Below are 57521 nucleotides of genomic sequence, written 5' to 3'. Positions count from 1 at the left end.
ATGATTTCGCTGCGCAGGGTCATCACCGGCTTCAGGCCGCTGTTGGCGATATCCTGCCACTGGCCTGAGGGAGAGGCGCCATAAAGGACAATGCCCGGACGCACCCAGTTATAATGCGCCTCCGGATGCCACAGCGTGGCCGCTGAGTTGGAGAGCGAACGGGGGCAATCCAGCCCTTCTGCCGCCTGCTCAATGCGCACCATCGCATCGGCAATGCCGTCCGGTTTCTCCGCGTCGGCAAAATGCGCCATCAAAGTCATTTCACCCACGTTCTTCAGGGCGCGGAGCTGTTGCCATACCGTATGGACCCGCTCGGGCTGGAAGCCCAGGCGGTTCATACCGCTGTTCACCTTGAGATAAATATCCAGCGGCGCATGCAGTTTTGCATCCTGAATCGCTTTAATTTGCCAGTTGCTGTGCACGCTGGTGGTCAGCCGGTACTTATCCAGCAGCGGCAGATCGTCGGCGTGGAAGAATCCCTCAAGCAACAGAATAGGCCCTTTCCAGCCGCGCTCGCGCAGCAGAATGGCCTCTTCCAGATTCAGTAACGCAAAACCGTCGGTGGCGCTGAGCGCACTCCAGATACGATCGATACCGTGGCCGTAGGCATTGGCTTTCACTACCGACCAGACGCGTGAACCTGGCGCCGCCCGGCGAACAATTTGCAGGTTATCCTTCAGGGCCTGCAAATCGAGCTGAGCCAGAACAGGACGGGACATGACAACTCCTTAGTTATGCGCGCCGTGCAGGTGCTGTGGACGCGAAGGGGTAAACCCCGATTGATAGCGTGCGGCACTTAAATCGTCAAACGGAATTGCCGGCGTGCGCCCGGAAATCAAATCGCTAAGCAGCTGGCCAGAGCCGCAGGCCATTGTCCAGCCCAGCGTACCGTGACCGGTATTGGTCCACAGGTTTTTGAACGGCGTACGGCCGACAATTGGCGTGCCGTCTGGCGTCATTGGCCGCAGTCCGGTCCAGAAGGTTGCCTGCTCGACAAAACCGCCACGCGGGAAGAGGTCGCCCACCACCATCTCCAGCGTTTCACGGCGCGGCTTCAGCAGCTCGGTGTTAAAGCCGACAATCTCCGCCATTCCGCCAACGCGGATGCGGTTATCAAAGCGGGTAATGGCGATTTTGTAGGTCTCATCCAGAATGGTGGAAACTGGTGCCCCGCTGTCCTCTTTTACCGGAATGGTCAGGGAGTAGCCCTTCAGCGGGTAAACCGGAATGTCGAGAATGCCCTTCAGCATCGCGGTGGAGTATGAGCCAAATGCCATAACGTAGGCATCCGCTTTAATGACCTCATCCCCACACTTCACACCGTAGATACTGCCGCCTTCAGAGAGCAGTTTATCGACCGCAGTATTAAAGCGGAATTTCACCCCCGCCTGCTCGCACATCTGCGCGAGACGCTGCGTAAACAGCTGGCAGTCACCGGTTTCATCATTCGGTAAACGCAGGCCGCCCGTCAGCTTGTGCGACACTTCTGCCAGCGCCGGTTCAACCTGCCCAAGCTGGCTGGCTTCGAGCAGTTGATACGGTACGCCCGCATCTTCCAGCACGGCAATATCACGGGTGGCGTTTTCATATTGTTGCGCCGTACGGAACAACTGCAGCGTGCCGCCCTGGCGACCTTCGTACTCAATACCGGTGGAGGCGCGCAAGGCTTTCAGGCAGTCACGGCTGTATTCCGCCAGACGCACCATCCGACCTTTGTTTTCCATGTAGTGACGGGTGTCGCAGTTGCGCAGCATCTGCCACATCCACTTCAGCTGGAACTGGGTGCCGTCGAGACTGATCGCCAGCGGCGCATGGCGCTGGAACATCCACTTAATCGCCTTCAGCGGAACGCCGGGGGCCGCCCACGGCGCTGCATAACCCGGCGAGATCTGTCCGGCGTTCGCCGCACTGGTTTCCAGCGCAGGCCCTGACTCACGATCGATAACGGTCACGTCATGTCCCGCCTGACTTAAATACCAGGCGCTGGTTACGCCAACGACACCACTTCCCAGTATGACAACACGCATAGCCACTCCATATGTGCAAAAGAACAATCTTCTAATTACAGATTGATAACCTAGTTGAAAATATTATTCAACATACGACTTTTTTATGGTGACTTGTCTCACACATCCCCCAGCATCAGGGGATGAGGTGAATTTGGGATCTCCTGCTGCGCGTTATTTTTAACCAGTATAAAATTCTGTGAAGACCGCTTTTTTTGCCGCATCAAAAACGGGAAATCGCAAAGAAAAAATTTCTGCTCCAGCACGCTTTTTAACACGGTGATCTATGCTTATCAGGAGGCTCTCCAGACAGAGAGAGCTCCCACAACGAGGGCGCGCTAATGGCTACTATTGATTCCCTGAACAAGGACAACACACGTCTGAGCGATGGACCCGACTGGACCTTCGAGTTGCTGGATGTCTATCTCGCCGAAATCGATCGGGTGGCAAAACTGTATCGTCTTGATACCTATCCCCATCAGATTGAAGTCATTACGTCCGAGCAGATGATGGACGCCTACTCCAGCGTCGGGATGCCGATTAACTATCCGCACTGGTCGTTTGGTAAAAAATTCATTGAAACGGAGCGTTTATATAAGCACGGCCAGCAGGGTCTTGCGTATGAGATAGTGATCAACTCCAACCCGTGTATCGCCTACCTGATGGAAGAGAACACCATAACCATGCAGGCGCTGGTGATGGCGCATGCCTGCTACGGGCATAACTCGTTTTTCAAGAATAACTACCTGTTCCGCAGCTGGACCGATGCCAGCTCGATTGTCGATTACCTGATCTTCGCGCGTAAGTACATTACCGACTGCGAAGAGCGCTACGGCGTGGACGAAGTGGAGAAACTGCTCGACTCCTGTCACGCGCTGATGAACTACGGCGTTGATCGTTACAAACGTCCGCAGAAAATCTCCCTGCAGGAGGAGAAAGCGCGGCAGAAAAGCCGCGAAGAGTATCTGCAAAGCCAGGTAAATATGCTGTGGCGCACTCTGCCGAAACGTGAAGAAGAGAAAGCGGTTGCTGAAGCGCGTCGCTACCCGTCTGAGCCGCAGGAAAATCTGCTCTATTTTATGGAGAAAAACGCGCCGCTGCTGGAGCCATGGCAGCGTGAGATCCTGCGCATCGTGCGTAAGGTCAGCCAGTATTTCTATCCGCAGAAACAGACACAGGTGATGAACGAAGGCTGGGCGACTTTCTGGCATTACACCATTCTTAACCATCTGTATGACGAAGGGAAAGTCACCGAGCGGTTCATGATGGAGTTCCTGCACAGCCATACGAACGTGGTGTTCCAGCCGCCTTACAACAGCCCATGGTATAGCGGCATAAACCCGTATGCGCTTGGCTTTGCAATGTTCCAGGACATTAAACGCATCTGCCAGTCGCCAACGGAAGAAGATAAGTACTGGTTCCCGGACATCGCCGGCTCTGACTGGCTGGAAACGCTGCATTTCGCGATGCGTGACTTTAAGGATGAGAGCTTCATCAGCCAGTTTATGTCGCCGAAAATTATGCGTGATTTCCGCTTCTTCACCGTGCTGGACGATGACCGCAATAACTACCTGGAGATTTCGGCGATCCATAACGAGGAAGGCTACCGTGAGATCCGCTCTCGCCTCTCCTCCCAGTACAACCTGAGCAACCTTGAACCCAATATTCAGGTCTGGAATGTGGATTTACGCGGCGATCGTTCCCTGACGCTGCGCTATATTCCGCATAACCGGGCGCCGCTGGACAAAGGCCGCAAAGAGGTGCTGAAGCATGTGCATCGCCTGTGGGGCTTTGATGTGCTGCTGGAGCAGCAGAATGAAGATGGCAGCGTGGAGCTGCTGGAACGTTGCCCGGCGCGGTTGAATACGCTGTAATGTTTTTTGCCGGGTGGCGGCTACGTCTTACCCGGTCTACGGGTTTTGTAGGCCCGGTAAGCGAAGCACCACCGGGCGAAAAAAAACCTCTCACCTGAGAGGTTTTTTATTTCAGCGACTCTGAATCGCTAAATCGCCCGGCAGTGTTTTCTGCATCCGGTGCCAGATTTCACCGGAATCATGGCCGTAGCGGCGCACCGTTTCATACACCTGATCGTGCAGGCCTTCGGTACAGAGTTTGCTGAGCTTATGGTAGAAGCCCAGCGCCAGACTGCGCGCTTCAGGGTTGGCAAAGTAGTGGCGACCAATACGGGTATACAGCCCTTTCATGCCGTTCAGGATCAGACCGTACACCGGGTTACCGGAGGCAAACGCCAGTCCGCGGAAGACGTTGTAATCGAGCGTGGCAAAGGCATCCGCGTGATCTTCCACTTCGTTTGCGCTGGCGAGCACCTGCAGCGCATCTTCCGGATGCTGACGAAAAGCGGTACGAATAAAGATTGTCGCAATGTTGGTACGCACCGAGAGCAGATTATCAATCAACTGCGGCACGCTTTCATGATCGAGGCGCGCCAGCGTTTCAAGAATGTTCAACCCGGAGGTTTCCCAGAAGTTGTTTACTTTCGTTGGCTTACCGTGCTGGATCGTCAACCAGCCATCGCGCGCCAGTCGCTGAAGCACTTCACGCAGCGTGGTGCGAGTGACGCCAATCAGTTCAGAGAGTTCGCGTTCAGCCGGAAGAATGGATCCCGCAGGGAAGCGATTATTCCAGATGCTTTCAATGATGTACTCTTCCGCGAAACCCGCCGGGCTCTGCGCCTTAATGACCATAGTGAGATTTCCATTACACAGCTTTTGCAAATTGCACTCATCATACCAGAGGCACGCAGAGGCAGGTAGCGCGTGAAAGAGAGAAAAGAGGGATCGCTGTTTTATTTTTGTGAAATTTACACTGCAGTCTTATCCGCCTCCCGGCCACGATTTTTGCGTATACTGATGTTTTGTTTTACCTGACGGGGAAGGACGTCTGTTGTGGAAATTTCTTTTGGACGCGCGCTGTGGCGCAATTTTTTAGGCCAGTCTCCTGACTGGTACAAACTGATACTTCTGGTTTTCCTGATTGTTAACCCCATTATTTTTAGTGTCTCTCCGTTCGTCGCCGGCTGGCTGCTGGTGGCGGAGTTTATCTTCACCCTGGCCATGGCGCTGAAATGCTATCCCCTGCTACCAGGCGGTTTGCTGGCTTTTGAAGCCGTGGTTATCGGCATGACGAGCGCAGAGCATGTCAAAGCAGAGCTGGCTTCCAATCTTGAAGTGCTGCTGCTGCTGATCTTCATGGTGGCCGGTATCTACTTTATGAAACAGCTGCTGCTGTTTATCTTCACCCGCCTGTTGCTCAGCATTCCGTCTAAAACGGTGCTGTCGCTGGCGTTCTGCCTTGCTGCCGCATTTCTTTCGGCCTTCCTGGATGCGCTGACCGTCGTGGCGGTGGTCATCAGTGTCGCGGTCGGGTTTTATGGCATTTATCACCGCGTGGCCTCGTCCCGTCCGGGCGAAGACTTGCAGGACGACAGTCACGTCGAAGCGCATAACCGTGAGGTGCTGGAACAGTTCCGCGCGTTTCTGCGCAGCCTGATGATGCATGCGGGCGTCGGTACCGCATTAGGTGGCGTGATGACCATGGTAGGTGAGCCGCAAAACCTGATCATCGCCAAAGCCGCTGAGTGGCATTTCGGCGAGTTTTTCCTGCGCATGGCCCCGGTCAGCGTGCCCGTGTTCGTCTGCGGGCTAGCAACCTGCATTCTGGTCGAGAAATTCAACGTCTTCGGCTACGGTGCGCAGTTGCCTGAGCCGGTTCGCCAGGAGCTGCATAAATTTGACGAGCAGAACCGTACGCAGCGCACGCGTCAGGAGACGCTACGTCTGATTGCGCAGGGCATCATCGGTATCTGGCTTATCGCCGCGCTGGCATTGCATCTTGCTGAAGTCGGATTGATTGGTCTCTCAGTCATTATTCTTGCGACGACCTTTAGCGGAGTAACGGACGAGCATGCGATCGGTAAAGCCTTTACCGAAGCCCTGCCGTTTACCGCATTGCTGGCGGTCTTCTTTGCGGTGGTGGCGGTGATTATCGACCAACACCTGTTCGCCCCGATTATTACTTTTGTACTCCAGGCGGCGCCCGACGCCCAGCTGACGCTCTTCTATCTGTTCAACGGCCTGCTGTCGTCCATCTCCGACAACGTTTTTGTCGGCACGGTCTACATCAACGAAGCCAAAGCCGCGATGGAAGAAGGCATTATCAACGCCGGCCAGTTCGAGCTGCTGGCGGTTGCCATTAATACCGGCACCAACCTGCCGTCGGTGGCGACGCCAAACGGACAGGCCGCTTTCCTGTTCCTGCTGACCTCTGCCCTCGCGCCACTCATACGTCTTTCTTATGGAAGAATGGTGTGGATGGCGCTGCCCTATACGCTGGTGCTTACGCTTGTGGGATTGCTTTGCGTCAAAATTACCCTCATTCCCTGTACGCAATGGCTGATACAAGCGGGTATACTTGCGGCGCATTAAAATTCGTTTACACTGCGCTTTCTAAGCATGTTCCAGGGAAATGATTATGTTGAGATTTTTAAACCAGTGCTCCCGCGGTCGCGGAGCGTGGTTGTTAATGGCCCTGACCGCCTTTGCGCTGGAAATGGTCGCGCTGTGGTTCCAGCATGTGATGGGGCTAAAACCCTGCGTACTCTGTATCTATGAGCGCTGTGCGCTGTTCGGCATCATGGGCGCCGGTCTGTTGGGTGCGATTGCACCAAAAACACCGCTCCGCTATGCCGCTATCGCTGTCTGGCTGTACAGCGCCTGGAAAGGGATTGAGCTTTCCTGGCAGCACACCATGATGCAGCTGCATCCATCACCGTTTATGACCTGTGATTTCGCCGCCCGCTTCCCGAGCTGGTTGCCGCTGGACAAATGGCTGCCGCAGGTGTTTGTCGCATCCGGTGACTGCTCTGTACGTCAGTGGGAGTTCCTGACGCTGGAGATGCCGCAGTGGCTGGTGGGTATTTTTGTTGCCTACTTCGTTGTGGCACTGCTGGTGCTGATTGCTCAGCCGTTTAAGCCGAAGAAGCGCGATCTGTTCGGAAGATAAAAGCAAAACGGCAACGAGAGTTGCCGTTTTTAGTTTTTGCGCCCTCTCCCGTGGGAGAGAGTTGGGTGAGGGCATCAGGCCGCACAACAATAAAAACCCGCCTCGGCGGGTTTTTCTCTATCACCGGGTCGGGTGATTCATAATGTGGTCTTCCCAGTCCCGCACCTCGGACTCTTTCACCGCGATGTGGCGTACCGAGATACGCTCGCCGTGCATGGCCGCTTTAGAGCCGGTCAGCAAGGGGTGCCATGTCGGCAGATCTTTCCCTTCCGCCAGCAGGCGATACGCGCAGGTATGCGGCAGCCATTCAAACGTCGGCAGGTTCTCACGGGTTAACTTAATGCAGTCCGGCTCAAACTCGAAGCGGCGCTCGTAGTTGCGGCACTGGCAGGTTTTAATGTTTAACTGCTTACAGGCAACGTTGGTGAAATAGATTTCGTCAGTGTCTTCATCCATCAGCTTATGCAGGCAGCACTGCCCGCAGCCGTCACATAACGACTCCCACTCCACGTCTGTCATTTCGTCGAGAGTTTTGCGTTGCCAGAAAGGGATGTCGTTCATCAGGATGTCCACACGTCAAAAGAAAGCGCACCTTATAACGAGTCTGGCACGTTGATGCAAGTTTTGCCGCCCTGAAGGCGGCAAAATGCGTTTACAGCACACGGGTTTTCAGCGAGAGGCCGTTAAAACTCACCTCAAGCTCATCACCACCGTTGAGGGGACCGACACCTTCTGGCGTACCGGTCAGGATCACATCACCCGGTTTCAGGGTAAAGAAGCGGCTCATATAGGCAATCAGCGGCACGATCTTGTGGATCATGTCTGCCGTGGTGCCCTGCTGGCGGATCTCACCGTTCACTTTCAGGCTGAGAGGCGTGTTCTGTGGATCGCCAGTAAACTCACCGACCGGAATAAAGCCCGAGATCGGGCAGGCATTATCAAAGCCTTTGGCTTTTTCCCACGGCTGACCTGCTTTCTTCAGCTTGCCCTGTACCTCACGCAGCGTCAGATCCAGCGCCACGCCGTAACCGGCGATGGCTTTTTGCACATGCTCTTCGGAGGCCTGGCGCAGCGTCGCGCCAATCAGCACCGCCAGCTCCACTTCATGATGCACCGAACCCAGCCCTTGCGGCAGCGCCAGCGGCTGGCGGATATCGCAAAGCGCGGTTTCTGGCTTAATGAACAACACGGGCTCTTCTGGCGTCGCGCTGCCCATCTCCTGAATATGTTTCGCATAGTTGCTGCCCACGCAAACCACTTTGCTGACGGGATAATCCAGTAATGCACCCTGCCAGTTATGATGTTGATACATGATCGACCCCTAAACGGTTGGTGTGTTGTGTCCCAAAGCAACCGGGACTATTTTTTTCCGTTCACCTCAAGATGCTGTTTTAATAAATTCTCGGGTGGTGGCGGTAGCTGTAAATAATAGCCTTGCTCCGTTAATGCCGTTTTTACTTTTTCCAGATCGGCGTTAACCAGTTTTTTACGACCATCGAGCGGCAGTAGCATCGCCAGCTGAGGTCGGCCAAAGCTCTTCATTAATTCTTCAGGCACGCGGGAAAAATCGTCTTTCTTTTCGACATAAAGATAGGTCTGGTCGCGGCTTGTACTTCTGTAGATCACACAAAACATGTTTTTACTCTGAATTCATGGGTGGTTGCTTGCCTCAATATAATCCTGACTATAACATGCCTGATACTCTTCGGAATATCGCAGCGAGTGGTTGCGGTTAATAGCAAATTGAGTAAGGCCAGGATGTCAAACACGCCCATCGAGCTTAAAGGCAGTAGCTTCACCTTATCAGTGGTACATTTGCATGATGCAAAACCCGAGGTTATTCGTCAGGCGTTAGAAGACAAAATCGCTCAGGCTCCCGCCTTTCTGAAGCACGCCCCTGTTGTTATCAATGTCAGCGGTCTGGAATCGCCGGTTAACTGGAAACATCTCCAGCAGGCCGTCTCCTCTACCGGTTTGCGCATTGTGGGCATCAGCGGCTGCAAAGATACTGAGCTGAAAGCGGAAATCGACCGTGCAGGGCTGCCTCTTCTGAACGAGGGCAAGGAAAAAACCCCACGTGCAGCCCCCGTTGCCGTCGAGACGCCCCCCCCTGCGGTACAAAACGTTACCTCCGTCACAAAAACGCGAATGATTGATGTGCCGGTTCGTTCCGGTCAGCGCATTTATGCACCAAACTGTGATCTAATTGTTACAAGCCACGTCAGCGCTGGCGCAGAGCTGATTGCAGATGGCAATATTCACGTATACGGTATGATGCGTGGGCGTGCACTTGCCGGGGCGAGTGGCGATCGGGACGCACAAATATTTTGTACTCACCTGACAGCGGAACTGGTGTCCATCGCAGGTGAATATTGGCTGAGCGACAAGATCCCAGCCGAATTTTATGGCAAAGCGGCTCGTCTGCGACTGGCAGACGACGCGTTGACCGTTCAACCGTTGAATTGATCCCTTTTTAACAAGGAATTTCTATGGCACGCATTATTGTTGTTACTTCGGGTAAAGGAGGCGTTGGCAAGACCACCTCCAGCGCGGCCATCGCTACTGGTTTGGCCCAGAAGGGAAAGAAAACCGTCGTTATCGATTTCGATATCGGTCTGCGTAACCTCGACCTGATCATGGGTTGTGAACGTCGCGTCGTGTATGACTTCGTAAACGTGATTCAGGGCGATGCCACCCTTAACCAGGCGCTGATTAAAGATAAGCGCACCGAGAACCTTTACATCCTTCCGGCCTCGCAGACGCGTGACAAAGACGCCCTGACCCGTGAAGGTGTAGAAAAGGTGCTCGATGAGCTGAAAAAAATGGAGTTCGACTTCATCGTCTGCGACTCCCCAGCCGGTATCGAAACCGGTGCCCTGATGGCGCTCTACTTCGCTGATGAAGCGATCATCACCACCAACCCTGAAGTGTCATCCGTCCGTGACTCTGACCGAATTCTCGGGATCCTCGCCTCCAAATCCCGTCGTGCGGAAAATGGCGAAGATCCGATTAAAGAGCACCTGCTGCTGACCCGCTATAACCCGGGCCGCGTGAACAAAGGTGATATGCTGAGCATGGAAGACGTGCTGGAGATCCTGCGCATCAAACTGGTGGGCGTGATCCCGGAAGACCAGTCCGTGCTGCGCGCCTCTAACCAGGGCGAGCCAGTGATTCTGGATACGATGGCAGATGCCGGTAAAGCCTACGCGGATACCGTTGACCGTCTGCTGGGAGAAGAACGTCCTTTCCGCTTCATTGAAGAAGAGAAGAAAGGTTTCCTCAAACGCCTGTTCGGAGGATAAGTTATGGCATTACTGGACTTTTTTCTCTCGCGGAAAAAGAACACCGCCAACATCGCAAAAGAACGTCTGCAAATCATCGTTGCGGAGCGTCGTCGTAGCGACGCCGAGCCTCACTACCTGCCGCAGTTGCGTAAGGACATCCTGGAAGTGATCTGTAAGTATGTGCAGATTGACCCGGAGATGGTCACCGTGCAGCTGGAGCAAAAAGACGGGGATATTTCGATTCTGGAGCTGAACGTGACGCTCCCGGAAGCGGAAGAGTCGCGTCCGTAGTTTTTTGATTTTGTAGCCCCGGTAAGCGCAGCGCCACCGGGGAAATATGCCGGGTATATTCCCGGCATATTTATTATCGTGGATACCCTTCCAGCAGCGTATTCAGGCGATCGGCCATCAATTCCCCGCGCCAGCCCGCCATCATTTCCGGTAGGCCATTCTGTGGTTTCAGCTTCCAGTGCCAGTTCAGCAACTGGTTAATTTGACGCCGCGATGCCAGCAGTTCGGCACTCAGTTTGCTCTCTGTCGCCACAGCCTGCACCAGCGCTTTGATATCCTTAAACGCCTTGCGATAGCCTGGCATATCCATCAGATTCAGCAGCGGCTCTGGCAGTTCGTCCTCCGGTATCTGCTGCGCTTTGGCCACCAGCGCGAGCAGCGTTTTTCCGTGAAAACGAATTTCGCTGCCTGACAGCCCAATGCTGTCGAGCTCGCCCATGCTGCCTGGCATATAGCGTGCGACCGCCCAGAGGTGCTCTTCGCGTACCACAAAGTTAACGGCCAAATCGCGTTCGCGCGCTTTACGCAGGCGCCAGTCCGCTAACAGTTGCAGGCAGGCCAGCTGACGCGTACGCAGCTGCCACGCATTGCTGATATCGCGCCAGGCCTCTTTCGGGTCAGCGATTTCCTGGCGACGCTGCTGCGTCATCCGGCACTCATCCAGTGCCGCGGGCAGCCAGCCGGAGGCTTCTGCCTCTTTCATGAGCTGTCCGGCGATAGGCAGAAGGTAAAATACGTCTGCCGCAGCGTAGTCCAGCTGACGCTCTGTGAGCGGGCGCGCCAGCCAGTCGGTACGGGATTCACTTTTATCCAGTGTCAGGCCGGTGTACTCCTCAACCATGGCGGCAAAGCCCCATGAAAGCGGACGATTGCTGAACGCGGCGAGGATCTGCGTGTCAATCAGCGGCTGCGGCATGATGCCAAACGTATTCAGAAAGACTTCCAGATCTTCACTGCCTGCGTGCAGGTATTTTGTGACCGCAGTATCAAGCAGCAGGTCACGCATCGGCGTCCAGTCGGTAATGCCGAGCGGGTCAATCAGCGACACGTGTTTGCCGTCGTACATCTGAATCAAACCCAACTGCGGATAATACGTCCGGGTACGGACAAACTCGGTATCCAGGGCGATGGCAGGAAAATCGCGCGTCACTTCGCACAGCGAAGCCAGCTCGTCGTTGGTCGTGATCATCTGGTAATTCAAAACGGTTTCTCTTTTGTTTGCGCCCATAAAAAACGCCGGCTAAACCGGCGTCTGGGCGATTAGCGTGAAGCTCAGGCCTTATTGTCCACTTTGGCACGGGCTTCGTCACGTAATTCTCGTCGTAATATCTTCCCGACGTTTGATTTCGGCAGCTCATCGCGGAACTCCACCAGCTTCGGCACTTTATAGCCGGTGAGCTGACGGCGGCAGAACGTGATGAGCTCCTCCTCGGTAAGAGAGGCGTTTTTCTTCACCACAAAAATCTTCACTGCCTCGCCGCTGCTGCCGGAAGGTACGCCAACCGCGGCAACTTCAAGCACGCCGCTATGCTGCATCACCACATCTTCGATCTCATTCGGATAGACGTTAAATCCGGAGACGAGGATCATGTCTTTCTTACGATCGACAATGCGCAGGAAGCCCTCTTCGTCCATCACCGCGATATCACCGGTGTGCAGCCAGCCGTCTTTGATGATTTCGTCAGTGGCATCAGGACGCTGCCAGTAGCCCAGCATGACCTGCGGCCCTCTGACGCACAGCTCACCCGGCTCGCCGGGCGCGACTTCGTTGTCGTTATCATCCACCAGTTTGGCTTCCGTCGACGGTACCGGCAGGCCGATGCTGCCGCTGTGGTAGTCGATATCGTGCGGATTGACGCTGACCAGCGGGGCACATTCGGTCAGGCCATAGCCTTCAAGTAAATACTGGCCGGTAAGTTTCACCCAGCGCTCGGCCACCGCCTGCTGAACCGGCATTCCGCCGCCCGCAGAGAGGTGTAGCGTGGAGAAATCAAGCTGCTGGAATTCTTTGTTGTTGAGCAGCGCGTTAAACAGCGTGTTTACCCCGGTCATGGCGGTGAACGGGTATTTCGCCAGCTCTTTAACCAGCCCCGGAATGTCGCGTGGGTTGGTAATCAACACGTTCTGACCGCCCAGCTCAATAAACAGCAGGCAGTTCATGGTCAGCGCGAAAATGTGATAAAGCGGAAGCGCGGTGATGACCACCTCTTTGCCCGGATGCAGCAGCGGCCCGTAGGTCGCATTCACCTGCTCAAGGTTCGCCAGCATATTGCGGTGAGTCAGCATGGCGCCTTTGGCCACCCCGGTAGTCCCCCCGGTGTACTGCAGGAACGCAAGATCCTCTGACACCACTTCCGGTTTGACGTATTGCATACGATACCCGGCATGCAGCGCGCGGCGGAAGGAGATGGCATCCGGCAGATGGTATTTCGGTACCAGACGTTTAATGTATTTGACGACAAAGTTAACCAGCGTGCCCTTGGCGGTGGAGAGCTGATCCCCCATGCGCGTCAGGATGACGTGTTTCACCTGGGTTCTGTCGACCACTTTCTCCAGCGTGTGGGCAAAGTTCGAGACGATCACAATCGCGGCCGCGCCGCTGTCGTTCAGCTGATGCTCCAGCTCACGTGGCGTGTAGAGCGGGTTGACGTTGACGACAATCATCCCGGCCCGCAGGATACCAAACAATGCGACCGGGTATTGCAGCAGGTTCGGCATCATCAGCGCGACGCGATCCCCTTTTTGCAGCCCCAGCCCTTCCTGCAAATACGCCGCGAACGCCCGACTCCGCTCCTCAAGCTTACGGAACGTCATCACCTCACCCATATTGATAAACGCGGGCTGATCGGCGTAACGCCTTACCGAGTGTTCAAATAATTCAACCAGGGATTGATAACGGTCAGGATTGATCTCCGCAGGCACATCTGCGGGATAACGGTTAAGCCAAACCTTGTTCAATGCATCACCTCTGAATTGAGTGTTCGTCGTCATCACAACCCCGATAATAAACAGTTTGTTAACATTATATTAACTCAGCGTACCAGTTTATTAATTGCCCAGATTTAAGGTTGCGAAGCGCGTCACTCTTTTTTTTCGTTTTAGCCGTAAAAAAACAGAGACAGCGGCTGAGCCGCTGTCTCTTTTCTAACAATAACAGTAAGTTACTCAGTAACGATCGTCTGTACCTGCGCCGGGCCCGGGTTATACCAGCCCCAGCCAGGGTAGCCGTAACGATACGGATGTGGGCCCCACATCCACGGATCAACAGGCTGAGGCGGCATGATCACCTGCTGTGTCAGGCGCCAGCGTTTGTACCCGTTGACCTGCATGGTCATGAATTTGTACGGTGTCGTGCCGATTTTGCCCTGTGTCGTGCCGGTTATCGGCCCGACAACGGTCACCAGTTGCCCGCGAAAATCGACCGGGTCAAGGAAGCCGCTAACATCGGCAAAAATGCGCCCGCGCGAGGTTTCGCCGAGTACCGGACGTGCGCCGCTATCCAGCGGCACGGTGGCGATCTCCAGCCGGGTTTTCCCCTGCAGGTTTTGCACCTCAATCACCTTCCCGCCAAAGCGCGCTTCCTGACCGACGTAAAGCTCAGGGGCATTCATCACGCGAACCAGATCCTGCTGTGGCGTAGGGCTGCTGCCCTTAATCGCATCAGGAACGGAAACGCATCCGCTCAGTGCTATGGCCACAGCGCCTGCCATAATGAGGCGTACTACTTTAGTCTGAACCGCCATGATGCGACTCCTTTTTCTCAGTTCCTGTTACTGAGATTCACTCGCGGCCTGGAAGTTTCTTCCACGCGACGGTGTTTCGCAAATAAACCGGCTCGGCATGTTCAACGGCCACGGTTTTTCCTGCTGCGAGCAGCTGGCAGGCGAGAGGAAGCATATCCTCTGCGACAGGCAGAAGCATGTTGCCGTCCACCAGCGTCACGCCGGTACCGTTTGCCATGTCAGGCCATGCCGCCCAACCAGTCCCTACCGTCGCCCACTTACCGGACAGGTTCTGCAACCGTTCGGTTACCGCTTCCGGCTTGAGCACCGCTTCCGTCTCTTCGCCGTGCCACACGCCCTGCTCGTCGCGGGTGTATTCAGCCCAGTAGACTTCGCCCATGCGGGCATCAATCGCTGCCAGTACATGTGTGGCGCCGGTCATACGCCACGCGCCCTGCGCCATCGTCGCCAGGGTGGAAACACCGATCATCGGCAGGTCAGCACCCAGTGCCAGCCCCTGCGCAATACCAATCCCAATGCGTACACCCGTAAAGCTGCCGGGGCCACGGCCAAAGGCCAGCGCATCGAGGTCGGTTAAGGTGGTGTTGCCCTGGGTCAAAATCGCTTTCACCAGGGGCAGAATACGTTGGGTGTGTTCTCGTGGACACTCTTCGAAATGAGCAGAAATAGCACCGTCGTTCCACAGAGCAACGGAACACGCCTCTGTAGCGGTATCAATAGCCAGAATTCGCATCAGTCGTCGCGCTCTCGCAATGGTCAGTCACAAAATGGCGCGCATCTTAGCACACTCCCGGGCAAATTACTCCGCCGTTGGGTTGGCCAGGAAGCGAACCGCGCGTTTAATGTCCCGCGTACGCGGCGCGGGCGGCAGGCTGGCGAGGAAGGTCGCACCGTAAGGACGCATCACCAGCCGGTTATCACAGATGACCAGCACGCCGCGATCGTCCACGTCGCGGATCAGACGCCCTACCCCCTGCTTAAGGGTGATCACCGCGTCCGGCAGTTGTACCTCATCGAAAGGATCCCCCCCGCGCAGACGGCAGTCTTCCATCCGCGCTTTGAGCAGCGGATCGTCCGGCGAGGTAAAGGGCAGTTTATCGATAATCACCAGTGACAGGGTATCACCCCGCACGTCCACCCCTTCCCAGAAGCTGCTGGTTGCCACCAGAAGCGCATTCCCGGCGCTGACAAACTGCTGTAACAGTTGCCCTTTGCTGGTTTCGCCCTGCAGCAGCACCGGCAAGGTCATGGTGGCGCGGAACTGTTCAGCCAGATCGCGCATCATGGCGTGGGAGGTACAGAGCATAAAGCAGCGGCCATTGTTGGCCTCAATCATCGGTTTCAGCATGGCTGCCAGCAGTCGCGCGGCGCCGGGCTGATTCGGCAGCGGCAGATTACGCGGCACGCAGAGCAGCGCCTGTTTTTGATAGTCAAACGGGCTCGGCAGCAGCAGTGACTCCGCCTGCTCTATCCCCAATCGTTCAGTGAAGTGGTGCAGGTCGTCATTGACCGACAGGGTCGCGGACGTAAAGATCCAGCTCCCCGGTTTTTGCGCCATCACCTCTTTGAATTTGTCTGCCACCGTCAGCGGCGTAAGCGCCAGGGTGAAATGACGTGAGGTGCATTCGTACCAGTAGCTGTACCCCGGCTGGTTGATCTCTTTCAGCCGTTTCAGACGCCCGCGATAGAGCGTGGCGCGCTCGAAGGCAGCGTCCAGCAGCGCAGAACGGCCAAGCGACAGTTTCGCCACGTCGTAACAGAGTTCCAGCGCATCATCCAATAGCAGCAGTGCGCGCTGGATATTGTTGTCCGCCAGCAGCTCGCGCAAATTACCACGGTAGCCAGGTTCGCCGAGCTGCAGGCGGAAATCCTGCGCGCTTTGCGCCAGGCGATCGGCACATTTTTGCAGCTGCTGGGTATCTTTTAATTCGGTGCGATAGGCAATGGTGAAATCTTTCGCCAGGTCCAGCAGCTGGCGGCTGGAGAGCGACTGGCCGAAATACTGGCTGGCGATATCCGGAAGCTGATGGGCCTCGTCGAAGATCATCACTTCTGCTTCAGGGATCAGTTCACCAAAACCGCTGTCTTTCACCACCATATCCGCGAGAAACAGATGATGGTTCACCACCACCACATCCGCATCCATCGCGGTTTTACGCGCTTTCACCACAAAACAGTCTTTATACAGCGGGCAGTCGCTGCCAAGGCAGTTGTCATTGGTGCTGGTTACCAGCGGCCAGGCGGGAGAGTCTTCCGCCACGCTCGCGCAGGTGCTGATATCGCCCTCCTCCGTCTGGTTGGCCCAGGCGCGAAGAATGATGACATCACTCAGGGTCTGCACCGGCAGGTCGCCGCCCGCCAGTGCCTGTTGTTCAAGACGCTCAAGGCAGAGATAGTTGGAGCGCCCTTTCAGCAACGCCAGCCGCCCTTTGTATTTCAGCGCTTTTGCCACTGTCGGCAAATCTCGGCTGTAGAGCTGATCCTGCAACGCCTTCGAGCCGGTAGAGATTATCACCTTCTTTTTGGCACGCAGCGCCGGTGCAAGGTAAGCGTAGGTTTTTCCCGTGCCGGTGCCGGCTTCCACCACCAGCGGCTGTGCCTTATCGATGGCGCGAGCGACAGCATGCGCCATCTGACGCTGCGGTTCACGCGGTTTAAAACCGGGAATAGCCTGTGCTAACTGCCCTTCAGGGGAAAAATCGTCTGCCACGGTGTTCTCTCACTGTATTTTTGCACAGGGATTATGTCAGCCCATCCTCTCCTGTGCCACCCCAAATAGTGACGACGGCGAAACAATATGGCAGTCTTGCCGCCTGATGATGAAAATAACGAGGAAACGTTTATGACAATTGTGCGCATTGATGCCGAAGCCCGCTGGTCTGATGTCGTCATTCATAACCAGACGCTCTATTACACTGGCGTGCCGTCCAATCTGGATGCGGATGCCTTTGAACAAACGGCTGACACCCTGGCGCAGATCGATGCGGTGCTGGAAAAGCAAGGCAGCGACAAATCGCGCATTCTGGACGCCACCATTTTCCTGGCAAATAAAGACGATTTTGCGGCCATGAACAAAGCCTGGGATGCATGGGTTGTAGCGGGGCACGCGCCTGTACGTTGCACCGTACAGGCCACGCTGATGAAGCCGGAATACAAGGTAGAGATTAAGATTATCGCGGCAGTGTAAGCCGGTTACTCTTCATCCTCATCCTCGAAACGCGCCACGATCCGCTCGCCGGTATGGGTGGCGCGAAGTTCTTCCGCCACCTGTGAAATGGCCTGCCCGCTGCTCATCCCCTGGGACATCAGCTCCTGGATGCGCTCAACCGCTTTCTGCTGCTGCTCGTGGCTCAGAGAAGGTAAACCTGCAAACATCGTCAACTCCTGCTAAATTATTCGCGCTAATTATTTCACGCTGCCCGGTAGTATGCCACACATGAACATGCGCTTCCCCACTGTTATTACCCTGCCATGGCGTACTGACGCCGCTGAATTCTGGTTTGCTCGTCTGAGCCATCTTCCCTGGGCGATGCTGCTGCATTCCGGCCATGCGGACCACCCTTATAGCCGCTTTGACATTCTGGTTGCCGATCCGCTGCATACGGTAACGTCTGACAACCTGCCTTCAACGGACGATCCGCTGATGCGGCTGCAGGAGGCGATCGACGAACTGGGTTTGTCTGCCGCGCCGAACCCGGATCTTCCCTTCCAGGGCGGTGCGCTGGGCGTGTTTGGCTATGACCTTGGTCGCCGCTTTGAAACGCTGCCATCGCTTGCGAAGGCGGATATTCCGCTGCCGGATATGGCGGTGGGACTTTACGACTGGGCGCTGATTGTCGATCACCATAAACAGGTGGTCTCCCTGCTCAGCCATTCGGATGTGAATGCGCGTCTGGCCTGGCTGGAAGCGCAGCAGCCCGCAGCCGCGCCGGATTTCCGTCTGACCTCTGCGTGGCGTTCAAACATGACCCCGCAGACCTATGCGGAAAAATTCGCACGCGTGCAGGCGTATCTGCAAAGCGGCGATTGTTATCAGGTGAACCTTGCCCAGCGCTTCCAGGCGACGTATGAGGGCGATGAATGGCAGGCCTTTACCCGCCTTAATGCCAGCAACCGGGCACCGTTCAGTGCGTTTATCCGTCTCGATCAGGGCGCGATCCTGAGTCTTTCGCCTGAGCGGTTTATTCATCTGGCGGAAGGCAAGATCCAGACGCGCCCGATTAAAGGGACCTTGCCGCGCCTGAGCGATCCGGCTGCCGATCGCCAGCAGGCGGAAAAGCTCGCCGCGTCACCGAAGGACCGCGCCGAAAATTTAATGATTGTCGACCTGATGCGCAACGACATTGGCCGGGTGGCGGTACCGGGCAGCGTTCGCGTGCCGGAACTGTTCGTCGTCGAACCTTTCCCGGCGGTGCACCATCTGGTCAGCACCATTACCGCACAGCTACCGGCTTCGCGTACCCCCTGCGATATTCTGCGCGCCGCGTTTCCGGGGGGATCCATCACTGGTGCACCAAAAGTGCGGGCAATGGAAATTATTGATGAGCTGGAGCCGCACCGTCGCAACGCCTGGTGCGGCAGCATTGGCTACGTGAGCGTCTGCGGGACGCTGGATACCAGCATCACTATTCGCACCCTGACGGCCTGCGACGGCCAGCTCTACTGCTCCGCAGGCGGCGGGATTGTGGCCGATAGCCAGGTGGATGCGGAATATCAGGAAACCTTTGATAAAGTTAACCGTATCCTGAAACAACTGGAGAACTGACGGGTGGAGAGAGAGAACCTGACGCTGGATGATTTTCTGTCGCGCTTTCAGCTGTTGCGGCCACAGGTGAGCCGTGAAGCGCTGAATCAACGTCAGGCGGCGGTGCTGATCCCCGTGGTGCGTCGTGAGCAGCCGGGTTTGCTGCTGACCCAGCGTTCCCCCCATTTACGCAAACATGCCGGTCAGGTCGCTTTTCCCGGCGGCGCGGTAGACAGCAGCGATGCCTCGCTGATTGCCGCCGCGCTGCGTGAAGCGCAGGAAGAGGTGGCCATCCCGCCCGAGGCCGTCGAGATCGTTGGCGTCCTCCCGCCAGTCGACAGCGTGACCGGTTTCCAGGTGACACCGGTGGTGGGCATTATCCCGCCCAGTTTGCAGTATCACGCCAGCGTTGATGAGGTATCCGCGGTGTTTGAAATGCCGCTGGAAGAAGCCCTTCGCCTGAGCCGTTATCACCCGCTGGATATTCAGCGCCGTGGACATCACCATCGGGTCTGGTTGTCCTGGTATCAGCATTATTTTGTCTGGGGCATGACGGCGGGCATCATTCGTGAACTGGCGCTGCAAATCGGCCTGAAGCCTTGACTATACTTTACATTCCGCCCTTTTTTTCAGGTTTGCGATCGGCGTCGCGCTATTAGCAAAACCCATCGTCAACCATTAGTTTAATTCATGTGAATAGTTAAGCCGAGGTCGATGTTCCCTCTTACACTATGCGCAGTTATAACATCGTTACTGGAACCCCGGTAACCCTGTCAGGAGTGTGAAAGTGATTAGTATATTCGACATGTTCAAAGTGGGAATTGGCCCTTCGTCTTCCCATACTGTTGGGCCGATGAAGGCCGGTAAACAGTTCGTCGATGATCTGGTCGAAAAAGGATTACTGGAAAGCGTTACCCGTGTCGCCGTGGATGTCTACGGCTCTCTGTCATTGACGGGTAAAGGCCACCACACCGATATCGCCATTATTATGGGTCTGGCAGGCAATATGCCGGACACAGTAGATATTGATGCCATCCCGGCATTTATCCGTGACGTGGAAACGCGCGGTCGCCTGCTGCTGGCTAACGGCCAGCACGAAGTGGATTTCCCGCAGGACGACGGGATGCGTTTTCGTAGCGACAACCTGCCGCTGCATGAAAACGGCATGACCATCCACGCCTGGAGCGGCGAGAAAGAGATTTACAGCAAAACCTACTACTCCATCGGCGGTGGCTTCATCGTGGATGAAGAGCATTTCGGCAAAGAGAGCACCGGCGACGTCAACGTGCCGTATCCGTTCAAATCTGCCACCGAGATGCTGGGATATTGCAAAGAGACCGGCCTGTCGCTGTCCGGCATGGTGATGCAGAACGAACTGGCGCTGCACAGCAAAAAAGAGATTGAAGACTATTTTGCGAACGTATGGCAGACCATGCGCGCCTGTATCGATCGCGGGATGAACACCGAAGGCGTGCTGCCGGGTCCGCTGCGCGTACCGCGTCGTGCCTCTGCGCTGCGCCGTATGCTGGTGACCACCGATAAATTCTCCAACGACCCGATGAACGTGGTCGACTGGGTGAACATGTTCGCCCTGGCGGTGAACGAAGAAAACGCCGCCGGTGGCCGCGTGGTGACGGCGCCGACCAACGGTGCGTGCGGGATTGTTCCGGCGGTGCTGGCTTATTACGATCACTTTATTGAACCTGTTACGCCAGATATTTATATCCGTTACTTCCTGGCGGCAGGTGCCATTGGTGCGCTGTATAAAATGAACGCCTCTATCTCTGGTGCAGAAGTGGGATGCCAGGGGGAAGTGGGTGTAGCCTGCTCGATGGCAGCGGCAGGTCTGGCAGAGTTGTTGGGTGCAAGCCCTGAGCAGGTCTGCGTGGCAGCGGAAATCGGCATGGAACATAACCTGGGCCTGACCTGTGACCCGGTTGCCGGGCAGGTGCAGGTACCGTGCATTGAGCGTAACGCCATTGCGTCGGTGAAAGCGATTAACGCCTCCCGTATGGCAATGCGCCGTACCAGCGAGCCTCGCGTGTCGCTGGATAAGGTTATTGAGACCATGTACGAAACCGGTAAAGACATGAACGCGAAGTACCGTGAGACTTCCCGTGGGGGTCTGGCCATTAAGGTGCAGTGCGACTAATACCTTCATTCGCCCATCTGCAACGGATGGGCGAAATTTCCTTCTGATTCTCGTCTCCTTTCACTTTCCCCACTACACTTTCACTGTTGCGTCTGGCTTTTGGGGCCGGAGGCTTATCAGGCGACCGTTCATGCAAACCGCACAAACGATCATTAAAAACTATCGCCGAAAACGCGTGATCGTCTGTGTGACGGTTGCGCTCCTTACGCTCATCCTGACGTTAGGCATTCGATTTATTTCACAGCGTAATGTAAATCAACAACGCATTGTCGACTTCGCCAGCCATACCGTTCGTTCACTTGATAACGTTCTGCTTTCTTTGGATAACCGTCGGCCGGAGTTGTTGGGTCTGGTCGGCCAGCCTTGTCCAGAGGCACATCTGACTCTGCGAAAGCAGGCTGCCATTTTACAGACCGTCCGCTCGATCGCCCTGATTAAAGAGGGCATTCTCTACTGCTCCAGTATTTTCGGCAGTCGTGCCGTTCCTGTGCGTGAACTTCAGCCCGCTCTGCCGGCAAGTATGTCAAAGCTCATTTTATCGACCGACCAGTTGCTGCTTAAAGGCAGCCCAATTCTTATTCAGTGGCACCCCACGTCTCAGAGTGGGGAAGATGGTGTTATGGAGATCATTAACATCGATCTGATCACCAGAATGATCCTTGAGCCCCAACGTCCCCTCATCACCGATGTGGCGCTGACCGTCGGGGATCACTCTCTTCGCTATGGTCAACGTGTTACCGACGCGCTGAAGTTTAATGAGACTGACGCGCTGATACAGGAAATGTCGTCGCGCTATCCGTTCTCCATTACGGTCAGCGGACCGGGTCCAGAAGAACTGGCACTAAAAAGCCTGCCAGCACAACTGCCGCTGGGGTTAATGCTAAGCCTGCTGCTGGGTTATCTGGCCTGGCTGGCCACAGCAAACCGGATGAGCTTCACGTGGGAGATCGATATGGGGATTGCGGCGCGGGAATTTGAGCTTTTCTGCCAGCCGCTGGTCAATGCCCGTACCCAGGAGTGCATCGGCGTGGAAATTCTTCTGCGCTGGAATAACCCGCGTCAGGGTTGGATCTCCCCGGAAGTTTTTATTCCCCTGGCAGAAGAGCATAACCTGATTGTTCCCCTGACCCGCTACGTGATTGCCGAAACGGTACGCCAGATAGGCTACTTCCCGTCCGGCCCGGGCTTTCACATCGGCATTAATGTGGCTGCCAGCCACTTCCGTCACGCCGCGCTGTTACAGGATCTGAACCGCTACTGGTTCAGCGCCAACCCGAGCCAGCGGCTGGTCATTGAACTCACGGAGCGCGACGCCCTGGTCGATGCGGATTATCGCATCGTGCGCGAGTTGCACCGCAAAGGGGTCAAACTTGCCATCGACGATTTTGGCACCGGGAACAGTTCGTTCTCCTGGCTTGAAAAGCTCCATCCTGACGTACTGAAAATCGACCAGTCATTCACCACCGCCATCGGAACCGATGCCGTGAACTCAACGGTGACGGATATCATTATTGCGCTGGGTCAGCGGCTGAATATTGAGCTGGTTGCGGAAGGGGTCGAAACGGAGGAGCAGGCCAGGTACTTACGCCGGCACGGTGTCCATACTCTGCAGGGGTATTTCTATGCGCGGCCCATGCCGCTGCGGGATTTTCCACAATGGCTGGCGGAGAGCTCTCCCCCGCCAGCACATCATAACGGGCACGTCGTGCCCTTAATGCCGTTGCGTTAAGAAGACTTACTCATCTTCGTCGTGCACGGATTGCTCTTTAACAATACGCACCATATCAACGCGATAGTCGTTGGCTTCAACAATGGTGATGTGCAATGGTGGCAGTTCGATCACATCGCCCACGCGCGGGATCTGCCCGTTCACGGCGATGACCAGACCGGCAACAGTGGCAATGTCTTCTTCATCGTTGACCACGTTTTCCAGCCCCAGCGTATGCGAAAGCGCGTGCAGGTCAGTGGTACCTTTCACCAGCCAGCCTTCACCATCAGCCACGATTTCCGGTGTTTCGTCCTCATCCGGGAATTCACCGGCAATGGCTTCCAGCACGTCCAGCGGCGTGACCAGCCCCTGCACCACACCAAATTCGTTGGTGACAATCACGAAGCTACCGCGGGCACGACGTAGTACGCCAAGCAGGTTGATCGGGTCCAGCGTTTCCGGTACCACGATAGCCGGCGATGCGGCGGCGATGGCTTCAACGTCAACGCCCTCTTCCAGTGCCACCAGCATCTCTTTGGCGCGCACGACACCGATGATCTCATCCAGCTCACCGCGACACACCGGGAACAGGCTGTGCGGCGAAGAGAGCAGCTGCTGACGAATTTCATCAACGCTCAATCGGGAATCCACCCAGCTTATCTCGCCGCGCGGGGTCATGATGCCACGCAGTGAACGGGAGGCCAGGGAGAGAACGCCGTTAATCATATAACGCTCTTCTTCCACAAACGCCCCTTCCGGCACCGGAACCGGGTTACGGTTCTCGGTGTCACTCTGCACATTCACCTGACGGCGACCGCCCATCAGACGCAGGATGGCATCCGCCGTACGGGCACGCAGCGGTTGATTAGACTGCTGCTTGATGAAGTTACGGCGTGCAATCTGGTTGAAGAGTTCGATCAGGATCGAGAAACCAATCGCGGCGTACAGGTAGCCTTTCGGAATATGGAAACCGAAGCCTTCCGCAACCAGGCTCAGACCAATCATCAGCAGGAAACTCAGACACAGCACCACGACCGTCGGATGTTGGTTCACAAAGCGGGTCAGCGGTTTAGACGCCAGCAGCATAACCGCCATGGCGATAACCACAGCCGCCATCATCACCGGGAGATGGTTCACCATACCCACCGCCGTGATCACCGCATCGAGCGAGAAGACGGCATCCAGCACCACGATCTGCAGCACCACTACCCAGAAGCTGGCATAACCCTTGCCGTGACCATCATCGTGCTGCCGGTTCTCCAGCCGCTCGTGCAGCTCTGTCGTGGCTTTAAACAGCAGGAATATCCCCCCGAGCAGCATGATCAAATCGCGGCCGGAGAAAGTGAAATCCATGACGGTAAAGAGCGGTTTCGTCAGGGTGACCATCCACGAAATGACGGACAGCAGCGCCAGTCGCATGACCAGGGCCAGCGAGAGGCCGATCAGACGCGCTTTATCACGCTGTTTTGGCGGCAGTTTATCTGCAAGGATGGCGATAAACACCAGATTATCAATGCCGAGTACGATCTCCAGCACCACCAGCGTGAGTAATCCCACCCAGATTGACGGGTCCATTAAGAATTCCATGACAAGCTCCTGCTAAAGGAATGACAAAACGGTGCCCCACTCAACGTGGGCAAAACAGAGGCAAACAGAGTCGATACGTGGCGAGGATCGCCGGTGAAAAAGGCGCGAAGTGGCCTGGTAGATGACTGACGTCGGTGACGGTCCATATAGTGGGCTGTAGCCCTATACTCCTGATCATTTAAACGGAGGCTAAACATATCAGAGACAATAGGTTTTTAGCAAAGATTTACGTTCCTTTGCAAAAACGCGAAAAGGCGAAATATGTGTTGAGTAATTTCTGATTTTCGAAACCTAAATTACGGATCTTCATCACATAAATTATTTTTTCACTATCTAAAATAATTCGCGGAAGTCTTAGCTTTTTAACTCTAACCCTTATCTGAATCGATTCGGTTCGCCAATACGATTCTCAGTACGTCTGTCTGGCAGACGTATTAATGATAATAAAAGGAGGTAGCAAGTGACCATTGCTATTGTCATAGGCACACATGGTTGGGCTGCAGAGCAGCTACTCAAAACAGCAGAGATGCTGTTGGGCGAGCAGGAAAACGTCGGCTGGATCGATTTCGTTCCCGGTGAAAACGCCGAGACGCTGATTGAGAAATACACGGCTCAACTGTCGAAGCTGGATACCAGCAAAGGCGTGCTGTTTCTCGTTGATACATGGGGAGGCAGTCCGTTCAACGCTGCCAGCCGCATTGTCGTCGATAAAGAGCACTATGAAGTTGTCGCCGGGGTCAATATCCCGATGCTGGTGGAAACCTTCATGGCACGCGACGACAATCCGGGTTTTGATGAGCTGGTCGCCCTGGCTGTCGAAACCGGCCGCGAAGGCGTGAAAGCACTGAAGGCGCAGCCGGTTGAGAAACCCGCGCCGGTAGCTGCCGCAGCGCCAAAAGCCGCAACACCCGCAAAACCCATGGGCCCGAACGATTACATGGTTATCGGCCTTGCGCGTATCGATGACCGTTTGATCCACGGTCAGGTGGCCACGCGCTGGACAAAAGAGACCAACGTTCGACGCATTATCGTGGTCAGCGACGAAGTAGCCGCCGACACAGTGCGTAAAACTCTCCTCACCCAGGTTGCTCCTCCGGGCGTTACCGCGCACGTGGTGGATGTCGCCAAGATGATCCGCGTTTACAACAACCCGAAATATGCCGGTGAACGCGTCATGCTTCTGTTCACTAACCCGACAGACGTCGAGCGCATTGTTGAAGGCGGCGTGAAAATCACCTCCGTTAACATTGGTGGTATGGCTTTCCGTCAGGGCAAAACGCAGGTCAACAACGCGATTTCAGTCGATGCGAAGGATATCGAGGCATTTAACAAGCTGAATGCTCGCGGTATTGAACTGGAAGCCCGTAAGGTTTCCACGGACCCGAAACTGAAAATGATGGATTTGATCGGCAAAGTTGGGAAATAAGCCCGCGCCGGTTTTTCACATAAAGCTTATGCAATAGGAGAAGTACAATGGAGATTACCACTCTTCAGATTGTGCTGGTGTTCATCGTCGCGTGTATTGCGGGTATGGAATCCGTACTTGATGAATTTCAGTTCCACCGTCCTCTGGTGGCCTGTACGCTGATTGGTGCCGTTCTCGGTGATATGAAAACCGGTATCATCATCGGTGGTACCCTGGAAATGATCGCCCTCGGCTGGATGAACATCGGTGCGGCAGTTGCGCCCGATGCCGCGCTGGCGTCCATTATTTCGACCGTGCTGGTTATTGCCGGTCATCAAAGCATTGGTGCCGGTATCGCACTGGCTATTCCGCTGGCCGCAGCAGGCCAGGTACTGACCATTATCGTTCGTACTATCACCGTGGCTTTCCAGCATGCGGCGGATAAGGCGGCCGAAAACGGCAATCTTACGGCGCTCTCCTGGATCCACGTCTCGTCCCTGTTCCTGCAGGCGATGCGTATCGCTATTCCGGCCGTTATCGTCGCTATCTCCGTGGGGACCAGCGAAGTTCAGGGCATGCTCAACGCGATCCCTGAAGTGGTTACCAGCGGTCTGAACATCGCCGGTGGTATGATCGTGGTGGTCGGTTATGCGATGGTTATCAACATGATGCGCGCAGGCTACCTGATGCCATTCTTCTACCTGGGCTTCGTGACCGCCGCCTTCACCAACTTCAACCTGGTTGCTCTCGGTGTGATTGGTGCGGTGATGGCGATTCTCTACATCCAGCTCAGCCCGAAATATAACCGCGTTGCGGGTGCCCCAGCGCAGGCTGCTGGTAATAACGATCTCGATAACGAACTGGACTAACAGGTGAGCGAAATGGTTGATATGACTAAAACTACCCCTGAGAAGAAACTCACTCCGGGTGATATTCGTGGCGTGTTCATCCGTTCTAACCTGTTTCAGGGTTCATGGAACTTCGAACGTATGCAGGCCCTGGGCTTCTGCTTCTCCATGGTACCGGCGATCAAACGCCTCTATCCGGAGAACAACGAAGCACGTCGTCAGGCGATTAAGCGTCACCTGGAATTCTTTAACACCCATCCTTACGTAGCAGCTCCGGTTCTGGGCGTTACCCTGGCGATGGAAGAGCAGCGTGCAAACGGCGCAGAGATTGACGATGGTGCCATCAACGGTATCAAAGTCGGTCTGATGGGGCCGCTGGCAGGCGTAGGTGACCCGATCTTCTGGGGTACGGTTCGCCCGGTCTTTGCCGCGCTGGGGGCGGGTATCGCGATGAGCGGCAGCCTGCTCGGTCCACTGCTGTTCTTCATCCTGTTCAATGCGGTGCGCCTGCTGACCCGTTACTACGGCGTGGCGTACGGTTACCGTAAAGGGGTGGATATCGTTAAAGATATGGGCGGTGGCTTCCTGCAAAAACTGACTGAGGGGGCGTCAATTCTCGGCCTGTTTGTGATGGGGGCACTGGTTAACAAGTGGACGCACGTGAACATCCCACTGGTGGTTTCAACCATCACCGGACAGGATGGGCAAACCCGTGTCACCACCGTGCAGACCATCCTCGACCAGCTGATGCCTGGCCTGGTGCCGCTGCTGCTGACCTTCGCCTGTATGTGGCTGCTGCGTAAGAAAGTCAACCCACTGTGGATCATCGTTGGCTTCTTCGTCATCGGTATCGCGGGCTACGCTGTCGGCCTGCTGGGTCTGTAAGAACGTGCATTAACTGCCGGGGGCTTGCCCCCGGTTTTTTTATCTGGAGGATGAATGACTGTCACGGATATCGTACTGGTTTTGTTTATTGTTGCCCTTCTTGCTTACGCCATCTATGACGAGTTCATCATGCCCCGCCGCCACGGCGAGACGCTGCTCACCCTTCCCCTTTTGCGACGCGGGCGCGTTGATGCGTTTATCTTCGCGGGCCTCGTTGCCATTCTTATTTACAATAACGTGACCAGTCATGGTGCAATATTAACCACATGGTTATTATGTGCGCTGGCATTAATGGCGATCTACCTGTTCTGGATCCGTGTGCCCAAAATCATTTTTAAAAGCCGCGGATTTTTCTTTGCCAATGTATGGATAGAATATAACCGCATTAAAGAGATGAATTTATCCGAAGATGGCGTGCTGGTCATGCAATTAGAACAGCGCCGCCTGCTTATCCGGGTTAAAAATATTGATGACCTGGAAAAGATATACAAATTACTCCTTAAAACTCAATAAGTTAAAATTATAGCATTGGCTATATTTTGTGTTTCTTTTCGCGCACACAATATAGCCAGAGCTATATTCCGTTCTTTAATTTACCTCTATTTATTAACGATATATTCACGCTTAAATCTAAATGAAAATCGTTATCAACAACCCAATAAAATAATAGCCCACCGTTGTTGTTTTATATTCTCAAAATATGTTAAGGTTGCGCCCGTCGTTGGGGAGTAGCTAATTTCCTGTTCGCAGGAAATGTACGTGTCAACATACTCGTTGAAAAACGTGGCGCGTACGGATCGTTTTCCGCACAGTGTGGGCGAGACGGTCAGGCGAGACCATAGATACATCAACTGCTGTTTACTGGGGGCAGTGATGTGTCATATGGATATCCTCCCGGTCTGGACGCTTGTATGAATATCTCCGCCACACTTCTTCTCGCTTTCGGCATGTCCATGGATGCTTTCGCGGCTTCCATCGGTAAAGGCGCCACTCTGCACAAACCCAAATTTTCTGAAGCGCTGCGCACAGGTCTGATATTCGGTGCTATCGAAACGCTAACGCCGCTTATCGGCTGGGGCCTGGGTATGCTGGCCAGCCAGCTGGTGCTGGAGTGGAACCACTGGATTGCATTTGTCCTGCTGGTGTTCCTCGGCGGACGAATGGTGATTGAAGGGTTTCGTGGTAGCAGCGAGGAAGATGAAGAGCCTCAGCACCGCCACGGTTTCTGGCTGCTGGTCACTACCGCGATTGCCACCAGCCTTGATGCCATGGCCGTCGGTGTTGGCCTGGCCTTCCTGCAGGTGAATATTATTGCCACCGCGCTGGCCATCGGTTGCGCCACTCTGATTATGTCCACCCTGGGAATGATGGTTGGCCGCTTTATCGGCCCGCTGCTGGGTAAGCGAGCCGAGATCCTGGGCGGGATCGTGTTAATCGGCATTGGTGCCCAAATTCTCTGGGCACACTTCGCCGCTTAATCTTCGCGCTGCCAGCAGTGGATGCTGAAATCCGTCTGGCAGCGAAATGTTGAGTGCGCCGCCAACGTCTCCCACACAGCCGGTTTTGCCCGCCATGCAAACGGCGTCATTTGCAGCAACGCCACGGCCTCATTCCCTTTCAGGTCCATCTCATACGCGACGGTATGTTCCTGCCTGAGCACAAAACCAGCCAATTGTTCTGAATGGGGGGCATGCAGGCGAACATCGTCATAAATCAGCCCTTTCAGCTCCATCAGGTGACGTGGGCCAGGCGTGACGGTTATCACCCATCCACCGGGTTTCACCACCCGCGCCAGTTCCTCTGCCTTGCAGGGAGCATAAATACGCACGACGGCATCCATGCTGGCATCATCAAACGGCAGCCGGTGGCTCGATGCCACACAGAACATCACCGCCGCATAGCGTTTAGCCGCGGCGCGAATCGCCACTTTCGACACATCCAGCCCCATCGTTTGAGCGCCCTTCTCGCGCGCAATCTCCGCAAACCTTGCGGTGTAATACCCTTCCCCGCAGCCGATATCCAGCAAAGCCGACGCATTATCCGCGAGATTTTCACCGAGCAGCTGCGCGACGGTTTCCCGGAGTGGCTGATAGTGCCCGGCATCCAGAAATGCGCGGCGCGCCTGCATCATTTCAGCGCTGTCGCCCGGATCGCGGGAGCGTTTATGCTGCACCGGCAGAAGATTCACATACCCTTCTTTCGCCATATCAAACTGATGTCCCTGCGGACACGCATAACTTTTCTCAGAACGCGTCAGGCGCGCGTGGCAAAGGGGGCAACTGAAAGGCATGACAACTCCGGGACATAAACCAAAGGGCGAAGTGTACCGCTATTCGCCCCGTTATAAAACGCCAGGGTTAACGCATGACGATAAGGTGGCTGGAATCCGCCGGCAGGCCATCCGGTTTCACGTTCTCCAGGCGCAGCACATTCCCCATGATCTCACTGAAAACGGGCGCTGAAACGGCCCCCCCATAATAGGCTCCGTTCTGCGGATCGTTTATGACCACCACCAGTGCAAAACGCGGGTCGCTGGCAGGGGCAACGCCTGCGGTATAGGCGACATATTTATCGACGTACTTGCCACTGTCATCAATCTTCTTCGCTGTACCGGTTTTAACCGCCACACGGTAATCCCGTACCGCGGCTTTAACCCCTCCGCCGCCCGGAAGCGCCACGCTTTCCATCATGTGTTCCACCTCATGCGCGATCTCTTCTGGCATGACTCTGTGGCCTATCACCGGCGGGTCGATACGGGTGATTGAGAGCGGACGCTCCAGCCCATACCCTCCGATGGTGGCGTAGACGTGCGCCAGCTGAAGTGGTGTCACCATCAGGCCGTAGCCGAAGGCAAACGTTGCCCTGTCAAGTTGACTCCAGAATTTACGCTGCGGCAGTAGCCCTGAGCTTTCTCCCGTTAAACCAAGTCCGGTATTTGTGCCAAAGCCAAAATTCCGGTAGGTGTCGATAAGATGCTGGATGGGCATTGCCAGAGAGAGACGGGATACGCCGGTGTCGCTCGATTTTTGCAGGATCCCGGTCATCGTCAGTTCCGGGTAGTAACCCACATCGCGGATACGGTGACCGTCAAGGATATACGGATGGGTATCAATGACGCTGTCTGGCTGGACCAGGCCCTGCTGTAATGCCGTCATCAGGACCAGCGGTTTGACGGTAGAGCCGGGTTCGAAGGTATCGCTGATAGCACGATTACGGAAATCGTTTAACGTTGCACCTTCACGGTTGTTAGGGTTGAAATCGGGGTAGCTCGCCATGGCGAGTATTTCCCCGGTGGGGATATTGATCAGTACCGATGCACCCGACTCGGCTTTATTCCAGGCCACCGCATTATCAAGCGCATCCTCGGTAATGGTTTGTAGCCGCTCGTCAATGCTCAACTGGATATTATGTGCGGGTACCGGCGCCACTTCCGTCAGGTTTTCCACCACGTGCCCATAGCGGTCTTCCCTCACCTGCCTGACTCCGGCCTTACCCATAAGTTGCGCGTTGAAACTCTTCTCTACGCCTTCAATGCCCTGACCATCAATATTGGTGAAACCAATAAGGTTTGCGGCCACATGACCTGCCGGATAGAAACGGCGGGACTCATCACGCAAATTGATACCCGGCAAATTCAGTTTATCGATCCACTGCGCCTGAGCAGGATCGACTTGCCGGGCAAGATAGATGAATCGCCCCTGCGGATTACTGTTAATGCGCGATGCCAGCGTGCTGAGGGAGAGATGCAGCGCACTGGCCAGCGCCTGCCAGCGGTCATCAAACCCAACACCACCTTTCGCCAGCACTGTTTTGGGGTCTGCCCACACGGCTCTGACAGGCACACTCACCGCCAGTGGTCGGCCTTCACGATCCATGATCATCCCGCGCGGGGCATCAATCGCCACCTCACGCAGCGATCGCATATCTTCCTGCTTCACCAGATTGTCAGGTTTAATAATTTGCAGCCAGGCAACGCGCCCGAGCAAAAATGCAAGACTACAAAAAATAGCAAAACAGAGCAGCGCAAACCGCGCCGGGGTGAAACTCCCGGCACTCATTATTATTTTCTTCTTCACCTGAACCCCATGACTGTTAAACAACGCCCTGATTTAACGGGAAAAGCCGCTGTGATGGGGGGAAAACAGTGCTAATAATGTCGTAGCTTTGCAACAAGTTACTAACAGGGGAAAGAGATAGTAATATTTTGAAAGATAAGGCATATAAAAAAGCCCCGCGATAAGCGAGGCTTTATGTCTGAGAGTGAAGTGCTACGCGCTTCAGTCAGCAGCGGTTCGATCAGATAGCAGTTACGTTAACTGCAGCTGGGCCTTTCTGGCCGTCCTGAATTTCGAACTCAACGTTCTGGCCTTCAGCCAGAGTTTTGAAGCCGTTACCCTGGATTGCAGAGAAGTGTACGAACACGTCTTTGCTGCCGTCAGCAGGAGTAATGAAACCAAAACCTTTAGACTCGTTGAACCACTTAACTTGACCTTTAATCTTTGCCATTTGCAAAATTCCTTAGAGTGTTTTCTTAGCCCGCAGGCATTGACTGAGATAAAACTGAGACATTACTGCTTGAGGCACTAATATAAGGTTCGGCAGAGAAGCGGTATTCAACGACAACGTGTTTACTCAGGACTTCTTTACTGAAAATGCCACACATAAACAGAACTGTACCTCGTTTGACCCAAAACGTGTTATCACACACTATGTTTAATATGGCAAGCCATTTTTAAACATGTCTCGATCCGCCGCACAAATTCGAACACTGACTGTAAGGATTTGCACAATTATGCGCACCACTTCCAGGCAGGCTCACGTCCTTATACAGACTCAACGTTGCTTTCACACCCGCTGTAATCTAAGACTTTTTTAACATAGCTCAATCATTACAATGCGTCCAGCAACCTACGAAAGAAAGCCGGAAACAGTGATTGATTTAGAACATTTTGTGAAAAGTTATGCTCAAATCATTGTAACGCGGCTGTATTGTTACAAACAAAATACACTGCTAATAAACCCGGCTCAACTGGGTTAAAAATCACCAGATAATAAAAAGTGTTATGCACCAAAATAATGAAATTTTTATGACTCTGCCTCAAAAGAAGGCAAGCAAAACGTTTCGATAAAAATAAAAAATGCGTGAGTGGCTTTAATAGCAGAATATATGCAACAAATCGTCGCTTCGCTTACAAGGATAAATATTCACCAATTTTCAGTATCCTGAAGGAATTATTAACCGGTGCTAAATTAACAAGCGCGTCAGTTAACTCTCTGACGGGTTCATCAAGGGATTCATCCGCCAGTTCAAACACGCCCCAGTGGATGGGAAACGCTAACGGGCTACCCAGTTGCTGCCACAGTGCGACAGCAGACTGCGGATCCATGTGGTGTACCGCCATGAACCATCTTGGTGCATAAGCGCCAACCGGCAACGCGGCGGCGTCAATTTTTCCCAGCCGTTCCGGGATCAAAAGCAGCTCCGGGGTATAACCCGTATCGCCGCTAAACCAGAAACGTCGTTGACGACCTTCAAAGACCCAGCCACACCACAGGGAGCGATTGCGGTTCCAGAATGTTCGCATACTCCAGTGCTGTGCCGGCACGGCGGTCAGGGTTATCCCCTGCCAGGTGATACTCTGCCACCAGTCGAGCTCAACAATGCGCCTTGCTCCCCGTCGGCGAAACCACTGTGCAAGACCTAACGGCACGAAGAAACTGACGTCCGGAAAGCGCTTCAGGATACGGCGAATGGTCGCGTGATCAAGGTGATCGTAATGATTGTGGGAGATAACCACTGCATCAAGCTGCGTGAGTTGTTCCACAGAGAGAACGGGAGGCGTTCTGCGCAGGGGGCCCAGGAACGGTACGGGAGAGGCGCGTCGGGAAAACACCGGGTCGGTGAGTAGAGTATTGCCGTCCATTTGCAGCAGCATACTCGCATGCCCCAGCCACCATACCCCATCTTCATGAGGTTGATTAAGCGACACGGGCTGCCACCACTGGCGGATAAAGTCGTCATAACCGAGCGCAGGAGGTTTGGGCAAACCGGCCTCTTTACGCGCTTTACGCCAGCGATCAAGGTCACCGGGCTGATGCCCACCAGGTTGGGTATTCTGAAAACCGTTCGGGGTGTGGTGTTTCAGGGAGGGGTCATACCAGGGATTTTTCCAGACCACAACCGCCTCCCAGGACAGAAAGATTAACGCTCAGCCACCAGACGGATAAAATCGTCTTTGTCGTCGCTCTCTTCGGCGACGGTTTCTTTCGCCGCGTCTTTCTCTTCCGGTTCGTTAGCCTCGCACAGACGGCGTAACAGCGCATTCTGACGCTTTTGCTGATCGAGCAGCGCTTCCAGCAGTTCGATCTGCTCGTTAGTCCGTGAGCTCGCGCGGTTCACGAAAAACCAGATGACGAGCCCCACCAGCAGAACAACGACAGAGACCATCAGGGATGCCATATTCATCAGCCCTGAATTCAGTAACTCACCCATTTCACCACCTCAATAAAAAAACGCATTTTACCACTGGCGCGAAGGAAGGAAATCACCTTAAGAAAAAATGCCTGTTACCACGGAATAAACTTATTGATTGCGCAAACGCCGCTAAAAAACTGTACATCCTGATCGCACATCACATTGATCGTCTGCGTCCACAACACCACGCATGCAATCAGCACGATAACCAGAATTACCCAGCGTATTTTTTTCACTCCACACTCCGTCTTAACATCTGTTGCATACAGGTTATCACGGTTATCTTAAACAAGGACTAACTGTAACGCCTGTAAGCCCTTTTCAGAATCATGCACTTGTTTCATAGAGTAAACCGTTTAGTCTTGAGGCATGACAACAAAGATAAAGAGGCAATGATGCATTTAATCATTCGAACAATTATTGCACTGGCCGTAGTCTGGATTGGCCTTTTGTTAACCGGATATGGCGTGCTTGTGGGAAGCACCGAAAACGCAGCTGGATTAGGTATCCAGTGTAAATACCTGACCGCACAGGGAATGAGCACAGCACAGTACCTGCATTCTGATAGTGGGATCATCGGTTTAACCAACTGTCCGGTCCTGCGTAAAACCTCCGTCGTCATTGATAATGGTTAATGACCCTTTTTTACAACTGATAAAAAAACGCCGCAATGTCTGCGGCGTTTTTCATGCTAAGGGCAATTAAAACGGATATTCGTTATAGCCCATCTGCTCAGAAATCTTACGCGCGGCGGTATGGAGAATAGCAACATACTCATGCAGACGCTCTTCTGAAAAGCGCAGCGTCGGGAAGGAGATACTCAGGCCCGCAATCACCACACCGAAGCGGTCGAATACCGGCACACCAATACAGCGCAGCCCTTCTTCCTGCTCTTCGTTATCTTCGCCGTAGCCCTGCTCACGTACCTTATCGAGCACCGTTAACAGTTCATCCGTGCTGGTGATAGTACGCTGAGTGCTACGTTTATACTCCACACCATCGAGGATCTGCTTCACTTCTTCACGATCGCGCCATGCCAGCAGCACTTTACCGATAGCGGTACTGTACAGCGGATTGCGGCGACCAATGCGGGAATACATGCGCAGGTTATACATTGAGTCAATTTTATGGATGTAAACAATGCTGTCTTCATCCAGCGCCCCCAGGTGAATGGTCTCTTTAGTCAGGCGAGAGAGCTCACGCATCTGGATATCTGCACTACGAACCAGGTCAACGTTTTGCAGCGCACGGGCACCTAATTCGAACAGTTTTAGCGTCAGAGAATACTTTTCAGACTCGCCTTCCTGTGCGACATAACCCAGTGACTTCATGGTTTGCAAAAAGCGATAAACGGTGCTTTTCGACATCATCACACGCTGCGACAATTCTGTAATACCAATTTCACGCTCTTCTCCGAGCGCCTGCAGGATGCCAAACACCTTCAGCACGGAAGAAACAGAATCGGGTTGTTTATCCAAATCTGCAATTGCCATTCATCACCTCATAGAGAGTGTTTTATAAAAATCAGAACCGGTTTTTATTATAAATTCCCGTCATGCTACCTGCAATCAATCCGCGTTTACTTCGTTACAAATCTGCGACATAAAGCGCTGTTAACAGTGCTAAAATAGTTACCTTGAGAATAATTTCACACTGAGCTATTTATCCACCATGGAAAAAAAACTGCCCGATGGTCTGCCTTTACCTCAGCGGTATGGCGCTATCGCTACGATTATCATCGGTATTTCGATGGCCGTACTCGACGGCGCAATTGCCAATGTTGCCTTGCCCACCATTGCCAGCGATCTGCATGCCTCACCCGCCAGCTCTATCTGGATCGTTAACGCCTATCAGATAGCGATCGTGGTGTCATTGCTCTCTTTCTCTTTTCTGGGGGATATGTTCGGCTACCGACGGGTCTATCAGTGCGGGCTGGCGGTGTTTACCCTGACCTCGCTGTTCTGTGCCCTCTCAGATTCTCTGCATACTCTGACGCTGGCACGCATTGCACAGGGTTTTGGTGGTGCGGCACTGATGAGTGTCAATACCGCATTGATCCGCTTAATTTATCCCCAACGTCATCTGGGACGGGGAATGGGGATTAACTCCTTCATTGTGGCAGTATCTTCGGCGGCCGGGCCGACAATTGCGGCGGCCATACTGTCTGTCGCCTCATGGCAATGGCTGTTCGCCATCAATGTACCGCTGGGTATTATTGCTCTCTTCTTTGCCCTGCGCTATCTGCCGGGGAACGGCCCCAGAAGCATCATGCCCCGTTTTGACATCGCCAGTGCGGTGATGAATGCGCTGACCTTTGGCCTGCTGATTACAGCCCTGAGCGGCTTTGCGCAGGGTCAGTCCATTTGGCTGACCGCCACAGAAATTGCTGCCCTGCTGGTGATTGGCGTCTTCTTCGTTCGCCGCCAGCTCTCGTTACCGGTGCCGTTACTGCCCGTCGATCTGCTACGTATTCCCCTGTTTTCACTCTCAATATGCACGTCAATTTGTTCGTTCTGCGCCCAGATGCTGGCCCTTGTCTCTCTGCCTTTCTTCCTGCAGAGCGTAATAGGACGTTCTGAAGTGGAGACCGGACTCCTGCTCACCCCGTGGCCACTGGCGACGATGGTGATGGCACCGCTGGCAGGTTATCTCATAGAGCGCGTACATGCAGGATTACTGGGCGCGCTGGGGCTGGCGGTGATGGCGGCAGGCCTGTTTGCGCTGGCACTGCTTCCGTCGTCACCCACAGATCTGGATATTATCTGGCGCATGATCCTCTGCGGAGCCGGTTTTGGCCTGTTCCAGTCGCCGAATAATCACACCATTATCACCTCCGCTCCGCGCCATCGCAGCGGAGGAGCCAGTGGCATGTTGGGTACCGCTCGCCTGCTGGGACAAAGCACCGGTGCGGCACTGGTCGCCCTGATGTTTAACCTCGCCGGGCAAAACGGTAATCACCTTGCGCTCATTACCGCAGGCACACTGGCCACCCTTGCCGCGATCGTCAGCGGCCTGCGCGTCACTCAGCCCAGCGTGCAGGCATAAAAAAAGCCGGGTGGAGTTGCCTCCAGCCCGGCTCATGTTCAACCTTCAACGTTACTTCAGGTATTCCCCGCTACGCAGCGCTTCAATACGTTTATCCAGCGGCGGGTGAGACATAAACAGCTCGCTCAACGATTTTGATTTACCGTTGATGCAGAATGCCATCATGCTGTTCGCTTCCTGCGGCTCGTAGCTGGTTTTCAGACGCTGCAGGGCAGCAATCATCTTCTCACGACCTACCAGTTTCGCAGAGCCGGCATCCGCGTGGAATTCACGGTGACGGGAGAACCACATGGTGATGATGCTGGCCAGAATGCCGAACACCAGCTCCAGAACCATCGATACCGCGAAGTAGATCAGCGGGTTACCGTTGCTCTCTTCACCTTCATCGCGGTTACCCCCCATAAAGCCAGCCGCAATCTGTGCCAGAATACGGGAAATAAAGATAACAAAGGTGTTCACCACGCCCTGAATCAGCGTCATGGTCACCATGTCACCGTTCGCGATATGGCTGATTTCGTGCGCGATAACCGCTTCGGCTTCGTCACGGCTCATGTTTTGCAGCAGCCCGGTACTTACCGCAACCAGTGACGCATCGCGACGGGCACCCGTGGCGAAGGCATTAATATCCGGCGCATGGTAAATGGCAACCTGCGGCATGGCGATCCCGGCCTGCTTAGATTGCTGAGCCACCGTATTCATCAGCCACTGCTCCATATCGTTACGCGGCTGTTCAATAACCTCACCACCTACCGACTTCAGCGCCATCCACTTCGACATCAGCAGTGAAATAAATGAGCCACCAAAACCAAACAGCAGCGCCATAATCAACAGACCCTGAACGCTACTCGACTGAATTCCTGTCAGGCTTAGCACGAGCCCGAAAACCACCATCACCGCAAGGTTGGTGAGCAGGAAGAGCGCGATTCGCATCATAATTTTCTTTTAACCTCAGTTTAACAAAACGCACTATGCGATTACCCACATCGTATGGGTATTGTGGCTATTTTCAAGCATACGGCGGGCGTAAGTCACCAGAAAGACACAACTTTACACAATTGGAAATCTGCCTGACGGAAGGATGCAGAACAAAAAGAAACAGGCACAATTTCTTGTGCCTGTTGGGAGATTATTTAGCCGGAGCGGGTTGCTCGGCGGGCTTCTCTTTTTCCAGATTCGCCAGGTCAAGCGCGATATGGACCGTCTCGTCCAGGTACGGATCCGGCTCCTGGTAATCTTTAGGCAGATCGTCCAGTTTTTTGAGCAGAGGCTTGCCTTCACGTTTGAAGCGATCGTTGATACGCGCCAGACGCGTTGCGTCATCCTCATTGTTCTCTTTCTCACGCTGAGCGTAGTTCAGAGAAACAATATTCCTTTTTTCTTTCAGAGCATTGAAACGCGCAATGTCCTTCATGATGTACTGGAATTCAGGATCTTTCGCGATGCGCTCGTTATGGTCTTTCAGCAATTGCGGACCAAACTGCGTCATATCACCGGCTTTCACGTATGTCGCGGCATTGATGCTGTCCCACGGTAACGCGTTATCTTCAAACTTCTCGCCCGTTTCCGTCTCTTCCGTGCCTGTCGGCATCATGATATCTGGCGTCACGCCTTTACGCTGCGTACTGCCGCCATTCACACGGTAGAACTTCTGAATGGTGTACTGGACAGAGCCCAGCGCAGGCCATTCCGGACGCAGCATCTGATCGTAGATACGATTCAGGGAACGATACTGTTGAACGGTACCTTTACCAAAGGTCGGCTCGCCAACAATCAGCGCGCGGCCATAATCCTGCATTGCCGCGGCAAAGATTTCAGACGCTGACGCACTGAAGCGATCGACCAGCACCACCAGCGGGCCTTTGTAGTAGACCACGCCATCATTGTCGGCATCTTCACGGACTTTACCGTTGTTATCGCGTACCTGCACCACCGGACCAGACGGGATAAACAGGCCAGACAGAGAAACGGCTTCTGTCAGCGCGCCACCGCCGTTGCTGCGCAGATCGATGATCACGCTGCTGACGTTCTGCTTCTCAAGCTTCTGCAGCTGCACTTTTACGTCATCGGTCAGCCCTACGTAGAAGCCAGGGATATCAAGTACACCCACCTTCTCTTTACCGACGGTTTTCACCGACATTTTCACCGCGCGGTCTTCAAGGCGAATACGCTCACGGGTCAGGGTAACGATACGGGTTTTGGTGCCTTTCCCGGCAGGCAGAATTTCAAGACGAACTTTGCTGCCTTTCGGACCTTTGATCAGCGCAACCACATCGTCCAGACGCCAGCCGATGACATCCACCATGTTCTGCCCGATTTGGCCTACACCGACAATACGATCGCCTACGCTTATCGCTTTGCTTTTTGATGCCGGGCCACCCGCGACCATGGAGTTGATCACCGTGTAATCGTCGTCCATCTGCAGCACCGCGCCGATACCTTCCAGAGACAGGCTCATTTCGGTATTGAACTGTTCGGTGTTACGCGGGGAGAGATAGTTGGTATGCGGGTCGATTTCGTGGGCAAAGGCAGTCATTGCCAGCGAGAAAACATCTTCGCTGTTGGTTTGTGCCAGACGACGAATGGCAAACTTGTAACGGCGCGTCAGCGTGTCACGGATCTCTTTCTCATCTTTGCCAGTGAGCTTGAGACTCAGTTCGTCGTACTTCACTTTGCTGTCCCACAGCGCGTTCAGCTCGGCTTCGTCTTTCGGCCAGGGCGCTTTACTGCGATCCAGATTAAAGGTGTCGTTGCCGGTGAAGTCCATCGGACGTTCCAGCACTTTCAGCGCATACTGATAACGTTCAAAACGGCGCTTTTGTGCCAGGTTATACAGATCGTAGAACAGATCCAGCTTGCCGGAACGCAGCTCATCACCAACGTCGGATTTACGTTTTGCGAACTGCTCGACATCGCTGGCAAGCAGTACGTTATGGCTGTAATCCAGCAAGTTCAGATAGCGGTCGAAGATTTTGGCCGAAAAGGCCTGATCGAGATCGAACTGACGATAGTGCGAACGGGTGAAACGTGACGTCACACGCTCGCTCACCGTCGCGTGCTGCGTCTCTTCCTTGAGAACCGGAATTTGATCAACACGCGTAATATCGTCCACTGCGAAAGCATGACCTGTTATGGCAAACAGGCCCGCCAGCGCGGTGAGCTTAAAAAAAGTGTTCATGCCAGGCTTGGCCTCCGTTTCAGAACAACAAGTGTTCTGCGCGTACAATCATTGACATACCAGAAGTCAGCTGTACACGAACGCCATCTTTGGTGATTTCCAGTACGGTGGCGTCCATTGCATTGTTACCCGCTTTTACCTTCAGTGCCTGACCCACGCTCAGGGCGTTGATGTCTGAAACCGGAGTGTGGCGCTGCTCTTCACGAGGTGCGCGAGGGGCTTTAGCTGCTGGTTTGTCAGCACGCGGTTTGCGATCGTTATTTTCGTTGCGACGCGGTGCAGGACGCGGCTTACGTTCACGACGAGGCGCTTCTTCCTGGCCGTTTGCCGCAGCGGCTTCGCGTTTTTTCGCCTGCTGTTCTGCACGTTGTGCCTGAACGCGTGCTTTGGCTTCTTCTAGCTGCTTACGCGCGTGCTCTACGTGCTGCTCGTCAAGCTCACCACATGGGTTGCCGTCAAGATCCACACGGGTCGCGCCCGGTTTGATACCGTACAGGTAACGCCAGCTCGAAGTATAAAGACGTAAGGCGGAGCGCAGCTGAGTTTTGCTGAGGTTCATTTCCCCCTCAACGCGTGCCACCAGATCCTGAAAAATACCGACTTTCAGGGGACGAGCTTCGCCTTCAGCGCTGAAGCACTGTGGGAAACGCTCGGCCAGAAATGCGATAACTTCTTTACTGCTATTCAACTTAGGTTGATTTTCCATGAAATTTCCTGATTACAACGGACGTTGCCAACAAGCGCAGGCATGAACAGGCGTCATTATAATGACGCTATCAGTAAATGCTACGTTATCCGTTGATTATCCTGCGACGCTCGCAAAGAATTTTTGATAATCGGTTGCTGCAAGAACGTTTTCCAGATTCGCCACCAGCTCGCGCAGCCCCTGTTCGTCCTCGATTGTAAAGCGACTGAAGGCCGTACTGTCGATGTCCAGAACGCCAATAATCTGATTTTTTACCACCAGCGGCAGCACGATTTCAGAATTACTGGCGGCATCGCAGGCGATGTGACCGTCAAACGCGTGAACGTCCTCTACACGCTGCACCGCATTTTTGGCGACAGCCGTTCCGCATACGCCGCGTCCCACAGGGATACGCACGCAGGCGAGTTTCCCCTGGAAAGGCCCCAGCACCAGCGTTTCGCCTTCAAGAAGGTAAAAACCGGCCCAGTTTACCTCGGTCAGACGTTCAAAGAGTAATGCACTTGTATTTGCCAGAGTGGCTAAGAAGCTGGTCTCACCCGCCATCAATGCCTTAAAATCGCGGTTCAGATCCGCGTAGAATTCTGTTTTGTTCATTCTTCAATCACTTAGTTGTCTTACAAAATTACCGCATAGCCTATTAAAATAAGCATTAAATGCGCTCATGCTCAAGATGAATCCGTTCATGAGTTAATATAACGTTCAACAATACTTATTTGTGCGCAACCGATGGCCTTAAAAACAACCAAAATCACGCCGACAAAAAAGATAACTGTCCATACGGTAAGCGAAGCTTTGCCTCGTGCACATTATCAGCGTTGCCCCCAGTGCGATACGCTTTTTATGTTGCCGAAGATGAAATCGCATCAAAGCGCCTTTTGTCCCCGCTGCGATGCCAAAATTCGTGACGGGCGCGACTGGTCATTAACCCGCCTCGCCGCCATGGCAGTCACCATGTTGCTGTTGATGCCCTTTGCCTGGAGCGAGCCGCTATTGAAGCTCTACCTGCTCGGCGTGCGTATTGATGCCAACGTGCTGCAGGGGATCTGGCAGATGACGCGCCAGGGCGATCCGGTGACCGCAGCCATGGTGCTTTTTTGCACCGTTGGCGCGCCGCTGGTTCTGGTCGCGGCGATTGCCTATCTGTGGCTCGGCAATATTCTGGGGATGAACCTGCGACCGGTGTTGCTGATGCTGGATAAACTCAAAGAGTGGGTCATGCTGGATATCTATCTTGTGGGTGTCGGCGTGGCGTCAATCAAAGTACAGGACTACGCGTTTCTGCAGCCAGGCGTCGGACTCTTTGCGTTTATCTGTCTGGTATTGCTCAGTATCCTGACGTTAATCCATCTGAACGTTGAGCAACTCTGGGAACGTTTTTACCCTCAGCGCCCTGCCACACGCCCGGATGAAAACCTCCGGGTCTGTCTGGGTTGTCACTACACCGGGCTGCCTGACGCGCGCGGCCGCTGTCCACGTTGCCATATTCCTTTGAGGCTGCGGCGCAACAACAGCCTGCAAAAGTGCTGGGCCGCACTGATTGCCTCTTTGGTATTCCTGATCCCTGCCAATATGTTGCCGATTTCCATTATTTACGTGAATGGTGCACGCCAGGAAGATACCATCCTCTCCGGCATTATCTCTCTTGCGCACAGCAATGTAGGGGTGGCGGCAATTGTGTTTATCGCCAGTATTCTGGTGCCGTTTACCAAAGTGGTGGTGATGTTTACCCTGCTCATCAGCATCCACTTTAAATGTGAGCAAGGCTTACGTACCCGTATCCTGCTCCTGCGCTTCGTTACATGGATTGGCCGCTGGTCGATGTTGGATCTGTTCGTGATTTCGTTGATGATGTCGCTGATTAACCGCGACCAGCTACTTGCTTTTACAATGGGACCCGCAGCTTTTTATTTCGGCTCTGCGGTGATATTGACTATTCTTGCTGTGGAATGGCTGGATAGCCGCTTACTTTGGGATGCACATGAGTCAGGAAACCCCCGCTTCGCCGACTGAAGCGAGAATTAAAACAAAACGCCGCATTTCGCCATTCTGGTTGCTGCCTGTCATCGCCCTGATGATTGCAGGCTGGCTTATCTGGACGAGCTATGAAGATCGCGGAAGCACCATCACCATTGATTTCCAGTCCGCCGACGGCATTGTGGCCGGACGTACCCCGGTGCGTTTCCAGGGGGTGGAAGTGGGTACCGTGCAGGATATCTCCCTTGGAAAAGGGCTGAATAAAATTCAGGTACGGGCCAGCATCAAATCCGATATGCAGGACGCGCTGCGCAGCGAAACGCAGTTCTGGTTGGTCACGCCGAAGGCCTCTCTGGCCGGGGTGTCCGGACTGGATGCGCTGGTTGGCGGGAACTATATCGGCATGATGCCGGGTAAAGGTGAACCGCAGGATCACTTTGTTGCGCTTGATACACAGCCGAAATACCGCCTCAATAACGGGGATCTGATGATCCACCTGCAGGCACCCGATTTAGGGTCACTGAACAGCGGCTCGCTGGTGTACTTCCGTAAAATCCCGGTGGGCCGGGTTTACGATTACGCCATCAACCCCAACAAGCAGGGCGTGACCATCGATGTGTTAATCGAGCGTCGCTTTACCAATCTGGTGAAAAAAGGCAGCCGTTTCTGGAATGTGTCCGGCGTGGATGCTGACGTAAGCCTCAGCGGTGCGAAAGTGAAGCTTGAAAGCCTGGCCGCGCTGGTCAATGGCGCGATTGCCTTTGACTCCCCGGAAAATTCCAGCCCTGCCACCGCAGATGACACGTTCGGATTGTATGCCGACCTGGCACATAGCCAGCGTGGGGTGATCGTCAAACTTGCTCTGCCTGATGCCAAAGGGTTAAAAGCCGGTTCTACGCCGCTGATGTATCAGGGGCTGGAGGTCGGTCAGCTCACCAAAATGACGCTCAATCCGGGCGGTTCCGTAACCGGGGAGATGACGGTTGACCCAAGCGTAGTGGATCTCCTGCGCGAGAAAACGCGTATTGAAATGCGCAGCCCGAAACTGTCTCTGAGTGATGCCAGCATCAGCAGCCTCCTGACAGGCAGTACCTTCGAGTTGATCCCCGGCGAAGGTCAGCCCAGCAACAACTTTGTGGTTGCCCCGGCGGATAAAGCCCTGCTGCAAAAACCCGGCGTGGTGACCATTACGCTGAACGCGCCGGAAAGTTACGGTATCGAAGCCGGTCAGCCGCTGATCTTACACGGCGTGCAGGTCGGTCAGGTGCTGGAGCGTACGCTGTCGGAAAACGGGGTGAGCTTCTCCGTCGCAATTGATCCGCAATACAGCAACCTGGTGCATGGCGACAGCAAATTCGTGGTTAACAGCCGCGTTGACGTCAAGGTCGGGCTGGACGGCGTTGAATTTCTCGGCGCCAGTGCCAGCGAGTGGGTGAACGGCGGGATCCGCATCCTGCCTGGCAATAAAGGCCCTGTTCGTGACAGTTATCCGCTGTATGCCAATCTGGATAAAGCCATTGAAAACAGCCTGAGCGATCTGCCGACCACCACGCTGACGTTGAGTGCGGAGACGCTGCCGGACGTACAGGCAGGCTCGGTCGTGCTGTATCGCAAGTTTGAGGTTGGGGAAGTGATCACCGTTCGCCCACATGCAGACGCCTTTGATATCGAACTGCACATCAAGCCGGAATATCGCAAGTTGCTTACGCCAAACAGCGTCTTCTGGGCCGAAGGTGGAGCAAAGGTTCAGCTTAACGGCAGCGGGTTGACCGTGCAGGCCTCCCCGCTCTCCCGCGCGCTGCGCGGGGCGATTAGCTTTGATAATCTGCCCGGCGCAGGCGGCAATATGCGCAAGGGTGACAAGCGCATCCTCTTCCCGTCAGAAACCGCTGCACGTGCGGTTGGCGGGCAAATTACCCTGCATGCCTTCGACGCCGGGAAGCTGGCTGAAGGAATGCCCATCCGCTACCTGGGCATTGATATCGGACAGATCCAGAAGCTGACGCTGATCACCGCACGTAACGAAGTGCAGGCCACCGCGGTGCTTTATCCGGAATATGTGCAGACGTTCGCCCGTTCAGGCACGCGTTTCTCCGTGGTGACGCCGCAAATCTCGGCCGCGGGCGTTGAGCATCTCGACACCATCCTGCAGCCGTATATCAACGTCGAGCCTGGCCGTGGCAACGCGCGTCGTGATTTTGAGTTGCAGGAAGCTACCATCACCGACTCGCGCTATCTTGATGGTCTGAGCATAGTGGTGGAGGTACCGGAAGCCGGCTCGCTTAGCATCGGCACGCCAGTCCTGTTCCGCGGTATTGAAGTGGGAACGGTGACCGGCCTGACGCTCGGGACCCTCTCCGACCGCGTGATGGTGGCGTTACGCATCAGCGATCGTTACCAGCATCTGGTGCGGAATAACTCGGTGTTCTGGCTGGCCTCCGGCTATTCGCTGGACTTCGGCCTGACGGGTGGCGTGGTGAAAACCGGCACCTTCAACCAGTTTATTCGCGGTGGTATTGCTTTTGCCACGCCTCCGGGTACACCGCTGGCGCCAAAAGCACAGCCGGGTAAACACTTCCTGCTGCTCGAAAGCGAACCTAAAGAGTGGCGCGAGTGGGGAACCGCCCTGCCGCGTTAATCTCAGGGCTCCGGTGTCAACGCGCCGGAGCCTTTATGTTACACTGCGCACCTGAACATTTCCCTGTGGTGTGCCCGTGGCTCAAAACTCCGTATATCTTCCTGAACAATTCCTGGCGCAGATGCGCGAGACGCTTCCTTCTCACCTCTTGTTAGATGATTTTATCGCCGCCTGTCAGCGACCGTTACGCCGAAGTATTCGCGTCAACACGCTGAAAATCAGCGTCGCCGATTTCCTTACGCTGGTATCCCCCTACAACTGGCAGCTTATGCCGGTGCCGTGGTGTGAAGAGGGTTTCTGGATCGAACGGGAGGACGAAGCATCACTGCCGCTGGGCAGTACCGCCGAGCATTTGAGCGGCCTGTTTTATATTCAGGAAGCCAGCTCAATGCTGCCGGTTGCTGCGCTGTTTGCCGATGGCAACGCCCCTGAACGGGTCATGGATGTCGCTGCCGCCCCCGGCTCAAAAACCACGCAGATTGCCGCCCGCATGGCTAACCGCGGGGCCATTCTTGCCAATGAGTTTTCAGCCAGCCGCGTCAAGGTACTGCATGCCAACATCAGCCGCTGCGGCATTCAGAACGTCGCTCTGACACATTTCGACGGTCGCGTGTTTGGCGCCGCCTTGCCGGAAACATTTGACGCCATTCTGCTGGATGCGCCCTGCTCCGGTGAAGGTGTGGTACGCAAAGATCCCGATGCCTTAAAAAACTGGTCAGTCGAAAGCAATCTCGATATCGCCGCGACGCAGCGCGAACTGATTGACAGCGCGTTGCATGCCCTGCGTCCGGGCGGCACGCTGGTTTACTCCACCTGCACATTAAACCGTGATGAAAACGAAGACGTCTGCCTGTGGCTGCAAGCGCAATACCCCGATGCGGTTGAGTTTCTGCCACTGGATGACTTGTTTGCCTCGGCCAAAGACGCCATCACCCCGGAAGGTTTCCTCCACGTCTTCCCGCAGATTTATGACTGCGAAGGTTTTTTTGTCGCCCGTCTGCGTAAAACTGCCGCCATCACCCCGCTGCCTGCACCAAAATTTAAGGTCGGTAATTTCCCCTTCACACCGCTGAAAGGCCGTGAAACAGAGCAGGTCACCACCGCGGCCCGCAAAGCCGGACTGATCTGGAACGACGATCTCCACCTCTGGCAGCGTGATAAAGAGATTTGGCTTTTCCCGGCGAACATTGAGCCGCTTATCGGCAAAGTCCGTTTTTCCCGAATCGGGATCCTCCTGGCGGAAGTGCATAACAAGGGCTATCGCTGGCAGCACGAGGCGGTCATTGCCCTTGCCGGCACAGCTAACACCTTCGCGTTGACGCATCAGGAAGCTGAAGAGTGGTACCGGGGGCGCGATGTGTATCCGGAAACGCCCCCTTCTCAGGATGACGTCGTGGTGACGTACCAGGGATACCCGCTGGGGCTGGCAAAGAAAGTGGGTTCGCGTCTGAAAAACAGCTATCCACGCGAACTGGTGCGCGATGGTCGCCTGTTTACCGGTAACGATCGCGCCGACTAAAAAAAGCGCACTTTTTTACTGGCGATTTTGCTCTCCTTGTCTACGATCAAAAATGGATGGCTGTACTGGTCATACCAGATTTTGACAACACACCCGGAGAGCATTATGACGAAAACCAGCGTGCGAATTGGCGCTTTTGAAATCGACGACGCAGAATTGCGCGGCGAAACCCAGGGCGAACGAACGTTAAGTATTCCCTGCAAATCCGACCCGGATTTGTGTATGCAACTGGATGCCTGGGATGCCGACACCAGCGTTCCGGCACTCCTTGATGGCGAACATTCCGTCCTTTACCGCGAGCATTACGATAGTAAAACCGATGCCTGGGTCATGCGTCTTGCCTGACCAGAGAGAACCCGCCCGAAGGCGGGTTATTTATTACTGCAACTGCGCCAGCGTGAAATAGCCGTCAAACACCGCGCCGGTATCAATGTAGTGCAGGTTGTGAAAATCATATCGCTTATCCACGGGCGTATGACCGAACCAGAAATGATCCGCACCGCAAATCCCCAGCCCTCTGCCTGCCATAAATCCCATTAACCGATCCCGATCCCATAGCACCCGCCGGGCATCGACCGGTTTTTGCCAGACATATTCCGCTGCCGGATAATCGGCATGGGCGATCACATTCAGACCGTTTGCGCAGGTGATCTCAATGATATGCGGCAACTGTCGGCATGCTTCGAATAATGTCATTGCCTGCTGTTGCTGGAGGTCATCAAGACGCGTAAACCAGATCCCCCCATTGAGCGTCCAGAGGGCGAAATCATTATTATCCAGGCTGTCGATTGCCATTTGTTCATGATTACCCCGTACTGCACGAAACCATTTTTCATTGATGAGCTGTAAGCACTTAACGCTATCCGGGCCACGATCAATCAAATCCCCCACGGAGATAAGCAAATCCTCATAAGGATTAAAGTGACGGCGTTTCAGTTCGTCCAACAGCCACTGATAGCAACCGTGTATATCGCTTACAACCCAGACGTGACGCCACTTACTACCATCGATTCGCTGATACATAAGGCCTCCCTGAATAAGTATAGCTGCATCAGAAATTGCCAATGTCAGCGCCGGATATCACAAAGCCAAACAAACAGTAAACCAAACGGAAATAAAGATCCTCGCACTATTAATCCTTTTTTATTGGCCCTTTAGAATAAGCACTAAATAAAAAGAGAGGTTTCAACGTGTCCAATACTCACCTGCATAACGATGTGCTTTTTCCACATCGCACACATATTATTTCCGACCTGGTCAACGGAAAATGCGTTCCGGGCCCTATCTGGAAAAAGCGTGAGTATCGACTGAAGTTCCTGTTACGCTCGCTTTTGTTCTGGTCTTCTACCCGACGCATGCTGGAGGCACTCTCTGGCCGGGATGATTTCGACCGACTGTTGGCCTCGCAAATTACGTTACCCAGTAAAACTCACCGCCAGTATTTAATGCGCGGTCTGAATGCCGGCGACCGTGCTGACGCGATCGTCAGCCACTATCACTGGATCGATGGTCTGAAAGACCCTTCCCTCGCCCATGCGCTGACCAGCCCTCAGGAGCAGCCTGTGGTGCAGTTCAGGGCTAAAAATGAGGTGCTCTATACTGTCAATGCCTCCTCTGCCCATAAAGCCGAGCGCGAAGGTGAAAGCACGTTGTGGCTGCGCGATGACGAAAATAGCTTGCTCGCAAGCCTGACTTTTAGCGTTGCACGCAGCGCGGGGCAACGGGTACTGGTGATCGGTGGGCTTCAGGGGCCACGCCGCGGCGTCAGTCACGATGTGATAAAACAGGCCACCCGCGCCTGCCACGGCCTGTTCCCAAAACGCGTTCTGATGGAAGTCATTTTCCAGCTGGTCGCGCAGTCCGATATCCGCGCTATTTATGCCGTCAGTGATGAAGGGCATGTTTTCCGCGCGTTGCGTTATCGCCTGAGCAAAGGTCGCCATTTCCACGCCAGCTACGATGAGTTTTGGGAAACGCTGGACGGCAAAAAACGCTCAACTTTCTGCTGGCAGCTGCCGCCAGAGATGGCGCGTAAATCCCTGGACGAGATTGCCAGTAAGAAACGGGCCGAATACCGCCGCCGCTTTGAGCTGCTTGATGAAATCAAAACGGCCATCAACGCCCGCTTTTAGCCCTGAACCTTGCTTTCGCGAACCACATGTAAGAATTGAACAAAACCGTCTAGAATGGCTGAATGTCTGCCTGCCTGAGAGTGGTATGTTGAAAGGAGGCTCACCGGGAGTATCCCATCTGAGAAAGTGGATGACTGGATTTTATCTTTATTTCACTCAGATTAAAAAACACACATCTGCTGTGTGTTTTTTCCGAAACACTATGCGTACCGAAACACCGCAGCAGGGTGCCAGCCTCTTACACCTGGTTAAGTGGTTATTTATCCCGATTAATGCCTGCAACATGTGCTTATTCTGGCTATGTGGTAATGCCATGTGCTGAAGCAGACAAATTCACACTCGATGAGAATCAGTAAATGATTGCCATAGCACGGCAAGCTCGTGATCCCTGACTGCAACCTTAACCATACAGTGCAGCCAGCTATTGCATATAGTGAGGCTGCTCAGTTAGCATTAAGATAAATTATTATATCAAGAATAAGGAGAAGACAGTGATCAAATGGCTCAGGAAAGCAAACAGATCGAAAAATTATTATCTAAAAAGAGCCAAATTAAAGCTCAAATTGAACTTATTAAGTGAAATTACTGCTCGTTCTCGAGCCAATAAGACTGGGAGTGATTTAGGCACAAATCATTTAGTAATACCTTTCATCGCTAAAGGTATTGGTGATGCTGTTGTTATTGGTGGGGTGATTAATACTCTGGTGAAACATAATTACCGAGTTTCTGTAATAGCAGACAAGAGAACTTATTTTCTATTTAAAGAATGGGATAATTTAGATGGACTATATTTATATGAAGCCAATAATAAAGCCCCCCTACTTAGTGCGCTGAATGAAATCAGCCCATTTATTTTCATTGATTCGCATGAGGTAACACACTCTAATATTGATACATTTAATTTGATTAGACTATCAAAGCCTTATAAGACCATTGGATTCACAAGCAAATATCGAATATATGATGAAGTCATTAAAATAAAAAAACCTCTGGCGCATATTAGCACCCGGTACATTGACTTACTTGAAAGGTTAGGGATCAGTGTAACAGATTATGATTACTCAGTTATTATACCTGACGAAGATGCTAATGCGGCACGGGAGTTTATTAAAAAAACCACCAATAAAAAAATAGTCTCATTTATCCCTTACGGTAGCGTCAGTGAGCGTTTTTTCTCAGCATCGCAAATTGAAGCCATAACAAATCATATGGCTAAATACGCCAATTCTTATCACATGATCATCCTCGGTGAACAACACAAGATTGCCACTATCCCAGATTCAGAAAATGTCACTAAAAATACAACGCCGTCATTCTTTTCTGCCGCACAAATAATCAAAGATAGCGCTCTGGTTATTTCCCCCGACACATCATTTGTACATGTGTCAAGAGCATTCCAGAACAAACTGATCTGTGTTTACCCTTTAAAAATACTCGTCGCACCAGCAGATAACGCAGATGTGTGGGGGCCAAACTACAAATTAGCTATACAGGTGAGACTGAAAGAACGTCGGGTTATGGATGCCGATATTAGGCCTATACTTTCTTTAATTGACGAGCAATTGAATGACGCTGCTGTAAAAGAATAAGCAAACGTGTCCAGATGTAGTTCTTGTATTGTCACCAGCTATCTCAGGCCACTGTAAATCAGGAGCCTGAGTACAATCTCCCCTACTTTAGGGCGCGTTAAAGCGGCGCAACGACCTCTTCGGCTTCACTCAATATTTTTTCTTTCTCTCCTTTGCTTCCGCGACAATATCAAAAGGCAGTGGCAACACAACCTGCTGATAAATATTAACGCCCCCCTCACTTTCAGCAGAACAACTTGCTGACCGCGCATCTAACTGAATTCCCTGTCAATATCGTACATCACATTTACTCCTACTATAGAAGTTACCGGACACCCCGAGATGATTCCTTTCACATATGTGGAGATAAGGGATTGCTGGCCTCAAGCCCGATAATATAATTGAGTCTCTTTTTGCGCAGAGGGTAGATACACTGTGGCGGTGGAATATTAATATAAAGCGTGCACTGTGCCAGGTCACCATTCGTTCACCAGGACCAAACTTATCGGCCTGAGCTGTAGGTGTATCAATTCGAGGCATTGTCTGTTCCTTCCGGGTATGCAAAAAAGAAGACGATATGCGATGGCGCCAGTTTTTCCAGGACGCACTCTGCGACCATGTCGAGGTTCTGAAAGTGTTCGATTGTTGCGGTGGCATAACCCAGTGCGTCCAGCTGATTGCGGTTAACGCCCCTGCCACGTTCGCTTTAGCGTCAAGACGCGGCTTTCGCCTGACAAGCGACTGCACGCCATCTGGTGTACCGGGGTCCGGCAGGCCCTAAACGGTTTCATAGCGATCAGTTTACGTGTAAATGAATTGTGAATGTTAAAAACGGTGTGGTATAACAGGAATTACCGAATATTGAAGTTCGGACAACTTTCGGACAGTGAGCCGTAAGTAACTGAAACAAAAAGCAGATAAAAAGAGACCGAATACGATTCCTGTTTCTGCTAGCCACTATCTGTTTTTGTTAAATATCAAGTAGTTAAGAACGAAAACGAGCAAAAACCGACCTAAAATAGCTGCAAATACGTGCACTAAATTTCAAATACTTATCACTTTTTTCGTGCGCATTCGTGGTTTTATCGTGGATGCGCACGCAAAATCATTGTGTTATCAGTTCATTAAATTAGCACTTAGCCGCCTGCATGGCATGCGTACAACCGATCTCGCATCATGAATTCCTATGCCCAAAATTTACTGAATTATGCGCAACATCAACCTTTTGTTGGATGAGTAATCAGCAAAGCATGTTAGATTTGTCTACACAATGTTGCATGTTTATAATTACTAAAAATTTGACAGCTAACGCGAAACGCTTTAGCTCAACAATTGTCTATGATAGTAAGCAGGAAAGACGAGGATTGTTGCACCTGCCCTGGAAAGCATCATAGAGGATACAGGAGGTTTTATGTTGACTGACACTATCGGTGCGCTCGGCGTGATCAAGTTGTTCTTTCAGTTGGTTAAGGACAACGATAAAAAATACGACCCCGCAGCCTTCATCGAGTCATTACCGGAAACAGGAATTGGCGCTATAACCATTCATGGACGCGGTGGGCTTGAGGTTTCCTCTCAGGAGATCAAACAATCTCCAGAATTTGCCGCGATGCAAAATTATGCCGTTGAACGCATCAGACACGATTCTGCTGAAGAGGTTTTTGTCTCAGGGGAACAGCCTGTTGAGGTCCAGAAAATGGCTGAGGGTGATGTCGCTAGATGATTGCCCTCTTAATCGTTCCGTTACTTATTAGTGGTTTTATACTTTTAACAAAACACCCATTTCACTTTTACCGTTTACACCGTTATACAGGCCAGCTGCTTTACATGAAAGCAGCTGGTTACGGCTTCTTTTGTGTAATGTGTGCGGCATTCCTTGCTGTCATTTTGAAAGCTCTTTTTACGGACTTTCACCCAGTAATGGCTCTTGCAAAATGGACCTCTTTCACAAAAGAGGATCATCTAAACCGAATGTGGTCTTGGTTTATCTGCATATCTGTTACATCAATAGCAATCGGCTACCTGTGGGCCTATACGGCAAAAGTTATTTACGTCGTTAAGTTCATCAAAGCATTAGTATCAGATCTCAATCGGAAGCAAGCAATCGTACCTAAGGACATACCTAAGCAACTTAAGCTTTCAGTTCTGGCTCCACTGATGCTTGAATCACCGATGAATGCATTGTTCTTTCATTCAATGCTTTATAAGAAAAGTATTTTAGTCACATTGGACTGCGGGAAAGTTTATGTTGGCGTGGTTTCCCGCATTGCTGAACCAAACGAAACTGATGCGCCGACACAGGAAATTTCATTAACTCCTGTGATGTCAGGATACAGACACAAAGATACTAAGCGTATTTATTTCATCAACGATTACGCTAACTTGGCGCATGTCGATACCAATATCAATATCCCCAGAAGCAACATCACGCATTCATCCTGGTTTAATGAGGATGTTCATAAGCAAGTTGATGATTCCTTTGTGGGGCCACGCCAGCCTTCAGATTCTTAATGGTTGGGCACTGCCGCTCTAACAAAGGGCGGCAGTGTTACATCACCGGATTATCGTCAAATTCCATTGTTCGCATGTCATTCACCGCGTGCAAAATCACGCCGAAAATCCCGTCATCATCATCTGTGTTTATCCTGTCCTTACGACCGTCACCGCCTAGGCTTTCCAGATGCTTATATGGATGAGTCCTGAATCGCCGTATATGAAACTCCCCCGCCAGCTTGCAAACGACTACCGAACCGTCGCAAGGTGTAGCCGAGCAATCCACGATAAGAAGCGCCCCCTGAGTCATACCTGCACGCCAGTACGTGTTTGCCGCCTTCATGAAATATGTGGCGCTCGGGTGAGAAATAAATAACTTATCCAGCGAAATCCGTTCTTCGATGTAGTCAGTAGCTGGCGAGGGAAAACCCATCTCAAAGCCCCCCCGTTAGGATTGAACAGCATAAAGGTGCGCGCTTCCCCTTCTCCAGAAGAGATATCTTTGAAGGTTGTTACGTAGCACTCGATCCAGGTGTTAGCCTGCTTCAGTGACCAGTTCCAGTTGACCGCCTCCAGCTGTTTAACATAATCTTCCGTGGTGACGGTGCGCCGTCCCGTTTGCTCAATTTTTACAGCGGCGCGGAAAGCGCCCTCTATTTCGTACAACCTCGGCATGATCTACCCTCCCGAAACACTGTTTATACATACAGTGTATTTTGCCGTTAGGGCAGATCAATTGAGATTTTTTAAGGGTGAGTTACATTGCTGAATTCTGGCTGAAATTAATATTCATCCCACTCACTAAACACTAATGGCTCGCCGTAGCCACATACGCTCTATCCACGGTTTTACATTAGATGACTTATCTTAAAATCATCAATTTTTAATTGACTTACCTGCTTTCAGTACCCCACCCTATCGAGATAGAATAAAACGATCGATTAACAGCAATTGATCGCTTAACCCAATCGATCAGTAATGCAATAAATTATTAATACCAGAGGTAACAGTCGGGAATGGGAATAAATGTTTCTTGCACGATGGATACAACATGTAATCCGCACCGCAATGCAACTGGTGCCCTATGGGCAGGGGTAATTATACTATTTGTCTCTCTGTTACCCCAGTTTGCACTAGCTGATGCGTGGGAAGTACAAGCGACCCGGGAGCCAACAGGGAGCCAAAACTTTACGAATTACACGATGCGAATTACTAAATGGGATTTCTCATCCACCCTGCCTAATCCATTGTATGGGTGCACAGTGGGGCAATGCAGTGTAGCTCTTTCACTGAGTAACGGTTCAACCTTTTGGGGAACCGAGCTGGAGAACTCAAAAGAGGTGACATCGGCGAAGACAATCGGTGAACTCGGACTGGTAATGCAAAGAAAAGGAATTTGGTTTGGAAAAACACATGTTAAAGATCACGTTCAGGGTTCAGATTTATGTGCCCTTGCTGGATACATGATAAATGGAGGAAATCACAGCAGCCGCTTACCTGGTGGACGGTGCACCTTAGGAGAGCTTCCTCCAACAGTCTGCTCTTTTGATATGCCGTCCATTGAACTCAGGCATACAGAGTACGATACCACTGTTAATGGTTCCCGGGCGTCAGGGAGAATTAATGTTACATGTACTCAACCTATGAAAGTCACCATTAAAGGTCAATACTCAGGCGTTGATTCAATCGTTCTTGATAGTAAAAGTAAATTTGAAAGTGTCCTCACCCTGAACGATCAGCCTCTTTCACGCGGAGTGAAACTCAATGCTTCATCTTCCCCTACTACCGTGACCATTACATCGACACTAAAGGGTACCCCACCTCCGGGGGAATATCAGGGAAGCACTGTGATAATTATCACAGTGCAATAAAGAGCGGTAACGGGGGACGCTGTAATATGAAATGTGTCAGACATTCATTTCAGTATCACAGACCCATATGATAAATCAGTGATACCGCGCTCTAGTATTCCGTCCACTCACTGAACACCAGCGGCTCCCCATAACCACAACGGCGATATTCTTTTGTTGAATTATACGGCCAGTAGAATTGTCTGCAGGCCCCTTCACTCACGCCTGTAGCAACCACACGCACAGCCCCTGCGGTTTCCTCCGGGTAGTGGTTTTCAGCGGTGGCGTAGCTGCTGACGCTCTGGAAGTAATCACCTGGCGTGGTCAGATCATCCAGGTCCTGCTCCTGCGGTAATGAATCAGTGGCCATAGGCGCGGCACCGACATCCTCCGCGCTCAGGCTGTCTCTGGTTGCCAGCTCACCCAGCCCGATGTGATCCCTGGCTTCGGCCTGCGCCGCTTCTCCGGCTTCTTCAATTTCAGCCAGATTTTTCTCTATCTCCAGATAGACCGGAGGCAACTCAGCGGCTCGGGTTGTCACGGTAACCGATGCCGTCACGCCTGAGCCTGCCCCTGTCAGTGCAAGTGTCGCCGTCCCTTCTCCCGTAACGGTCAACATCCCGGAGGCGGTCAGCGTGGCAACTGACGGGTCAGAAGACGTGGATAGAATATTCTCCGTATGGTTATTCGGAGAATAGAGAACAGCAATTTCGTAGGTTTCATCAACCAGCAGTTCCTCAGGGATTGCCCCGATGTCGATCGATGTCAGATAGATTTCCTGACTGACCGACGCTGTTGCGGTTAATCCGGTGGAAATGGAGGCGATAACCGTCTGTCTGCCGCTTTTTCCGGCAACGGAACTATACAGGCCATCCTCGTCGATCATCCCCAGCGAAGGGTCAGATACTGCCCACGAAACGGGATAATTTCCGCCCACTGACGCAGGCAGGACCGTAGCGCTGAATTTAATACTGTCCCCGGCATTAACCGTTGCAGTGGAAGGCGTGATGACAATCGCGGTCGGTGCCGGCTCTCCCGTTTCTGCCTCCGCCTGGTCTGTTTTAATTATCACCATGCAGGCAATATTTTTGCCGCGTGTTTCACTTGAGGTGCGCACCACGCGTGAGGCATCAAAGGTATAGAGACGCCCCCTGCTTGAACCATCCGAACCGGATCCCTTTGTGATCCGCCTTTCAGTAAACGCCCCCGTGGTCGAGGCTCCCGCCCCATTTGCCTCACGCGTATCTGCCGGGAAAGTCCCCGTAATGTTCTGCAGGGCATCGTCCTGATAACTGCCTACCTCCCTGCTACCATCCGGGTCAACACCCGCACCATGATCCCATCCGCGCAGGGCGTATCCGCGACAGTCCGGGACATGGCCTGACGGATAAACTGCGAGCAATTTGGGGTTTGCCACCGGATCAAAAGCCTGACCGTTCCCCTCCAGCCAGCCATCAGGGGCAACGGGATGAAACCAGAGCATGCCCCCGCCAACGGGAACAGTAAACGGGTCGACGTTATCCTTGATGGATTCCTCAATCTTCTCTTCAAGGTCATCGGCAAATTTTTTCAGCCGACGCGGGGAGATGATCAGCGTGCCACTTTCCCCGGCTTTTGTTTCCTCTTCGCTGGCCTCAGCAAAAATGAATTCCTGCCATTTCCTTTCATCCTGACCCGGTGTGGCCGTGTTGTTATCCACCAGAGACACGTAGTTTTTAAACGGCTCGTCGGTACCTGCACGATAGCGAACCACGGTACCCGCCGCATACGGGAAAGAAACACCGTTGTTATCAGCTGCCGTGATAAATTCAGGGAATGCGGCCGTCTGATACTGACGCAGCGCGACCGTTACGGCATTGAACATGAAGTTCATCGCCTCACGCTCGACGGGTTTTGCATGTGCATCCGTATCCATGTCTTTGGCGTAATCCTCCGGCCACCCTTCAGTCCAGCTCACGCTGCCATCGGGTGCCGGTGCCTGAGGAATACTTAAAACATCACCGGCAGAGGCGAACGGCACACGAAAGAAATTCTGATCCATATTTTTTCATCCTGAATTACATAATGAGTTTCCCGGTCCCTGGTGACACAGGGGACCGGACGACAGGGCATCAGCCCCCGTTTTTAAGCAGCTGCTCCAGCTGCGCGATACGCTCAAGAGCGGCATTGAGCTGTTTCACCGTCACCGCATCCGTATCCTTGACGCCATCGCTGACGCCAGCCAGCCGGCGTGTTGCCGGATAAGACGAACTCGGGCTCTGGTATCCAAAG

56 protein-coding genes and 2 pseudogenes (1 of these 58 running past the window's edge) are annotated in these 57521 nt (G+C 53.3%); 27 read left to right on the top strand and 31 right to left on the bottom strand.

Annotated features, from left to right (window positions below; all coding sequences use genetic code 11):
* Positions 1-719, bottom strand: the 5' portion of a protein-coding gene (gene dadX / locus EKN38_RS19680; protein ID WP_013096156.1) for a catabolic alanine racemase DadX. Its footprint begins 352 nt before the window's first position; 719 of the gene's 1071 nt are visible here — the first part of the coding sequence; it begins with the start codon at positions 717-719; the stop codon falls past the left edge of the window.
* A gap of 9 nt (positions 720-728) precedes the next feature.
* On the bottom strand, positions 729-2027 hold the full coding sequence (locus EKN38_RS19675) for a D-amino acid dehydrogenase (protein WP_014832348.1): 1299 nt from the start codon (positions 2025-2027) through the stop codon (positions 729-731).
* Positions 2028-2347: 320 nt separating this feature from the next.
* Here EKN38_RS19675 and EKN38_RS19670 point away from each other — a divergent pair, with 320 nt between their 5' ends.
* On the top strand, positions 2348-3880 hold the full coding sequence (locus tag EKN38_RS19670) for a SpoVR family protein (protein WP_014832349.1): 1533 nt from the start codon (positions 2348-2350) through the stop codon (positions 3878-3880).
* 111 nt (positions 3881-3991) lie between these two features.
* Here the strand turns inward: EKN38_RS19670 and fadR are convergent, their stop codons facing one another.
* Positions 3992-4711: a fatty acid metabolism transcriptional regulator FadR gene (fadR, locus tag EKN38_RS19665; protein WP_014832350.1), complete on the bottom strand. Its 720-nt coding sequence runs from the start codon at positions 4709-4711 to the stop codon at positions 3992-3994.
* Between the two features lie 201 nt (positions 4712-4912).
* Here fadR and nhaB point away from each other — a divergent pair, with 201 nt between their 5' ends.
* Both nhaB and dsbB read left to right on the top strand, forming a co-directional pair.
* Complete coding sequence (gene nhaB / locus EKN38_RS19660; protein ID WP_014832351.1) at positions 4913-6451, top strand: Na(+)/H(+) antiporter NhaB; 1539 nt, start codon at positions 4913-4915, stop codon at positions 6449-6451.
* 46 nt (positions 6452-6497) lie between these two features.
* Complete coding sequence (gene dsbB / locus EKN38_RS19655) at positions 6498-7028, top strand: disulfide bond formation protein DsbB (protein ID WP_014832352.1); 531 nt, start codon at positions 6498-6500, stop codon at positions 7026-7028.
* Positions 7029-7148: 120 nt separating this feature from the next.
* Here dsbB and EKN38_RS19650 read toward each other — a convergent pair whose 3' ends face one another.
* From EKN38_RS19650 to EKN38_RS19640, 3 genes are all read right to left on the bottom strand, one after another.
* Positions 7149-7589, bottom strand: coding sequence for a YcgN family cysteine cluster protein (locus tag EKN38_RS19650; protein WP_014832353.1), 441 nt, complete (start codon positions 7587-7589; stop codon positions 7149-7151).
* A 91-nt stretch (positions 7590-7680) separates the two neighbouring features.
* The gene (locus EKN38_RS19645) at positions 7681-8340 is read right to left on the bottom strand and encodes a fumarylacetoacetate hydrolase family protein (RefSeq protein WP_014832354.1); all 660 of its coding nucleotides are present in this window, start codon (positions 8338-8340) and stop codon (positions 7681-7683) included.
* 47 nt (positions 8341-8387) lie between these two features.
* Positions 8388-8663, bottom strand: coding sequence for a YcgL domain-containing protein (locus EKN38_RS19640; protein ID WP_014832355.1), 276 nt, complete (start codon positions 8661-8663; stop codon positions 8388-8390).
* Positions 8664-8786: 123 nt separating this feature from the next.
* Between EKN38_RS19640 and minC the strand changes: the two genes are divergently transcribed.
* From minC to minE, 3 genes are read left to right on the top strand one after another with little or no spacing between them, the layout of a single operon-like run.
* The gene (gene minC / locus EKN38_RS19635; protein WP_014832356.1) at positions 8787-9494 is read left to right on the top strand and encodes a septum site-determining protein MinC; all 708 of its coding nucleotides are present in this window, start codon (positions 8787-8789) and stop codon (positions 9492-9494) included.
* A gap of 23 nt (positions 9495-9517) precedes the next feature.
* Positions 9518-10330, top strand: a complete 813-nt coding sequence (minD, locus tag EKN38_RS19630) for a septum site-determining protein MinD (protein ID WP_008500505.1) — start codon at positions 9518-9520, stop codon at positions 10328-10330.
* Positions 10331-10333: 3 nt separating this feature from the next.
* A complete protein-coding gene (gene minE / locus EKN38_RS19625) occupies positions 10334-10603 on the top strand; it encodes a cell division topological specificity factor MinE (RefSeq protein ID WP_008500504.1) in 270 nt (89 codons plus the stop codon).
* A gap of 73 nt (positions 10604-10676) precedes the next feature.
* On the opposite strand, the gene rnd is transcribed toward minE, so the two are convergent.
* From rnd to EKN38_RS19600, 5 genes are all read right to left on the bottom strand, one after another.
* Positions 10677-11804, bottom strand: coding sequence for a ribonuclease D (gene rnd / locus EKN38_RS19620; protein ID WP_014832357.1), 1128 nt, complete (start codon positions 11802-11804; stop codon positions 10677-10679).
* Positions 11805-11875: 71 nt separating this feature from the next.
* Positions 11876-13561, bottom strand: coding sequence for a long-chain-fatty-acid--CoA ligase FadD (gene fadD / locus EKN38_RS19615; protein ID WP_014832358.1), 1686 nt, complete (start codon positions 13559-13561; stop codon positions 11876-11878).
* Positions 13562-13764: 203 nt separating this feature from the next.
* Positions 13765-14346, bottom strand: a complete 582-nt coding sequence (locus EKN38_RS19610) for a Slp family lipoprotein (protein WP_014832359.1) — start codon at positions 14344-14346, stop codon at positions 13765-13767.
* A 37-nt stretch (positions 14347-14383) separates the two neighbouring features.
* Entirely contained in the window at positions 14384-15079 is a 696-nt protein-coding gene (gene tsaB, locus EKN38_RS19605) for a tRNA (adenosine(37)-N6)-threonylcarbamoyltransferase complex dimerization subunit type 1 TsaB (protein ID WP_014832360.1), read from the bottom strand.
* 66 nt (positions 15080-15145) lie between these two features.
* Positions 15146-17056, bottom strand: coding sequence for an ATP-dependent DNA helicase (locus EKN38_RS19600; RefSeq protein WP_014832361.1), 1911 nt, complete (start codon positions 17054-17056; stop codon positions 15146-15148).
* Between the two features lie 132 nt (positions 17057-17188).
* Here EKN38_RS19600 and EKN38_RS19595 point away from each other — a divergent pair, with 132 nt between their 5' ends.
* Positions 17189-17533: a RidA family protein gene (locus EKN38_RS19595; protein ID WP_013096138.1), complete on the top strand. Its 345-nt coding sequence runs from the start codon at positions 17189-17191 to the stop codon at positions 17531-17533.
* Between the two features lie 5 nt (positions 17534-17538).
* Here the strand turns inward: EKN38_RS19595 and EKN38_RS19590 are convergent, their stop codons facing one another.
* A complete protein-coding gene (locus EKN38_RS19590; protein ID WP_008500497.1) occupies positions 17539-17721 on the bottom strand; it encodes a YoaH family protein in 183 nt (60 codons plus the stop codon).
* Positions 17722-17782: 61 nt separating this feature from the next.
* On the opposite strand from EKN38_RS19590, the gene pabB reads away from it, so the two are divergent.
* From pabB to EKN38_RS19570, 4 genes are all read left to right on the top strand, one after another.
* Complete coding sequence (pabB, locus tag EKN38_RS19585; RefSeq protein WP_014832362.1) at positions 17783-19111, top strand: aminodeoxychorismate synthase component 1; 1329 nt, start codon at positions 17783-17785, stop codon at positions 19109-19111.
* A gap of 3 nt (positions 19112-19114) precedes the next feature.
* Positions 19115-19693 (top strand): CoA pyrophosphatase, encoded by a 579-nt coding sequence (locus EKN38_RS19580; RefSeq protein ID WP_014832363.1) that lies wholly within the window; start codon positions 19115-19117, stop codon positions 19691-19693.
* Between the two features lie 184 nt (positions 19694-19877).
* On the top strand, positions 19878-21242 hold the full coding sequence (gene sdaA, locus EKN38_RS19575) for an L-serine ammonia-lyase (RefSeq protein ID WP_014832364.1): 1365 nt from the start codon (positions 19878-19880) through the stop codon (positions 21240-21242).
* 130 nt (positions 21243-21372) lie between these two features.
* Entirely contained in the window at positions 21373-22971 is a 1599-nt protein-coding gene (locus EKN38_RS19570) for an EAL domain-containing protein (RefSeq protein WP_014832365.1), read from the top strand.
* Positions 22972-22977: 6 nt separating this feature from the next.
* On the opposite strand, the gene yoaE is transcribed toward EKN38_RS19570, so the two are convergent.
* Both yoaE and EKN38_RS26260 read right to left on the bottom strand, forming a co-directional pair.
* A complete protein-coding gene (yoaE, locus tag EKN38_RS19565; RefSeq protein WP_014832366.1) occupies positions 22978-24537 on the bottom strand; it encodes a CNNM family cation transport protein YoaE in 1560 nt (519 codons plus the stop codon).
* Positions 24525-24683: a protein YoaL gene (locus EKN38_RS26260; RefSeq protein WP_373692672.1), complete on the bottom strand. Its 159-nt coding sequence runs from the start codon at positions 24681-24683 to the stop codon at positions 24525-24527. Before EKN38_RS26260 ends, yoaE begins: the two co-directional genes overlap by 13 nt.
* A gap of 314 nt (positions 24684-24997) precedes the next feature.
* On the opposite strand from EKN38_RS26260, the gene manX reads away from it, so the two are divergent.
* From manX to mntP, 5 genes are all read left to right on the top strand, one after another.
* Positions 24998-25963, top strand: coding sequence for a PTS mannose transporter subunit IIAB (gene manX, locus EKN38_RS19560; RefSeq protein WP_014832367.1), 966 nt, complete (start codon positions 24998-25000; stop codon positions 25961-25963).
* 47 nt (positions 25964-26010) lie between these two features.
* Positions 26011-26811 carry a PTS mannose transporter subunit IIC gene (gene manY, locus EKN38_RS19555; protein ID WP_003859914.1) on the top strand — a complete coding sequence of 267 codons (801 nt, stop codon included), beginning with the start codon at positions 26011-26013 and terminating at the stop codon, positions 26809-26811.
* Positions 26812-26823: 12 nt separating this feature from the next.
* Entirely contained in the window at positions 26824-27675 is an 852-nt protein-coding gene (locus EKN38_RS19550; RefSeq protein ID WP_006175979.1) for a PTS mannose transporter subunit IID, read from the top strand.
* A 54-nt stretch (positions 27676-27729) separates the two neighbouring features.
* Positions 27730-28188 (top strand): DUF986 family protein, encoded by a 459-nt coding sequence (locus EKN38_RS19545; protein ID WP_014832369.1) that lies wholly within the window; start codon positions 27730-27732, stop codon positions 28186-28188.
* A 398-nt stretch (positions 28189-28586) separates the two neighbouring features.
* Positions 28587-29153, top strand: coding sequence for a manganese efflux pump MntP (gene mntP, locus EKN38_RS19540; protein WP_014832370.1), 567 nt, complete (start codon positions 28587-28589; stop codon positions 29151-29153).
* Here the strand turns inward: mntP and rlmA are convergent.
* The 7 genes and pseudogenes from rlmA to mgrB all read right to left on the bottom strand — a co-directional run bounded on the left by rlmA (position 29150) and on the right by mgrB (position 34386).
* Complete coding sequence (gene rlmA, locus EKN38_RS19535; protein WP_014832371.1) at positions 29150-29965, bottom strand: 23S rRNA (guanine(745)-N(1))-methyltransferase; 816 nt, start codon at positions 29963-29965, stop codon at positions 29150-29152. The genes mntP and rlmA overlap by 4 nt on opposite strands.
* A 67-nt stretch (positions 29966-30032) precedes the next feature.
* Positions 30033-31751: a peptidoglycan glycosyltransferase FtsI gene (ftsI, locus tag EKN38_RS19530; protein WP_260480565.1), complete on the bottom strand. Its 1719-nt coding sequence runs from the start codon at positions 31749-31751 to the stop codon at positions 30033-30035.
* 220 nt (positions 31752-31971) lie between these two features.
* Entirely contained in the window at positions 31972-32181 is a 210-nt protein-coding gene (gene cspE / locus EKN38_RS19525; RefSeq protein WP_001062678.1) for a transcription antiterminator/RNA stability regulator CspE, read from the bottom strand.
* Positions 32182-32193: 12 nt separating this feature from the next.
* Positions 32194-32338, bottom strand: a pseudogene (locus EKN38_RS19520) (DUF2627 domain-containing protein).
* Positions 32339-32864: 526 nt separating this feature from the next.
* Positions 32865-33854, bottom strand: coding sequence for an MBL fold metallo-hydrolase (locus tag EKN38_RS19515; RefSeq protein ID WP_014832373.1), 990 nt, complete (start codon positions 33852-33854; stop codon positions 32865-32867).
* 23 nt (positions 33855-33877) lie between these two features.
* Entirely contained in the window at positions 33878-34168 is a 291-nt protein-coding gene (locus EKN38_RS19510; protein WP_014832374.1) for a YebO family protein, read from the bottom strand.
* A 74-nt stretch (positions 34169-34242) separates the two neighbouring features.
* Positions 34243-34386, bottom strand: a complete 144-nt coding sequence (mgrB, locus tag EKN38_RS19505) for a PhoP/PhoQ regulator MgrB (RefSeq protein ID WP_013096124.1) — start codon at positions 34384-34386, stop codon at positions 34243-34245.
* Positions 34387-34545: 159 nt separating this feature from the next.
* On the opposite strand from mgrB, the gene EKN38_RS19500 reads away from it, so the two are divergent.
* Positions 34546-34785 carry a YobH family protein gene (locus EKN38_RS19500; RefSeq protein WP_013096123.1) on the top strand — a complete coding sequence of 80 codons (240 nt, stop codon included), beginning with the start codon at positions 34546-34548 and terminating at the stop codon, positions 34783-34785.
* Positions 34786-34851: 66 nt separating this feature from the next.
* Here the strand turns inward: EKN38_RS19500 and kdgR are convergent, their stop codons facing one another.
* Complete coding sequence (kdgR, locus tag EKN38_RS19495; RefSeq protein ID WP_014832375.1) at positions 34852-35643, bottom strand: DNA-binding transcriptional regulator KdgR; 792 nt, start codon at positions 35641-35643, stop codon at positions 34852-34854.
* Between the two features lie 178 nt (positions 35644-35821).
* On the opposite strand from kdgR, the gene EKN38_RS19490 reads away from it, so the two are divergent.
* On the top strand, positions 35822-37195 hold the full coding sequence (locus EKN38_RS19490; protein ID WP_014832376.1) for an MFS transporter: 1374 nt from the start codon (positions 35822-35824) through the stop codon (positions 37193-37195).
* Positions 37196-37246: 51 nt separating this feature from the next.
* On the opposite strand, the gene htpX is transcribed toward EKN38_RS19490, so the two are convergent.
* The 4 genes from htpX to EKN38_RS19470 all read right to left on the bottom strand — a co-directional run bounded on the left by htpX (position 37247) and on the right by EKN38_RS19470 (position 41670).
* Positions 37247-38128 (bottom strand): protease HtpX, encoded by an 882-nt coding sequence (gene htpX / locus EKN38_RS19485; protein ID WP_010432647.1) that lies wholly within the window; start codon positions 38126-38128, stop codon positions 37247-37249.
* Positions 38129-38321: 193 nt separating this feature from the next.
* On the bottom strand, positions 38322-40370 hold the full coding sequence (gene prc, locus EKN38_RS19480) for a carboxy terminal-processing peptidase (RefSeq protein ID WP_014832377.1): 2049 nt from the start codon (positions 40368-40370) through the stop codon (positions 38322-38324).
* A 19-nt stretch (positions 40371-40389) separates the two neighbouring features.
* Complete coding sequence (gene proQ, locus EKN38_RS19475) at positions 40390-41076, bottom strand: RNA chaperone ProQ (protein ID WP_014832378.1); 687 nt, start codon at positions 41074-41076, stop codon at positions 40390-40392.
* A gap of 96 nt (positions 41077-41172) precedes the next feature.
* Positions 41173-41670, bottom strand: coding sequence for a GAF domain-containing protein (locus EKN38_RS19470; RefSeq protein WP_047360901.1), 498 nt, complete (start codon positions 41668-41670; stop codon positions 41173-41175).
* A gap of 132 nt (positions 41671-41802) precedes the next feature.
* On the opposite strand from EKN38_RS19470, the gene yebS reads away from it, so the two are divergent.
* The 4 genes from yebS (at position 41803) to EKN38_RS19450 (ending at position 47552) form a co-directional block, all read left to right on the top strand.
* Positions 41803-43086, top strand: a complete 1284-nt coding sequence (yebS, locus tag EKN38_RS19465; RefSeq protein WP_014832380.1) for a membrane integrity lipid transport subunit YebS — start codon at positions 41803-41805, stop codon at positions 43084-43086.
* Positions 43055-45688 (top strand): PqiB family protein, encoded by a 2634-nt coding sequence (locus tag EKN38_RS19460; protein ID WP_014832381.1) that lies wholly within the window; start codon positions 43055-43057, stop codon positions 45686-45688. Before yebS ends, EKN38_RS19460 begins: the two co-directional genes overlap by 32 nt.
* 76 nt (positions 45689-45764) lie before the next feature.
* Positions 45765-47207, top strand: coding sequence for a 16S rRNA (cytosine(1407)-C(5))-methyltransferase RsmF (rsmF, locus tag EKN38_RS19455; protein ID WP_126522546.1), 1443 nt, complete (start codon positions 45765-45767; stop codon positions 47205-47207).
* A 105-nt stretch (positions 47208-47312) separates the two neighbouring features.
* On the top strand, positions 47313-47552 hold the full coding sequence (locus EKN38_RS19450) for a YebV family protein (RefSeq protein ID WP_014832383.1): 240 nt from the start codon (positions 47313-47315) through the stop codon (positions 47550-47552).
* A gap of 33 nt (positions 47553-47585) precedes the next feature.
* On the opposite strand, the gene pphA is transcribed toward EKN38_RS19450, so the two are convergent.
* Entirely contained in the window at positions 47586-48230 is a 645-nt protein-coding gene (pphA, locus tag EKN38_RS19445; protein WP_014832384.1) for a protein-serine/threonine phosphatase, read from the bottom strand.
* Positions 48231-48397: 167 nt separating this feature from the next.
* Between pphA and EKN38_RS19440 the strand changes: the two genes are divergently transcribed.
* From EKN38_RS19440 to EKN38_RS19425, 4 genes are all read left to right on the top strand, one after another.
* Positions 48398-49339: a VirK/YbjX family protein gene (locus EKN38_RS19440; protein WP_014832385.1), complete on the top strand. Its 942-nt coding sequence runs from the start codon at positions 48398-48400 to the stop codon at positions 49337-49339.
* Between the two features lie 491 nt (positions 49340-49830).
* Positions 49831-50928, top strand: coding sequence for a glycosyltransferase family 9 protein (locus EKN38_RS19435; RefSeq protein ID WP_014832386.1), 1098 nt, complete (start codon positions 49831-49833; stop codon positions 50926-50928).
* Positions 50929-52318: 1390 nt separating this feature from the next.
* Positions 52319-52630: a hypothetical protein gene (locus EKN38_RS19430; RefSeq protein WP_126522543.1), complete on the top strand. Its 312-nt coding sequence runs from the start codon at positions 52319-52321 to the stop codon at positions 52628-52630.
* Positions 52627-53418 (top strand): hypothetical protein, encoded by a 792-nt coding sequence (locus tag EKN38_RS19425; RefSeq protein ID WP_126522539.1) that lies wholly within the window; start codon positions 52627-52629, stop codon positions 53416-53418. Before EKN38_RS19430 ends, EKN38_RS19425 begins: the two co-directional genes overlap by 4 nt.
* A gap of 37 nt (positions 53419-53455) precedes the next feature.
* On the opposite strand, the gene EKN38_RS19420 is transcribed toward EKN38_RS19425, so the two are convergent.
* Both EKN38_RS19420 and EKN38_RS26070 read right to left on the bottom strand, forming a co-directional pair.
* A complete protein-coding gene (locus tag EKN38_RS19420) occupies positions 53456-53833 on the bottom strand; it encodes a S24 family peptidase (protein WP_126522536.1) in 378 nt (125 codons plus the stop codon).
* 8 nt (positions 53834-53841) lie between these two features.
* Positions 53842-54075: pseudogene (locus EKN38_RS26070) on the bottom strand (DNA polymerase V); the annotation flags it as partial.
* 527 nt (positions 54076-54602) lie between these two features.
* Here EKN38_RS26070 and EKN38_RS19410 point away from each other — a divergent pair.
* Positions 54603-55271 (top strand): hypothetical protein, encoded by a 669-nt coding sequence (locus EKN38_RS19410; protein ID WP_126522534.1) that lies wholly within the window; start codon positions 54603-54605, stop codon positions 55269-55271.
* A 91-nt stretch (positions 55272-55362) separates the two neighbouring features.
* Here the strand turns inward: EKN38_RS19410 and EKN38_RS19405 are convergent, their stop codons facing one another.
* The gene (locus EKN38_RS19405; protein ID WP_126522530.1) at positions 55363-57291 is read right to left on the bottom strand and encodes an Ig-like domain-containing protein; all 1929 of its coding nucleotides are present in this window, start codon (positions 57289-57291) and stop codon (positions 55363-55365) included.
* A gap of 70 nt (positions 57292-57361) precedes the next feature.
* A complete protein-coding gene (locus EKN38_RS26255; RefSeq protein ID WP_221760822.1) occupies positions 57362-57475 on the bottom strand; it encodes a hypothetical protein in 114 nt (37 codons plus the stop codon).
* Positions 57476-57521 lie beyond the last annotated feature (46 nt).

Source organism: Enterobacter sp. WCHEn045836, from assembly GCF_003965585.1.
Taxonomy (GTDB): Bacteria; Pseudomonadota; Gammaproteobacteria; order Enterobacterales; family Enterobacteriaceae; genus Enterobacter; species Enterobacter dissolvens.
The sequence above is the reverse complement of the archived record's forward strand: the minus strand, read 5'-3'. Positions and strand labels throughout refer to the sequence as shown.

Excerpts from the sequence above, each read along its gene's own strand:
- EKN38_RS19410 (WP_126522534.1), top strand. The coding sequence starts at position 54,603 with ATGCGAATTACTAAATGGGATTTCTCATCCACCCTGCCTAATCCATTG.
- yoaE (WP_014832366.1), bottom strand. The coding sequence starts at position 24,537 with ATGGAATTCTTAATGGACCCGTCAATCTGGGTGGGATTACTCACGCTG.
- proQ (WP_014832378.1), bottom strand. The coding sequence starts at position 41,076 with ATGGAAAATCAACCTAAGTTGAATAGCAGTAAAGAAGTTATCGCATTT.
- EKN38_RS19645 (WP_014832354.1), bottom strand. The coding sequence starts at position 8,340 with ATGTATCAACATCATAACTGGCAGGGTGCATTACTGGATTATCCCGTC.
- EKN38_RS19450 (WP_014832383.1), top strand. The coding sequence starts at position 47,313 with ATGACGAAAACCAGCGTGCGAATTGGCGCTTTTGAAATCGACGACGCA.
- EKN38_RS19470 (WP_047360901.1), bottom strand. The coding sequence starts at position 41,670 with ATGAACAAAACAGAATTCTACGCGGATCTGAACCGCGATTTTAAGGCA.
- mntP (WP_014832370.1), top strand. The coding sequence starts at position 28,587 with ATGAATATCTCCGCCACACTTCTTCTCGCTTTCGGCATGTCCATGGAT.
- EKN38_RS19545 (WP_014832369.1), top strand. The coding sequence starts at position 27,730 with ATGACTGTCACGGATATCGTACTGGTTTTGTTTATTGTTGCCCTTCTT.
- EKN38_RS19650 (WP_014832353.1), bottom strand. The coding sequence starts at position 7,589 with ATGAACGACATCCCTTTCTGGCAACGCAAAACTCTCGACGAAATGACA.
- pabB (WP_014832362.1), top strand. The coding sequence starts at position 17,783 with ATGAACATGCGCTTCCCCACTGTTATTACCCTGCCATGGCGTACTGAC.
- EKN38_RS19570 (WP_014832365.1), top strand. The coding sequence starts at position 21,373 with ATGCAAACCGCACAAACGATCATTAAAAACTATCGCCGAAAACGCGTG.
- minD (WP_008500505.1), top strand. The coding sequence starts at position 9,518 with ATGGCACGCATTATTGTTGTTACTTCGGGTAAAGGAGGCGTTGGCAAG.
- dsbB (WP_014832352.1), top strand. The coding sequence starts at position 6,498 with ATGTTGAGATTTTTAAACCAGTGCTCCCGCGGTCGCGGAGCGTGGTTG.
- EKN38_RS19460 (WP_014832381.1), top strand. The coding sequence starts at position 43,055 with ATGAGTCAGGAAACCCCCGCTTCGCCGACTGAAGCGAGAATTAAAACA.
- minE (WP_008500504.1), top strand. The coding sequence starts at position 10,334 with ATGGCATTACTGGACTTTTTTCTCTCGCGGAAAAAGAACACCGCCAAC.
- tsaB (WP_014832360.1), bottom strand. The coding sequence starts at position 15,079 with ATGCGAATTCTGGCTATTGATACCGCTACAGAGGCGTGTTCCGTTGCT.
- kdgR (WP_014832375.1), bottom strand. The coding sequence starts at position 35,643 with ATGGCAATTGCAGATTTGGATAAACAACCCGATTCTGTTTCTTCCGTG.
- EKN38_RS19595 (WP_013096138.1), top strand. The coding sequence starts at position 17,189 with ATGACAATTGTGCGCATTGATGCCGAAGCCCGCTGGTCTGATGTCGTC.
- EKN38_RS19590 (WP_008500497.1), bottom strand. The coding sequence starts at position 17,721 with ATGTTTGCAGGTTTACCTTCTCTGAGCCACGAGCAGCAGCAGAAAGCG.
- EKN38_RS19610 (WP_014832359.1), bottom strand. The coding sequence starts at position 14,346 with ATGGCGGTTCAGACTAAAGTAGTACGCCTCATTATGGCAGGCGCTGTG.
- EKN38_RS19550 (WP_006175979.1), top strand. The coding sequence starts at position 26,824 with ATGGTTGATATGACTAAAACTACCCCTGAGAAGAAACTCACTCCGGGT.
- EKN38_RS19490 (WP_014832376.1), top strand. The coding sequence starts at position 35,822 with ATGGAAAAAAAACTGCCCGATGGTCTGCCTTTACCTCAGCGGTATGGC.
- yebS (WP_014832380.1), top strand. The coding sequence starts at position 41,803 with ATGGCCTTAAAAACAACCAAAATCACGCCGACAAAAAAGATAACTGTC.
- EKN38_RS19405 (WP_126522530.1), bottom strand. The coding sequence starts at position 57,291 with ATGGATCAGAATTTCTTTCGTGTGCCGTTCGCCTCTGCCGGTGATGTT.
- EKN38_RS19670 (WP_014832349.1), top strand. The coding sequence starts at position 2,348 with ATGGCTACTATTGATTCCCTGAACAAGGACAACACACGTCTGAGCGAT.
- EKN38_RS19425 (WP_126522539.1), top strand. The coding sequence starts at position 52,627 with ATGATTGCCCTCTTAATCGTTCCGTTACTTATTAGTGGTTTTATACTT.
- rlmA (WP_014832371.1), bottom strand. The coding sequence starts at position 29,965 with ATGCCTTTCAGTTGCCCCCTTTGCCACGCGCGCCTGACGCGTTCTGAG.
- EKN38_RS26260 (WP_373692672.1), bottom strand. The coding sequence starts at position 24,683 with ATGGACCGTCACCGACGTCAGTCATCTACCAGGCCACTTCGCGCCTTT.
- minC (WP_014832356.1), top strand. The coding sequence starts at position 8,787 with ATGTCAAACACGCCCATCGAGCTTAAAGGCAGTAGCTTCACCTTATCA.
- prc (WP_014832377.1), bottom strand. The coding sequence starts at position 40,370 with ATGAACACTTTTTTTAAGCTCACCGCGCTGGCGGGCCTGTTTGCCATA.
- manY (WP_003859914.1), top strand. The coding sequence starts at position 26,011 with ATGGAGATTACCACTCTTCAGATTGTGCTGGTGTTCATCGTCGCGTGT.
- htpX (WP_010432647.1), bottom strand. The coding sequence starts at position 38,128 with ATGATGCGAATCGCGCTCTTCCTGCTCACCAACCTTGCGGTGATGGTG.
- cspE (WP_001062678.1), bottom strand. The coding sequence starts at position 32,181 with ATGGCAAAGATTAAAGGTCAAGTTAAGTGGTTCAACGAGTCTAAAGGT.
- EKN38_RS19430 (WP_126522543.1), top strand. The coding sequence starts at position 52,319 with ATGTTGACTGACACTATCGGTGCGCTCGGCGTGATCAAGTTGTTCTTT.
- pphA (WP_014832384.1), bottom strand. The coding sequence starts at position 48,230 with ATGTATCAGCGAATCGATGGTAGTAAGTGGCGTCACGTCTGGGTTGTA.
- EKN38_RS19420 (WP_126522536.1), bottom strand. The coding sequence starts at position 53,833 with ATGGGTTTTCCCTCGCCAGCTACTGACTACATCGAAGAACGGATTTCG.
- EKN38_RS19675 (WP_014832348.1), bottom strand. The coding sequence starts at position 2,027 with ATGCGTGTTGTCATACTGGGAAGTGGTGTCGTTGGCGTAACCAGCGCC.
- EKN38_RS19640 (WP_014832355.1), bottom strand. The coding sequence starts at position 8,663 with ATGTTTTGTGTGATCTACAGAAGTACAAGCCGCGACCAGACCTATCTT.
- EKN38_RS19510 (WP_014832374.1), bottom strand. The coding sequence starts at position 34,168 with ATGGGTGAGTTACTGAATTCAGGGCTGATGAATATGGCATCCCTGATG.
- fadR (WP_014832350.1), bottom strand. The coding sequence starts at position 4,711 with ATGGTCATTAAGGCGCAGAGCCCGGCGGGTTTCGCGGAAGAGTACATC.
- EKN38_RS19500 (WP_013096123.1), top strand. The coding sequence starts at position 34,546 with ATGCATTTAATCATTCGAACAATTATTGCACTGGCCGTAGTCTGGATT.